This window comes from Thermus brockianus, from assembly GCF_021462505.1.
GTDB classification, from domain to species: domain Bacteria; phylum Deinococcota; class Deinococci; order Deinococcales; family Thermaceae; genus Thermus; species Thermus hydrothermalis.
Window position 1 is genome coordinate 271,196 of sequence record NZ_JAKEDV010000002.1, and the last position, 54,563, is coordinate 325,758.

Here is a 54,563-nt window from a genome sequence, read left to right on the forward strand (position 1 = left end):
GGGCCCTGCGGGCGGTCCTCAGGGAAACCCAGGAGCTTGCCCGGGTGGAAGCCCTCTTGGCCAAGCGCTTCTTTGAGGACGTGGCCAAGGCGGCCAAGGCCCTCGAGGCTCCCTTCCTGCGGGACTACCTGGCCCTGGAGGTGGACGCCGAGAACCTGCGCACCGCCTTCAAGCTCCAAGGGCAGGGGGTATCCCCCGAGGGGCTTTTCGTCCGGGGGGGGCGGTTCGTGGACCGGGTGCGCTTCGCCCGGCTCTTGGAGGGGGACTACGCCGTTTTGGACGAGCTATCCGGCACCCCCTTCGCCCCCTTGGCCGGGGTGCGGGACCTGAAGGAGCTGGAAAAGCGCCTGAGGTGCCTGCTCCTGAAGGAGGCGCGGAAGGGGGCTTCCGACCCCTTGGGGGTGGGGCTGGTCCTCGCCTACGTGAAGGAGCGGGAGTGGGAGGCCATGCGGCTTAGGCTTTTGGCCCGGCGGGCCTACTTCGGCCTGCCCCGGGCCCAGGTGGAGGAGGAGGTGGCCTGCGCATGAGGATCGCCGTGATCGCCGATCCCGAGTCCGCCCAGGGCTTTCGCTTGGCGGGCCTCGAGGCCTACGCCGCCCAAAGCCCGGAGGAGGCCAAGGCCCTTTTGGAGAGGCTGGTGGGGCAAGGGGGGTACGCCCTGGTGGCCGTGGACCAGGGCCTTCTGCCCGAGCCGGAGAAGGCGGTGGAGCGCCTCATGCGGGGGAAGGACCTTCCCGTCCTCCTGCCCATGGCGGGCCTGAAGGAGGCCTTCCAAAACCCCGATGTGGAAGGCTACATGCGCGAGCTGGTGCGGCGCACCATCGGCTTTGACATCAAGTTGTAGGATGGAGGGAAGATGATCCAAGGCGTGATTGAGAAGATCGCGGGCCCGGCGGTGATCGCCAAGGGGATGCTGGGGGCCCGCATGTACGACATCTGCAAGGTGGGTCACGAGGGGCTGGTGGGGGAGATCATCCGGCTGGACGGGGATACCGCCTTCGTCCAGGTCTACGAGGACACCTCGGGCCTCAAGGTGGGGGAGCCCGTGGTTTCCACGGGGCTTCCCTTGGCGGTGGAGCTGGGCCCCGGGATGCTGGGCGGCATCTACGACGGCATCCAGCGCCCCCTGGAGCGCATCCAGGAGAAGACGGGGATCTACATCACCCGGGGCGTGGTGGTCCACGCCCTGGACCGGGAGAAGAAGTGGGCCTGGACGCCTAGGGTCAAGCCCGGGGATGAGGTGAAGGGGGGCATGGTCCTCGGCACGGTCCCCGAGTTCAACTTCACCCACAAGATCCTGGTGCCCCCCGATGTAAGGGGCCGGGTGAAGGAGGTGAAGCCCGCCGGGGAGTACACGGTGGAGGAGCCGGTGGTGGTCCTGGAGGACGGCACCGAGCTCAAGATGTACCACACCTGGCCCGTGCGCCGGGCCCGCCCCGTGCAACGCAAGCTTGACCCCAACACCCCCTTCCTCACCGGGATGCGCATCCTGGACGTCCTCTTCCCCGTGGCCATGGGGGGCACCGCCGCCATCCCGGGGCCCTTCGGGAGCGGTAAGACCGTGACCCAGCAGTCCCTGGCCAAGTGGTCCAACGCCGACGTGGTGGTCTACGTGGGGTGCGGGGAGCGGGGGAACGAGATGACGGACGTCTTGGTGGAGTTCCCCGAGCTCACCGACCCCAAGACCGGGGGGCCCCTCATGCACCGCACCGTGCTCATCGCCAACACCTCCAACATGCCCGTGGCCGCCCGCGAGGCGAGCATTTACGTGGGCGTGACCATCGCCGAGTACTTCCGCGACCAGGGCTTCTCCGTGGCCCTCATGGCCGACTCCACCAGCCGCTGGGCCGAGGCCTTGCGGGAGATCTCCAGCCGCTTGGAGGAGATGCCCGCCGAGGAAGGCTACCCCCCCTACCTGGCCGCCCGCTTGGCCGCCTTCTACGAGCGCTCGGGCAAGGTGGTGACCTTGGGGGGTGAGGAGGGGGCGGTGACCATCGTGGGGGCGGTTTCCCCGCCGGGCGGCGACATGTCCGAGCCCGTGACCCAGTCCACCCTGCGCATCGTGGGGGCCTTCTGGCGGTTGGACGCCTCCTTGGCCTTCCGGCGCCACTTCCCGGCCATCAACTGGAACGGCTCCTACTCCCTCTTCACCGGGGCCCTGGACCCCTGGTACCGGGAGAACGTGGCCCCCGACTACCCCGAGCTCCGCGACGCCATCTCCGAGCTTCTGCAACGGGAGGCGGGGCTTCAGGAAATCGTCCAGCTGGTGGGGCCGGACGCCCTCCAGGACGCCGAGCGCCTGGTGATTGAGGTGGGGCGGATCATCCGCGAGGACTTCCTGCAGCAAAACGCCTACCACGAGGTGGACGCCTACTGCTCCCTGCGGAAGGCCTACGGCATCATGAAAATGATCCTCTCCTTCTACAAGGAGGCCGAGGCCGCCATCCGCCGGGGCGTGAGCATTGACGAGATCCTGGGGCTTCCCGTCATTGAGCGCATCGGCCGCGCCCGTTACGTGAGCGAGGAGGAGTTCCCCCGCTACTTTGAGGAAGCCATGAAGGAGATTGAAGGGGCCTTCAAAGCCCTGGCCTAGGGAGGGAAGATGGACCTCTTGAAGAAGGAGTACACCGGCGTCACCTACATCTCCGGTCCCCTGCTCTTCGTGGAGAACGCCAAGGACCTGGCCTACGGCGCCATCGTGGACATCAAGGACGGCTCGGGCCGGGTGCGCGGCGGGCAGGTGATTGAGGTTTCCGAGGAGTACGCCGTCATCCAGGTGTTTGAGGAGACCACGGGGCTGGACCTGGCCACCACCACGGTGAGCCTGGTGGAGGACGTGGCCCGGCTCGGGGTTTCCAAGGAGATGCTGGGCCGCCGCTTCAACGGTATCGGCAAGCCCATTGACGGCCTTCCCCCCATCACCCCGGAGAAGCGGCTTCCCATCGTGGGCCTTCCCCTGAACCCCGTGGCCCGGAGGAAGCCGGAGGAGTTCATCCAGACGGGCATCTCCACCATTGACGTGATGAACACCCTGGTGCGGGGGCAGAAGCTCCCCATCTTCTCCGGCTCGGGCCTCCCCGCCAACGAGATCGCTGCCCAGATCGCCCGGCAGGCCACGGTCCGTCCCGACCTCTCCGGGGAAGGGGAGAAGGAGGAGCCCTTCGCCGTGGTCTTCGCCGCCATGGGCATCACCCAGCGGGAGCTCTCCTACTTCATCCAGGAGTTTGAGCGCACCGGGGCCTTAAGCCGCTCCGTCCTCTTCCTCAACAAGGCGGACGACCCCACCATTGAGCGCCTCCTCACCCCCCGCATGGCCCTCACCGTGGCGGAGTACCTGGCCTTTGAGCACGACTACCACGTGCTGGTGATCCTCACGGACATGACCAACTACTGCGAGGCCCTGCGGGAGATTGGGGCGAGCCGCGAGGAGATCCCTGGGCGCCGCGGCTACCCCGGCTACATGTACACCGACCTGGCCACCATCTACGAGCGGGCCGGGGTGGTGGCGGGGAAGAAGGGGAGCGTGACCCAGATCCCCATCCTCTCCATGCCCGACGACGACCGCACCCACCCCATCCCCGACCTCACGGGCTACATCACCGAGGGGCAGATCCAGCTCTCCCGGGAGCTCCACCGCAAGGGCATCTACCCGCCCATTGACCCCCTGCCCTCCCTCTCCCGCCTCATGAACAACGGGGTGGGCAAGGGCAAGACCCGGGAGGACCACAAGCAGGTGTCCGACCAGCTCTACTCCGCCTACGCCAACGGCGTGGACATCCGCAAGCTGGTGGCCATCATCGGCGAGGATGCCCTCACGGAGAACGACCGCCGCTACCTGCAGTTCGCCGACGCCTTTGAGAAGCACTTCATCAACCAGGGGCAGCAGAACCGGTCCATTGAGGAGAGCCTGCAGATCGCTTGGGCCCTCCTTTCCATGCTTCCCCAGGGCGAGCTCAAGCGCATCTCCAAGGACCACATCGGCAAATACTACGGGCAGAAGCTGGAGGAGATCTGGGGCGCGCCGCAGGCCCTGGACTAAGGAGGCGGCATGAGCCAGGTCAGCCCCACCCGGATGAACCTTCTGCAAAGGCGGGGGCAGCTCCGTCTGGCGCAGAAGGGGGTGGACCTCCTCAAGAAGAAGCGGGACGCCCTGGTGGCGGAGTTCTTCGGCCTGGTGCGGGAGGCTTTGGAGGCCAGGAAGGCCCTGAACCAGGCGGCCCAGGAGGCCTACTCCGCCCTCCTCCTGGCCCAGGCCTTTGACGGGCCCGAGGGCGTGGCCGCCGCAGGCCTTGGGGTCCCGCCCCTGGAGGGGGTGGAGGCGGAGGTGGAGAACGTCTGGGGGAGCAAGGTGCCCAGGCTCAAGGTCACCTTTTCCGACAAGGTGGTGCTTTCCCCCGTGGGCACCCCCACCTATACCCTCGAGGCCGCCCGCGCCTTCCGGCGCTACGCCGAGGCCCTGATCCAGGTGGCCAACACGGAAACCCGCCTGAAGAAAATCGGCGAGGAGATCAAGAAGACCACGCGGCGGGTGAACGCCCTGGAGCAGGTGGTGATCCCCGGCATCCGCTCCCAGATCCGCTTCATCCAGCAGGTGCTAGAGCAACGGGAGCGGGAGGACACCTTCCGCCTCAAGCGCATCAAGGGCAAGATTGAGGCCAGGGAACAGGAGGCCGAGGGCACCCGGCCGAACCCACAGCTGGAGATCGGGGCGGGCCTCTAAGCCAAGGGAAAACCCCGGGGGGAAGCCCCCCGGGGTGCCCTTTTCCCTACTCCGCCTTGGCCTCTTGGAGGATGTTGAGGAGCACCGTCTGGAGGATGCCCCCGTTCTTGTAGTAGTCCACCTCCACCCACGTGTCCAGGCGGGCGATGGCCTGGAAGCGGATTTCGCTCCCGTCCTCCTTGCGGGCCACGATGTCCACAAGCTTCCTGGGCTTGAGGTCCGAAAGCCCTAGGATGTCGTAAACCTCGTACCCCGTGAGCCCAAGGCTTTCCCGGTTCTGCCCGGGGAGGAACTCCAGGGGCAGGACGCCCATGCCCACCAGGTTGGAGCGGTGGATCCGCTCAAAGCTTTCCGCCAGCACCGCCTTGACCCCCAGGAGGTAGGTGCCCTTGGCGGCCCAGTCGCGGCTGGAGCCGGTGCCGTACTCCTTGCCGGCGATGACCAAAAGGGGTGTGCCCTCCGCCTTGTAGCGCATGGCCACGTTGTAGACGAAGTCCACATCCCCCTCGGGGAGCTTCTTGGCGTACCCCCCCTCAATCCCGTCCAACATGAGGTTCTTGATGCGGATGTTGGCGAAGGTGCCCCGCATCATGACCTCGTGGTTGCCGCGGCGGGCGCCGTAGGAGTTGAAGTCCTCGGGCTTCACCCCTTTGCTCAGGAGGTACTGCCCGGCGGGGCTCTTCACGGGGATGGCCCCGGCGGGGGAGATGTGGTCCGTGGTCACGGAGTCCCCGAGGACCAGGAGCACCCGGGCCCCCCGGATATCCCCCACCTGCCCCTTGCCCAGCTCCTCAAAGAAGGGCGGGTTCTGGATGTAGGTGCTCTCGGGGTCCCATTGGTAGAGCTCCCCCGTGGGGGCGGGGAGGGCCTGCCAGCGCTCGTCCCCTTCAAAGACCTTGCTGTACTCCTTCTTGAAGAGCTCGGGGTCCAGGGTCTTCTGGATGGCCTCCCGGATCTCCTCCATGGAGGGCCAGATGTCCTTTAGGTAAATGGGCTTGCCGTTGGGGTCGTGGCCTAGGGGCTCGGTGGTGAAATCAATGTCCATGCGCCCCGCCAGGGCGTAGGCCACCACCAGCATGGGGCTCGCCAGGTAGTTGGCCTTCACGTGGGGGTTGATGCGGCCCTCAAAGTTGCGGTTGCCGGAGAGGACGGCGGCCACCACCAGGTCCCCTTCCTCCACCGCCTTGGCGATGTCCTCGGGCAGGGGGCCGGAGTTGCCGATGCAGGTGGTGCACCCGTAGCCCACCACGTGGAAGCGGAGGGCCTCGAGGAAGGGCATTAGCCCGCTATTCTCCAGGTAGTCCGTCACCACCTTGGAGCCGGGGGCCAGGGAGGTCTTGACCCAGGGCTTGGTGTCCAGCCCCGCCTCCACCGCCTTCTTGGCAAGAAGCCCCGCCCCCAGCATGACGGAGGGGTTGGAGGTGTTGGTGCAGCTCGTGATGGCGGCGATGACCACGGAGCCGTGGGTGAGCTCAAACTCCTCGTCCTGCCGCTTGACCACGACCTTCTTGCCCAGGGCCTCCGGGCTTAGGCCAAAGCCCCGCTCCTTCACCGGCTTGGTGAGGTGGGCGAGGAAGCTCTTCTTCACCTCCTTGAGGGGCACCCGGTCCTGGGGCCGCTTGGGGCCTGCCAGGGAAGGCTCCACCGTGGAGAGGTCCAGCTCCAGGTACTCGGAGTACCGGACCCTTTCCTCCGCCTCGGGGGTGCGGAAGAGGCCCACCGCCTTGGTGTAGGCCTCCACCAGCGCCACGAGCTCCTCGGGGCGGCCGGTGAGGCGGAGGTAGTTGAGGGTTTCCTCGTCCACGGGGAAGAAGCCCATGGTGGCCCCGTACTCGGGGGCCATGTTGGCGATGGTGGCCCGGTCCGCCAAGGAGAGCTTGGCCACGCCGGGGCCGTAGAACTCCACGAACTTGCCCACCACCCCGTGCTTGCGCAGGATCTCGGTGATGGTGAGGACCAGGTCCGTGGCCGTGGCCCCCTCGGGAAGCTCCCCGTAAAGCTTGAAGCCCACCACCTTGGGGGCCAGCATGTAGTAGGGCTGCCCCAGCATCACCGCCTCGGCCTCAATGCCCCCCACGCCCCAGCCCAGGACGCCCAGGCCGTTCACCATGGTGGTGTGGCTGTCCGTGCCCACCAGGCTATCGGGGAAGGCCAGGGTGAGGCCGTCCCGCTTCTCCGTCATCACCACCTTGGCCAGGTACTCCAGGTTCACCTGGTGGACGATGCCCGTGCCGGGGGGCACCACCCGGAAGTTTTCCAGGGCTTCCTGGCCCCACTTGAGGAGGAGGTAGCGCTCCCGGTTCCGCTCGTACTCCTTCTCCACGTTGTAGAAGAAGGCGTAGGCGGTGCCGAAGGCGTCCACCTGCACCGAGTGGTCAATGACCAGGTCGGCGGGCACCACGGGGTTGATGCGCTTGGGGTCCCCGCCCCGCTTGGCCACGGCGTCCCGCATGGCCGCCAGGTCCACCACCGCCGGCACCCCAGTGAAGTCCTGGAGGATCACCCGGGCGAGCTTGAGGGGCACGTTGATCTCCCCGGGTTCGGGTTGCCAGCGGGCCAAGGCCTCTATGTCCTCCCGCGTCACCTGGTAGCCGTCCTCGTTCCGCAGGAGGCTTTCCAGCATGACCCGGATGGAGAAGGGCAGGCGGCTCACCTCCGCCAGGCCTTGCTTCTCCAGCTCGGTCAGGTCGTAGTAGCCGTAGGTGCCGCTTGCGGTCTTTAGCGTCTTCAGGGTCTTGAAGCTATCCTTCATGCGGGCTCCTTTCCCTTCCCCCATGGGGCAAAGGGCTTGAGCAGTCGGTTTGTGGGGGGAAGTGTTCCCGAGGGGGGGCGCCCACCCCGGCTTTCCCCACTATAACACCTCCAAAAGGGACGTGGCGTGCCCTAGGACGGCGTTGGCCTGGGCCTGGCAGGCGATTTTTAGGGTTTCCAGGAGCTCCTCCTTGGAAATGCCGAGGCCCTTGGCCCGGTGGGCCATGGCCTTCACGCACGCAGATGAACCCGTGGCTAGGGTGGTGCCTAGTAAGGATGCGGGTGCGGGTCCTCTCGTCCAGCGCCCCCTTTTCCGGCTACGGCCGTGTACCAGAAGAAGCCCTGGGGCCTTTTCCGTTAGGAGGGGAATGGCTTCGGGGAGGCCCTCTCCCAGGTTTTCCCGCATGGCCCTTGGCGCCTTTTCGTGGGTGCGATCTATACCCTTAGCGTAGGGCCTGGGGTGGGGGAGGGGTGTCCCACCCTAGGCTTTCCAGGAAGAGAAGCACCTCCTCCTGGATCTCCCGCCAAAGCGCTTCCCGGGGCCTTTGGGCCGGGCGGTCGCCTTTCTGCGGGCCGTAGGCGCCGAAGCCCGCATGGTTGAGCCCTGGGATGAAGACGATGCGGGCGTTCTTTGGAAGTAGTTTTGCCTTCCCCCGGGCTTCTTCCGGAGGGAGGAGGCCATCCTCCGTGCCGAAAAGGGCCAGGGTGGGGAAGCTTTCCCCGGAGAGGTCGCCCTCCGGGTAGCTGGCGAAGAGGACCAGGGGGAGCTTCTCCCGGGCGGCGAGCTCCGCCGCCACCACCCCGCCCAGGCTATGCCCCCCCACCGACAGGGGAAGGCCCGGGTGGGCGGCCTTGGCCTTCAGGGCCGCCTCCTTGGCCAGGAGGGCGATGCCCGAGGGGACCTTTAGGAGGACCACCAGGTACCCCGCCTTGGCCACGGGGGCCAAAACGGGGGCGTAGGCCAAGGGCTCCACCCGGGCCCCAGGGTAGAAGGCGAGGAGGGCCTTGGGGCTTTTGGGGGAAAGCTCTAGCCCGTAGGGGGCCTCCTTCACCTCCAGGCCCGTGCCCCTAAGGGCCTCTTTCACCCAGGGCTCGGCCTTGAGGGGCCGCAAAAAGTAGAGGCTCACCCCCACGACCCCCAGGGCCAGGAGGGTGGCGGCGAGGAGGAAGAGGAGGAGGAGCTTGCGGGCGTCCACGCTTCACCTCAGGACGGGCACCTTGGCCCTTCGGCCCTCAAAGGCGTAGAAGGCGGCGGGCACCACGAAGAGGGTGAGGAGGGTGGAGGAGAGGAGCCCGCCCAGGATGATGACCCCAAGGGGCCTGCGGTATTCCGCCCCTTCCCCCGTGCCCAGGAGGAGGGGGAGGCTGATGATGAGCACGGTAAGGGTGGTCATGAGGATGGGCCTGAGCCTGAGCCTGGCCGCCTCCACCAGGGCCTCCTTCAAGGGCATCTCCCGCATCCGCTTCACGGCAAAGTCCAGGAGCAGGATGGCGTTCTTGGTCACGAGGCCGATGAGCATCACCACCCCCAGCACGCTGATCACGTCCAGGCCCGTACCCAGGAGGTAGGTGAGCCAAAAGGCCCCCACCAGGGCCAGGGGAACGGGGAGGAGGAGGTAAAGGGGGTAGCGCCAGGCGTTGAACTGGCTGGCGATGACCAGGTAGTTGAGGACCAAGGCCAGGAGGAAGGCCAGAGGGGCCAGGCGGGCGAGCTCCCCGGTGAAGCTCCCCAGGCCCGTGGCCACGAGCTCCACCCCATCGCCCAAAAGCCCCTTCTCCCGGAGCTCTTGGGTGAGTTCCTGTTGGATCTGGAAGCTTCCTGGGGCGTCGGGGCGTAGGTTGATGTTCACTCCGGCGGCGTAGGCCTGGTTGCGGCGGGAGATGAGGGTGGGGCCGGGACGCTCCTGGAAACTCCCCAGGCTGGAAAGGGGCAGGAAGGCCTGGAGGGCGGGGGCGTAGACGGGCAGGGAGAGGAGGTCGCCCTCCCTCCCCAGGCGCAAGGGGTCCATTTGGACCACGATGGGGAACTCCTCCCCGCCCCGGCGGGCCGTGGCCGCCTGGGTTCCCGAAAGGTATAGCCGCAAAACCTGGGCCACGTCCTGGGGGGTGAGGCCGGTGCCGGAAAGCCGGGCGGGATCGGGGACGAAGACCCGCTCCCGTTGGGTGGCCTCGAGGGTGCTCTTCACGTTCAGCACGTAGGGCTTTTGGGCGATGAGGTCCACGATGGCCCCCGTGCGCTCCTCCAGGAGCTTCCGGTCCGGGCTCACCAGGAAGAACTGCAGATCGGCGTCCCCCGCCTCGGGCCCCGTCTGGGCCAAGACCCTGAGGTCGGCCCCGGGAAACCCTTTTAGGAGGTCCTTGCCCTCGCGGTTAAAGGCCTCCGTGAGGGTGAAGATGTCCTCCCGCTCGTGCTTGGGCTTGAGGACGATCTGGAGTTGCACCCTTGAAGGGTCCCCCACCTGGGCGCCCCCCGTGGCGCTTGCCCCCACGGTGGTCACCACCTGGGCCACGGCGGGGTGGGCGAGGAAGTAGGCCTCCAGGGTCCTGGCCGCCCGGTCGGAGACGGAGAGGGGGGTGTCCTTGGGGAGGAGGAGGGTGGCGGTGAGGACCCCGGTGTCCGAGCGGGGGGTGAAGTTGAAGGGGATGCGGGGCAGGATGGGAAAGATGGAAAGGAAAGCCAAGGCGGCAAGCCCTAGGACGAAGCCTGGGCGGGCTAAGGTCCCTTTTAGGGCCCGGGCGTAGGCCTCCGTGAGCCGTTCTAGGCTACTTTCAGCGGCGGCGTGGAGGCCTCGGGCCACGGCCCCCGCCAGGTCCAAGAGGAAGCGGCCCAGGTAGCGCAGGAGGGCGAGGAGGGCGGGGTAGAGGGGGAGGAGAAGGAGGTAGGGAAGCCCTTGCCGGTAAAGGAGGAAGGCGGAGAGGAGGCCCAAAAGGAGCCCCGTGGGGCCTCGGTAGCCCCTTCGGTAGGCCCAGCGGAGGTCGGAAGGGAGTTTCCGCAGGGCCAAGAGGGCCTCCTTAAGGCTCGGGGGCTCGGGGTCGGGGAAGTAGGCCAGGCGGACGGTGAGGAAGAGGAGGGCTTCCAACCAGCTCACGGCGATGGCCGCCGCCATGCCCAGGCCGAACTGCTGGAAGATCTGGCCGATGATCCCCGGGAGGAAGCTGATGGGGAGGAAAACGGCGAGGAGGCTTAGGGTGGCCGCCGCCACCGCCACGCTCACCTCGCTGGCCCCCTTCAGCACCGCCTCCTTGAGGCCGTAGCCCATCCTGCGGTAGCGGTCAATGTTTTCCGCCACCACGATGGAGTCGTCCACCACGATGCCCACCGCCACGGTGAGGGCGAGGAGGCTGATGAGGTTATAGGTGAAGCCCAGGACCCCGAAGAGGAGGATGGCCCCGGAAAGGGTGATGGGGATGGCCAGGATCACGGAGAAGACGGAGTTGAGCTTTCCCAAGAAGACGAGGACCACCAGGGATACGGCCAAGGCGGCCAAGAAGGCCTCCCGCACCGTGTCCTGCACCGCCGCCCGGATGAAGCGGGTGGTGTCCAGGGCCACCTCCGCCTTGTACCCCTTGGGTAAGGGGGTTTCCTGAAGGGCCTTCCGCACCCCGTCCGCCACGGCCACGGCGTTGGCGTCTGGGGTCTTCACCACGGCCATGAGGACGGCGGGGCGGCCGTTTAGGCGGTTGAGGGTGGTGGGGCTATCGCTTTCCTCCGCCACCCGGGCCACGTCCCTCACCCGTAGGCCCCGGTTTGCGTCCAGCAGGAGGTTCGCCACCTCCTCCGCCGTGGCGGGGGTGTTCCTAAGGGTGTAGACGAGGCGCCTTTCCCCCTCCGTGAGGCTTCCCAAGGGGAGGTTCAGGGCCGACTGGGAGAGGGCTTGGACCACCTGGAGGGGGGAGACGCCCAGGGCCTGGAGGCGGTCGGGGTCCAGGTAGATGCGGATGGCCCGTTTGGGGGCCCCGGTGAGGCGGATGTCCGCCACCCCCTGGACGAGCTGGAGCTTGGGCTTCAGGGTGCGCTCGGCGTAGCGGAGGACCTGGGAGAGGTCCTCCCCGGGGGCCTCGAGGGCGATGTAAAGGATGGGGCTCGCCGAGGGGTCAAACTTCTGCACCACGGGGGCGGAGGCGTCCCGGGGGAGTTGCCCCCGGGCGGCGGCCACCTTTTGGCTCACCTCCACCGCCGCCCGGTCCACGTCCACCCCCTGCCGGAACTGGACGAAGACCAGGCTGAACCCTTCCGTGGAGCTGGAACCGATGGTGTCCACCCCGCTTAGGGTGGAAAGGGCGTCCTCTAAGGGCTTGGAAACCTGCTCCGCCACCTCCTCGGGGCCGGCCCCGGGGTAGCTGGTGGAAACCGCCACCACCGGCACGCTGAAGCGGGGAAGGAGCTCCACCCCAAGGCCCAGGCCCAAAAGGAGCCCCACCAGCACGAGCCCCACGAAGATGGCCGTGGCGAAGACGAAGCGCTCCACGAAGAAGGCCACCAGGGGGTTTTCCCTCACGGCACCACCTCCACGGGGTCCCCGTCCCTTAGCCCTTCGGGGACGGGGTAGATGACCTTAGCGCCTTCGGGAAGGCCTTCCACCACCGCCTTGTCCCCTTCTTGGGCCACCAGGCGCACGGGCTGCTTCTTCGCCCGCTCGCCCTCCAGGAGGTACACCACCCCTTGCCCTTCCTCGGCCCGCACCGCCCCTGCGGGGATGAGGATACCCTCCGCCACCCTTTCCCGGTAGCGCACCTCGGCGGGCCCGGGAAGGAGGGGGGCAAGGGGCGTGAGCACCACCTCCACGAGCCGGGTCTGGCCGGGGAGGTCGGTCTTGCGCAAGAGCCTTGCCCCCACCGCCTTGCCGTTTTGCCGGAGGGTGAAGGGGGTTTCCGGGGTGAGGGCCTGGGCCTTTTCCGGGGGCAGGTAGAGCTTGGCGAGGAGCCGGTCTGTGGTGGCCAGGCGGAAGGCGCGGCTTCCCACCCCCAGGAACTCGCCCTCCTTCACGAAGACCTCCACCACCTCCCCGCTAAAGGGAGCCCGGACCACGCTCTCTTTCAGGTTCCGCTCCGCTTGGCGCACCTGGAGCCTGGCCGCCTCCACCTGCAGTTCCAGAAGGCGGATGTCCTCGGCCCGCTCCAGGCGGGCCAGGGCCTCCTTGGCGTTCTCGTAGGCGCTTTTCGCCTGGTGGAGGTTGGCCTCCAGGGCCTTGAGGTCCAAGGGGGCGAGGGCGCCCGCCTCCAGGAGGGCTTTGCCCTCCTCGTAGCGGCGCTTTGCCGCCTGGAGCTGGGCTTCCGCCGCCTGGAGCTGGGCGGCGAGGGCCGTGCGGTTTCCCGCAAGCTGGTTCCTGGCCCTTTCCAGGTTGGCCTCGGCCTGCTTGAGGTTTAGCCGCGCCGCCTCTAGGGCTTCTTGGAAGGGGGCGGGGTCCAGATAGACCACGCCTTCCCCCGCCTGGACCCGGGTTCCCGCCGGAAGGGTGCGCACCACCCGGCCCGAGGCCCCGGCGGCCACCAGGCTATCCCGTTCCGCCTGGAGGCTGGCGGAGGCTTTGCTCTCCCGCTCCAGGACCCCGGGCGCGGCCACCACCACCCGCACCTCCACCCGCAAGGGGCCTTGGGCCTCAGGGGCGGGGGCCTCGGCCTTTTTGGGGGCGCAGGCGGCGAGGAAGAGGGGAAGGAGGAGCCAAAGGCGCTTCATGCTCACCTCGAGGCCAGAAGGCCGTAGTAGGCCTTCAGGTAGGCGTGCTTGGCCTGCTCCAGGGCGAGTTCCGCCTGGAGGAGGGCGAGCTCCTGTTGCAGGAGGCCTAGGCGGCTGGTAAGCCCGGCCTGGAAGCGTTTTTCTTCCGCCTGGTACCGCTCCTTGGCCGCCCGGTAGGCTTCTTCCGCCGTCTTTACCCCTTGGAGGAGGGGGGAGAGCTGGGCGAAGCGGGCCTCGAGGCCCACCCGGAGGGAACGCTCCAGGATCTTAAGGTTTTCCTCCAGGGTTTTCGCCTGGTCCTCCAGGGCCTCCATGTCCTTCCTCGGGGCGAAGCTTTCGTCCAGAAGGCCCCGCTGGAAGCGGAGAAGCTCTAGGGACTGCCTTAGGTTCAAGAGGTCGGCATGGGCCCCCAAAAGCGCCTCCACCAGGCCCGCCTGGGGCAGGGGGGGAAGCTCGGCCACGGCCTCGGGCTTCCAGGGGCCCACCAGGTTGGCGAGGGCGGCCAGGGCGCTTTCCTCCCCGCGCTTGGCGGCTTCCAGGTTCTTGCGGGCCTCGAGGACGCGGTTTTGCGCCTCCAGGAGGTCCAGGCTAGTGGCCCCACCGCCCTTAACCCGCACCTCCGCCGCCCTCAGCCCAAGCTCCGCCACCTCCAAGGCCTTGGCCGCCAGGGCCGCCTGGAGGCTTGCCTCCCGCGCCTGGGCGTAGGCGGAAACGATATCGCTTTCCGCTTGGGCCAGGGCCCTTTCCAGCTTGGCCTTGGCCAGGGCCTCCGCCTGGCGCGCCTGGAGCTCGGCCAGGGGGGTGCGCAAGGGGTCTTGCAGGGTGCGGGCGAGGTCCTTTTGCCGCATCTCGTATTCCCACCGGGCCGTGACCACGGCCGCCACCTCCGGGGCCTTCTTGAGGGCCTCGGGGAGGGGTTGGGCCAGGACGGGGACCAACAAGGCCAGGGTCCAAAGAAGCCTCTTCATTGCGCCACCTCCGGAAGGATTTCGCCGTAAAACTGGTAAAGCTCCATACGCCGGTTCCTCAGGTTGTTTTCCGCCTGGAGTAGGCCAAGCTCCGCTTGCAGTAGGCCTAGCTCCGCTTGCAGGACGCCCAAGGGGCTTTCTAAGCCCAGGGCGAGCCGCTTTTGCGCTTCTTCCAGGGCTTTCTGCGCCGCCTCTTGGCGGAGGCGGGCGAGGGTGAGGCTAGCCTCGGCGGTTTTCAGGGCGTTTTCCAAACGGGCTTTGTCCAGATTGGCCTGGATCTCCGCCGCCCTTAGCGCCTCCTCCGCTCCCCGCACCTGGGCCTGGGCTGCCTCGTAGGCGGAGAGGAGGCCCGGGGAGAGGGTGAGGGAGAGGGTAAGCCTAAGCTCCTCCGTGGTCCGGTACTGGCCGGCGGGGAGGGTGGTGGGGGGGCGGGCGGGGTCCTGGCGGGTGTAGGCCAGGGTGGGCCTCAGGTCCTTGCTGGAGAGGCTTAGGGAAAGGGTGTCGTTCCCCGAAGGGTAGAGGTTGAGGCTTCCCTGGAGGGTGGGGAGGAGGTTGCGCCAGGCGGCCCTTTCCCCGATTTTCGCCTCGGCTAAGGCCAGCCGGGCCTCCTCGAGGCTCAAGGGCGTGGTGCCTTGGGGCGGGGGGATTTCGGGCAGGGGGGCTTTCAGGTCCACAAGCCCCTCCGCCGCCTCCTCCGCAAGCTTTTGGCCAAGCTCCGCCTCCGCTAGCCGGTTTTGCGCCTCCCTTAGGGATAGCTCCGCCTCCCTTAGCTCCTTGGGGCTCGCTTGGCGCTTTTTGGCGGCTTCCAGGGCGAGCTGGGCAAGCTCCAGGCCCTTCTCCGCCAGCCGTACCCCCAAAAGGGCTTCCCGGTAGCGTCCATGGGCGGCCACCGCCTGGGCCTGGAGGGCGGTGAGGGTCTTGCGGTAGGCAAGTTCGGCCCGCCTGAGGCCGATGCGCGCCCGTTCTATCCCGTCGGCGGCCTCGCCAAAGGGGAAGGGGGTGAGGACCAGGGCCAGGGTGAGGGCCTTGGCGTCCTGGGGAAGGCTTGCGCAAAGGGCCTGGGGGGTGCACTCGTAGCCCAGGCGGCCGTAGTTTCCTTGGAGGCTTAGGGCCACGGGAGCGCTTTGCGCCTCCAAGGCCTTGGCCGCCGCCAGGAGGTAAGCCTCGGCCTGCCGCTTTAAGGGGTGCTCCTTGAGGGGGCTTAGGGCCCCCTGGGCCAGGGCTGGTGCGAGGAGAAGGGCAAGCGCCCATAGCCTAGCCACGTTCCACCTCCGTAAGCTTGGCAAGGAGCGTTCGGAAGGTGCCAAGCTCCTCCGGGCTTAGCCGGGCCAGAGTTTGGCCGAAGACGCGGAGCCAGGCCTCCTTGAGCCGCAGGGCCACCGCCTCCCCTTCCGGGGTGAGCTCTAGCTGGACCCGCCTCCGGTCCGAAGGGTCCGGATGCCGGCGGAGGAGGCCCGTTTCCTCCAGGGAGGCGAGGAGGTGGGAAACCTGGGAGGGAAGGATCTCCAAATGCTCCGCCAGGCGGGAGGGAAGGCGCACCCCTTCCTTCACCAGGCGGAGCACCTCCGCCTGCAGGAGGGAAAGCCCTTCCTGGGCGAAGACCTCCTTGGCCCGGGAAAAGAGGAGGCGCATCAGGGCGTAGCCCAGTTGGGAGAGTTCCTCCACCAGGGATGCCGGGGGACCATTCATACCCTTCAACTATATAAGGCCGTCAATAAAAAAGGGCAAGCGGGGCCACACGCCCCCATGGTGTACAATGGGCCCAGGTGATATGGACAGACCTCCCAGTCGGTGGCTCTTCTTTCTCCCCTTCGGTTCCCTAGCCCTGGCCCAAACCCAAGCCCCAAGCCCTGGGGACCTTTTTCTTCTGGTCCTCTTCCTGGGCCTTTCCGCCTTTTTCTCCGCCAGCGAGACCGCCTTCACCGCCCTTTACCCGTGGAAACTCAAGGAGCTGGCGGAGGCGAAGAACGGCCCCTATACCCTCCTTGCCCGGGACATCACCCGGTTTCTCACCACCATCCTGGTGGGCAACAACCTGGTGAACATCGCCGCCACCGCCTTGGTGACGGACCTGGCCACCCGGGCCTTTGGCTCTTGGGGGGTGGGGCTCGCCACCGGGGTCATGACCTTTTTGATCCTCTTCTTCGGCGAGATCACCCCCAAGTCCATCGCCGTGCACCACGCCGAGGCCCTGGCCCGGGTGGCGGCGTGGCCCATCTACTTCCTCTCCGTCCTCTTTTACCCCCTGGGGCGGTTTTTCAGCTGGGTTTCGGGAGGCATTTTGCGGCTTCTGGGCCTCGAGCCCCGGAACACCCCCTTGGTTTCGGAAGAGGAACTTCGGCTCATTCTGGCGGGCGCAGAGGAGTCGGGGACCATTGAGGCCCAGGAGGAGGAGATGATCCACTCCATCCTGGAGTTGGAGGAAACCCCGGTGCGGGAGATCATGACCCCCCGGGTGGAGATGGTGGCCATAGAGGCGGAGGCCACCTTGGAAGACCTCCTCCAGCTCTTCCGCGAGCACCGCTATAGCCGCATCCCCGTCTACCGGGAAAGCGTGGACCACATCGTGGGGGTGGCCTACGCCAAGGACCTCTTGGACTACTACTGCGAGGAGGACCTGAAGGGGAGGACCGTGGCCTCCATCGCCCACCCTCCCTACTTTGTCCCGGAGAACATGGACGCCTGGACCCTGCTTAGGGAGCTCCGCCGCCGCAAGGTGCACCTGGCCATCGTGGTGGACGAGTTCGGGGGCACGGCGGGCCTCGTCACCCTGGAGGACGTGATGGAGGAGATCGTGGGCGAGATCTACGACGAAACCGACGAGCCCGAGGACGCCCCCATCCGCCGCCTGCCCGATGGCTCCTACTCCATCCAGGCCCAGACCCCCGTGGACGAGGTTTCCGAGGCCTTGGGGGTGGAGCTTCCCGAGGGGGAGTACGATACGCTTTCCGGCTTCCTCTACGAGCGCTTTGGCCGCATTCCCGGGGTGGGGGAGAGCGTGGAGTGGCAGGGCTTCCGCTTCGTGGTGGAAAGCGCCGACCAGAGGCGGATAGAGCGGGTACGGGTGGAAAGGCTGGTGGAGCATGGAGGGGGTTAGGAAACTTTTGCAGGCCCACGTGGCCCGGGCCTACGCCCCCTACTCGGGCTTTCCCGTGGTGGCCTTGGTGGAGGCGGAAGGGGAGGCCTTCCTAGGGGTCAACGTGGAGAACGCCTCCTTCCCCCTTTCCCAGTGCGCCGAGCGGAACGCCGTGGCGGCCATGGTCCTGGCGGGGAAAAGGCGCATAGACCGGGTGCACATCTATAGCCCCAAAGGCCCCATCCCCCCTTGTGGGGGGTGCCGGCAGGTGCTCATGGAGTTCGGGGCCCCCGACACCCCGGTCCTTCTCCACGGCCCCGAGGGGTACGTGGAGAAGACCCTAGGCGAGCTCCTTCCCCTGGCCTTCCGCCTCTAGAGGGAAAGCACCAGGGTGGTCTGGAAGAAGCCCGGGACCTGGAGGGTGAGTTCCAGCCGGCCTGAGCCCCTTTCCAGGCCCGGGCGGAAGCCCACCACCTGAAGCCGCCCCTCGCCCCGGGCGGGAAGGTCCGCCTCCACCCTTAGGCTTTGCCCGAGGAGCACAAGCCGCCCCTCCACCCGCAAGGGGAGGGGGTTGGGGTTTTCCAGGNGCCGCCCCCCCCCCCGCAAGGGGAGGGGGTTGGGGTTTTCCAGGAAGAAGTTCCCCCCGGCCCGCCGCACCCGTAGGGGCTCCAAGGGGAAGGCGAGGCGGGTGCGGAAGAAGGTGAGGTCCTGGCCCAAGGTTTTCCCTTCCAGGGCCACCTCCACCCCCTCCCGGGAGAGGAGGGCCTGCCCCGTGGCCCGGGCCTGGCGGGGGGTGAGGCGCACGGTGAGGGTTTCCTCCCTCCTCCCGGGGGGCAGGTTCAGGTCCAGGGGGACCACCACCTCCCCCACCCTAAGCCGGGTGCCGAAGGCGGCAAGGGGGAGGGGGAAGGGGTTGGGGTTTTGGAAGGCCACCCTTAGGCCGAGGACCAGGGTGGGCTCGGGGGCGAGCTCCAGGCCCAGGAGTTCCGCCCCAAGCAGGGTGGCCGCGGGCGGGGTGGGCCTGGGGGCGCAGGCGGCGAGGAAAAGGATAAGGGCCAGGAGGAACCTCAAAGGAGCCATCCCTCCTCCTTCAGCGCTTCCAAAACGGGAAGGAAGCTTCCCCAAAGGGGGCTTTCCGCCGTGTAGGGGGGCCTGGGGTAGCCCGCAGGGAGACCCAGGTGCCTCAGGGCCTGTTTGAGGAGGGGCACCCCGCCTTGGGCGAGCAGGTGGCCCAAGGGGAAAAGTTTTTTCTGCAAGGCCTCCGCCTCGGCGAGCCGCCCTGCCCGGAAGTGGGCGAGGAGGGCCCGGTAGGCCCTGGGGGCCAGGTTGGCCGCCGCCAGGATGCCCCCTTCCGCCCCCAGGGCCAAGGCGCCCAGGAAGGTGGGGGCGTGCCCGGTGAAGACGCGGAAGCCGGGGAGCTTGGCCTGGTAGAAGGCGAGGCGGGAGAGGTCGCCGCTGGAGTCCTTGATGCCCTGGATGCCCGGGTGCTGGGCCAAGGCCTCCACCGCACCCAAGGGGAGGTCCACCCGGGTGTTTTGGGGCACGTGGTAGAGGAAAAGGGGCATCCGCTCCGCCAGGGCCTCGTAGTAGCGGGAAAGCCCTTCCCCAAGGCTTGTGTGGTAGTAGCGGGGCGGGGTGGCCAAAAGGGCCATGGCCCCCACCTCCTTGGCCTCCTCCAGGGCCCTTTCCGCCTGGGGCAGGGTTTCCTCCATGAGGCCCACCAGGAAGGGCTTCTTGGGGCGGAGGGCCCGGAGGCCTTGGCCCCGCTCCTCGGGGGTGAGGTGGACCCCTTCCCCGTTGGAGCCGTAGATGAGAAGCCCGTCCACCAAGGGTTCCAGGGCCTCGGCCAGGGCGCGGAAGGCCTCGAGGTCTAGCCTTCCTTTCCGGTCAAAGGGGGTGGGGATGGGGGGCAGGATCATCACGACCTCCTCAGGCCTAAGGCTAACCCCAAAAGGTGCAGGGCGTAGGCCCCAAGGAGAAGGCCGGGGCCTTCCCCTTGCCCCAGGCGCACCAAGCCCCAAGCGGCGAGGAAGAGGAGGAGGACGCCAAGCCCTGCGGCGAAGCCGAGGCTTCCCGGCACGAAGAGGCGCACGAGGAGGGCGTAGGTGGGGGGTACGGTGCCCTTGCGCCGGGGAAGGAGGAAGGCGAAGAAGTGGTAGAGGAGGAGGAGGAAGTAGCCCAGGAAGGCCCAGGGGCGGGCCCGCTCGGGTAGGGGAAGGGGCAGGGCCAGGAAGGTGCGCCAGGGGTCCTGCAGAAACCGGATCCATTCCGTCTGCAAGAGGGCGAGGTAAAGGGTACGGGCGCTGGGCCCCGCCTCCCTCGCCCCCCAGGGATCGGTGCCCAGGCCCAAAGCGGTGCGGATGGGGCCCTCTAAGGGGGCTTTCCGGTAGGCCTCCGCAAGGGCCTTCTCCTCCCCCGTGAGGGCCAGGGCGAAGGGCAGGCCGCTCCCCTCCAAGAGCCCCTTGGCTTCCTTGGGCGCCTCCGGCAGGAGGGCGTAGCCCAGAAGGGCTTGGGTTTCCGGGGTGGGGGGGAGGGAGCGGAGCCAGTCCAAAGCGGCTTGGGTGCGCAAGGAGCCCCGGTCTAGGGGGGGAGCGAAGAGGGCTTTCCGGGCTTCCTGGTCCAGGCCGTGGAGGAGGGTGGCGGCCCCTAGGGCGAGGAGGAGGAGGAGGGCAAGGAGCCTTTCCCCAAAGCTGGCGTAGGCCAGGGAAAGGTGCCTCAGGCGCAGGAGGGGGTGCCGGAAGAACCCGCCCAGGAAGCCGCCCAGGTTCCGCAGGTCCCGGAGTTGGGGGGGGAGGTAGAAGAGGACGAGGTAAAGGAGGAGGACCAGATAGGCCACGGCCAGGACGGCGAGGGCGAGGGAGAGCCCCTCTAGGCTAGGCGGCAACCAGGCCCTTAGGGTTTCCACCGCTACCCGGAGGCGCAGGGCCTGGGCGGGGAGGCCTTGGGCCTCGAGGGCCTCCGCCCGCTCCTGGAAAAAGGCCAAGGAGCCGGGGAAGAGGGGGCTTGTGCGGAGGAGGGTTTCCGTGAGGAGGCGGGCCCTTTCGGGGTCCTTCTCCTCCAGGCGCTTGGCCGCCTCCGCCAGGGCCAAGACGGGGGGGAAGGCGTAGGGGAGCTCGGGGCGGTGCCCCCGGGCGAGGAGGTCTTGGCGGTAGGCCTCGAGGTCTTCTGGGCCCAGGCTTTCGGGGTCCAGGGCCCAGTAGGCGAAGTAGGGCCAGGGCCTGGGGGGATTTAGGGCCTGGAGGAGAGGGGCGAGCGCCCGCAGGTCCTCCCCGCTCCCCTCAAAGGGAAGGGGGGGGAAGGGTACGGGCAGGACCCTCTCCCCCTGCAGAAGGGCCTCGGGGCCTGGCCTTAGGGCCACCACCTTGGCGGGGGCGAAGTGGTAGCGCACCCCGGGCTCCTTCAGGCCCGCCTCCAGGACCAGAAGCCCCTGGGCCACGTACACCCTTTCCCCCTGGACCAAGGGCCCGAGCCAAGGGCCTTGGGGCAAGGGAAGGAGCCCCCAGGGCAGGTGTAGGCCCTCTTCCGTGAGGGTGGGGGTGGGTTGGCCATGGACGGTGAAGCGCCCCTCCAAGGCCCCCGAGGGCAGGACGAGGCGCACCCGGTACTCCCCCGGGGCTTCCGGGGTGAGGCTTAGGCGGAAACTACCCCCCTGCACCTCCACCGTTTGGGTCTGGGTTCCCTTAGGGCCTTCCACCTCTAAGGGGAAGCGCCCTTCGGGAAGGTCCCGTCCTTCCAGGGTTAAGGGCTGGCCTAGGGAGGCTTCCGGGGGTACCAGGAGGCTTTGGGCCAGGGCCCAAGGCAAAAGGAGGGCCAAAGCCGCCAAGCGAAGGCGCATGGCGTTATTCTACAGGCATGGGTCTATTGGACATGATCGGGCCGGTGATGGTGGGGCCTTCCTCTAGCCACACGGCGGGGGCCTGCCGCTTGGCCCTCCTTGCCCGCCACCTCCTCGGGGAGAAGCCCAAGCGGGTGGAGTTCGGCCTCCACGGCTCCTTCGCCAAGACCGGGAAGGGGCACGGGACCCACCTCGCGCTAGTGGCCGGGGTCTTGGGCTTGCGGCCAGACGACGAGCGGCTTAAGGAGAGCCTGGCCCTGGCGGAGGCGGAAGGGGTGGAGGTGGTCTTCAAGGAGGTGGAGCTTGGGGACGTCCACCCCAACACCGTGCGCATGGTCCTGGAAGGGGAGGGAGGGCGGCTTGTGGTGACGGGAAGCTCCCTGGGCGGGGGGCTCGTGCGCATCTTTGACCTGGACGGGTTTGAGGTGCGCATCACGGGGAGCGCCCCCACCCTGGTGATCCGCAACGTGGATACCCCGGGGGTGGTGGCCCGGGTGGCCCGCATCCTGGCGGACGACGAGGTGAACATCGCCCACCTCACCGTGAGCCGCAAAAAACGGGGAGGGGAGGCCATGATGAGCCTGGAGATGGACCGGCCCCTTTCGGAAAAGCCCTTGGAGTACCTGGCCTACCTCTCCTACATCCTCTGGGTGCGGCAGATCCCCCCGGTGATGGACTAGCCCTTGGGAAGCTCCAGGCGCAAGGAGGCGCCCCCTAAGGGGCTTGGGAAAGCGCTAAGCTTCCCCCCGTGGGCCTCCGCCACCTTCTTGGCCGTGTAGAGGCCAAGGCCGGCGCTTCCCCGCCTGCCTGGGCCTTGGCGGAAGGGCTGGGCCAGGGCCTCGAGGGGAAGGGGAAGCCCGGGGCCGTCGTCCTCCACCCATAGGGCCCCATCCTCCACCCGCACCCGCACCTCCTTCTTGGCGTGGCGGAGGGCGTTTTCCAAGAGGTTGGCGAGGGCCCGCTCCACGAGAAGCCTCTCCCCCCGCCCAAGCCCCGCCCCTTCCAGAAAGAGGCGGAGGCCCCGCCCCTTGGCCTCCTCCTGGTAGCGGAAGAGGAGGTCCTCCGCCAGGGCCCTCAGGTTGAGGGTTTCCACCTGGGGCGGGCGGGCCTCGAGGCGGGAGAGGGCGAGGAGGTTTTCCACGAGGCGGTAGGCGCGGGAAAGCTCCTCCTTAAGGTTTCTTAGGAGCGCAAGCCGCCTTTCCTTGCCAAGATCGTCCGCCTTCTCCAGGTATTCCAGGGCGCGGATGGCGGAGATCAAGGGCGTCTTCAGGTCGTGGGCCAAGGCGGCGTAGAAGGCCTCCCTAGCCTCCAAAAGCTCGGCGAGGCGCTCCAGGAGTTCCGTGAAGCGGGCGCGCAAAAGGGCAATCTCCCCCGGCGGGGGCTCTTTGGGGGCGGGAAGGCGAAGCCCCTTAAGCTCCCCCTTGAGGGAGAGGTAGGCCAGGGCCCGGGTGAGCTCCTCCAGAGGCCGCAAAAGCCCTTGCGCCAAGAAGTAGCCCACCCCCGCCGAAACCAAGGCCAAAAAGGCGAGCCAAAGCAAGAGGGGAAGCCATGGACCCTCCCCCAGGAGGCCCAGGGTGAGGGCCAGGACCAGGTTGGGCAAGAAGGCCAGGAGGCCGATGACCAGGGCTAGCCTAGCCCTAAGGCTCATCCCTTCCCGCCGAAAGCACCGCCAGGAAGGCTTCCTGCGGCACCTCCACCTTGCCGATGGCCTTGAGCCGCTTCTTCCCCTCCTTTTGCTTTTCCAAGAGCTTCTTCTTCCGGGTCACGTCCCCGCCGTAGCACTTGGCCAAAACGTCCTTTCTGAGGGCCTTCACCGTGGCCCGGGCGATGATCTTGCCCCCGATGGCCGCCTGGATGGGCACCTCAAAGAGCTGCCTGGGGATCACCTCGGCCAGCTTGTCCACGATGGCCCGGGCCAGGCTGTAGGCCTTTTCCCGGTGGGCGATGAAGGTGAGGGCGTCCACCACCTCCCCGTGGACCAGCACGTTCACCTTCACCAGGTCCCCCGGCTGGTAGCCCGCCTGCTCGTAGTCCATGGAGGCGTAGCCCCGGGAGAGGCTTTTCAGGCGGTCGTGGAAATCGTAGAGGATCTCGGCGAAGGGGGCCTCGTAGACGAGCTCCACCCGCTTCTGGGCCCCGGGCAGGTAGTTCATGCTCAGGAGGCGTCCCCGCTTTTCCTGCACGAGCTGCATGATGCTCCCCACGTATTCCTCCGGGGTAAAGATGGTGAGCTTCACGTAAGGCTCGAGGATCTCCTCTATCTTGGTGGGGTCGGGAAGGTCGGCGGGGTTGTGGATCTCCACTTCCTCCCCGCTTTTGAGCCGCACCTTGTAGACCACGCTGGGGGCGGTGGCGATGAGTTCTAGGCCGAACTCCCGCTCAAGCCGCTCTTGAACGATCTCGGCGTGGAGGAGGCCCAAGAAGCCGCAGCGGAAGCCAAAGCCCAAGGCGGTGGAGGTTTCCGGCTCAAAGGAGAGGGCGGCATCGTTGAGCTTAAGCTTCTCCAGGGCGTCCCTTAGCTTGTTGTAGTCCCCGGAGTCCACCGGGTAAAGCCCGGCGAAGACCACGGGCTTGGCGGGGCGGAACCCGGGGTAGGGGGCGGGGGTGGGGTGGTGGGCCAGGGTGATGGTGTCCCCCACCTGGACGTCGTGGATGTCCCGGATGGCGGCGGTGAGCCAGCCCACCTCCCCCACGGAGAGGCTTTCCGTGGGCACGAGGCCTTGCGGGGTGAAGACCCCCACCTTGTCCACGGTGAACTCCTTCCCCGTGGAGAAGATGCGGATCCTGTCCCCGGGGCGCACCGTACCCTCAAAGATGCGCAGGTAGGGGATGACGCCCTGGTAGGCATCGTAGAGGGAGTCAAAGATGAGGGCCTTGAGGGGGGCTTCGGGGTCCCCTTGGGGCGGGGGGATGCGCTTCACGATGGCCTCGAGGATCTCCTCCACCCCTTCCCCCGTCTTGCCCGAGGCGAAGATGGCCTCGTCGGCGGGGATGCCCAGGACCTCCTCCACCTCGAGGGCCACCTCCAGGGGCCGGGCGTTGGGCAGGTCAATCTTGTTAATGACCGGGATGATCACGTGGTTGTGCTCTAGGGCCAGGTAGAAGTTGGCGATGGTCTGGGCCTCCACCCCCTGGCTTGCGTCCACCACCAAGAGCACCCCTTCCACCGCCGCCAGGGCCCGGGACACCTCGTAGGTGAAGTCCACGTGCCCCGGGGTGTCAATGAGGTGGAAGACGTAGGTCTGGCCGTCCTTGGCCTGGTAGTTGACCCGCACCGCACTGGCCTTGATGGTGATGCCCCGCTCCCTTTCTAGCTCTAGGGAGTCCAGAAACTGTTCCCGCATCTCCCGCTCGCTCACGGCGTGGGTCATCTGCAGGATGCGGTCGGCTAAGGTGGACTTCCCGTGGTCCACGTGGGCGATGATGGAGAAGTTGCGGATGCGGCTTACCATCCTTTCCATCGTCCGGGGTAGCGGGGGCGAAGTCAAGCCAGGCGTAAAACCCCAAGTCCTGGTAAGATGAAACTTGGCGTCTGCACGCCTTAGGAGCGCTATGTCCCAGGTCCTGCCTGTAGAAATCACCGAGGAGCTCAAGCAAAGCTTCATCAACTACGCCATGTCCGTGATCGTGGACCGGGCCCTGCCCGACGTGCGGGACGGGCTTAAGCCGGTCCAGCGGCGCATCCTCTTCGGCGCCTACCAGGAAGGGGTCTTGCCCACGCGCAAGCACGTGAAAAGCGCCAAAATCGTGGGCGAGGTCATGGGCAAGTACCACCCCCACGGGGACGCCGCCATCTACGAGGCCTTGGTGCGCCTGGCCCAGCCCTGGAACCTGCGCTACCCCCTCATGGACGGCCAGGGCAACTTCGGCTCCATAGACGGGGACCCTCCGGCCGCCCAGCGCTACACCGAGGCCCGACTTTCCCACCTTGGGGCGGAGATGCTCGCCGAGATTGACAAGGAAACGGTGGACTTCCGCCCCAACTACGACGGCTCCCTCAAGGAGCCCGAGGTCCTGCCCGCCGCCATCCCCAACCTCCTGGTGAACGGGGCGAGCGGCATCGCCGTGGGCATGGCCACAAGCCTCCCGCCCCACAACCTTTCCGAGGTGGTGGACGCCCTGGTGGCCATGATTGACAACCCGGGGATCACCCTCGAGGAGGTAATGCGCTATATCCCTGGCCCCGACTTCCCCACAGGGGGAAAACTTTCCAAGAAGGGGATCAAGGAGGCCTATGCCACCGGCCGGGGAAGCCTAAAAGTCCGGGCCAAGGTACGGGTGGAGGAGAAGGGGCAAAGGCCCATGCTGGTGGTCACGGAAATCCCCTACCAGGTGAACAAGGCGAGCCTCATCGCCCAGATCGCCGCCCTGGTCAAGGCCAAGAAACTGGAGGACATCGTGGCCCTCCGGGATGAGTCCGACCGCCAGGGCCTGAGGATCGCCATTGAGCTCAAGCGGGGGGCGAACCCCCAGGTGGTCCTCAACCAACTCTACAAACACACTGCCCTGCAGACCTCCTTCACGGTGAACCTCCTCGCCATCGTCCAGGGGGAGCCCAAGGTCCTCTCCCTCCTGGACCTCATGCGCCACTACCTGGACCACCGCAAGGAGGTCCTGAGGCGGAAAAGCCTCTTTGACCTGAAGAAGGCGGAGGAGCGGGCCCACGTCCTGGAGGGGCTCCTCATTGCCCTGGACCACATTGACGAGGTCATCGCCCTCATCCGGGCCTCGGAGGACGCCCAAAAGGCCCGCGCCGCCCTCATGGAGCGCTTCGGCCTCACCGAGGTCCAGGCCCAGGCCATCCTGGACATGCGCCTCCAGCGCCTGGTGGCCCTGGAAAGGGAAAAGCTCCTGGAGGAGTACCGGGGGCTCATGGAGGAGATCGCCCGGCTTAGGGCCATCCTCGAGGACGAAACCCGGCTTTGGGGCGAGGTGAAACAGGACCTCCTCCGCATCAAAGAGAAGTACGGGGACGCCCGCCGCACCCTCATCACCGAGTTTGAGGAGAGCTTCAACCCCGAGGACCTCATTGAGGACGAGCCCATGGTCATCACCCTCACCGCCCAGGGCTTCCTCAAGCGCCTCCCCTTGGAGGCCTACCGGGCCCAGGGGCGGGGCGGCAAGGGCCTTTTGGCGGGCAAGACCAAGGAGGAGGACGAGGCCACCCAGGTCTTCGTGGCCGGGGCCCACGACGACCTCCTCCTCTTCACCAACCGGGGCCGCGTCTACCGCCTCAAGGTCTACGACCTGCCCGAGCTGGGGCGCCAGGCCCGGGGGGTGCACGTGAAAACCCTCCTGCCCCTGGCGGAAGAGGAGGAGGTGGCCGCCCTCCTTTCCGTGCGGGGCCTGGACGGGGAGGGCTTCTTGGTCTTCGCCACGGAGCGGGGGCTGGTGAAGCGCACCGCCCTAAGGGAGTACCAGAACCTGGGCTCGGCGGGCCTCATCGCCCTAAGGCTCCAGGAAGGGGACCGGCTCATCGGCGTGGCCCTCTCCGACCCCGAGGACGAGGCCATCCTGGCCACGGAGGCGGGCCAGGCCATCCGCTTCCCCCTAGAGGAGGTGCGGGCCACGGGCCGGGACAGCCAAGGCGTCACGGGCATCCGCTTTAAGAAGCCCGGGGACCGGGTGGTTTCCCTGGTGACGGTGAAGCCCGGCGAGATGGTGGACCTCCTGGCGGTGAGCACCCGGGGCTATGGCAAGCGCACGCCCCTTTCCGAGTACCCGCTGCAGGGCCGGGGCGGGGTGGGGGTCATCACCTACGGGGTGAGCGTGCGCACCGGGCGGCTTGCCGCTCTCCTCAAGGTGCGGGGCACGGAGGACCTCCTGGTCCTCTCCAAGAAGGGCCTGGCCATCCGCACCCCGGTGAAGGAGATCCCCCAGTACTCCCGCCCCACCGCCGGGGTCAAGGTGATGAACCTGCCCGAGGACGACGAGGTGGCGAGCGCCTTCGCCGTGGAGGAGGAGAAGTAGATGGAAGAGGTGGTCCTCATCACCGTGCCCACGGAGGAGGTGGCGAAGATCCTGGCCCGCACCCTGGTGGAGGAGCGCTTGGCCGCCTGCGTGAACATCGTCCCCGGCCTCACCTCCGTCTACCGCTGGCAGGGGGAGGTGGTGGAGGACCGGGAGCTCCTCCTTATCGTCAAGACCACCACCTTCGCCTTCCCCAAGCTCAAGGAAAGGGTGCTCTCCCTCCACCCCTACACGGTGCCCGAGATCATCGCCCTGCCCATCGCCGAAGGGCACGGGCCCTACCTGGCGTGGCTTAGGGAGAACACGGGATGACCCCCGGCACGCTTTCCTTCCCACGAGGCCTTTGAAGGGGCGGGTGCGCTGTCCACCCTGAGGGTTGCAGGCGCCTCAAGCCTTTGGCCGCCCCGTAGACCTTGGGGATAGGGAGGGCCTTGCGCCCTGAGGCTTCCCCTAAACGCCCCTCCGGACGAGCGGCAGGGGGGCGGGGGCGCCACGGACCGCCCTTTGCCCATAACCCGCAAGCGCTCCCTGGGCCCCCGGTGGTCCAGGGGATTTTTGCAACCCTAAGGTTTACAAAATCCCTGGGGCGTGCTAGCCTGGGGCTAAGGAGGCAGCCATGACCCAGACCCGCGAAACCCTCAGCTTCAAGCCCGGGGAGGTCATCCTCTACCCCGGGGTGCCGGGACCCAGGGACCGGGTCTACCGGGTCCTCGAGGGCCTGGTGCGCCTGGAGGCGGTGGACGAGGAGGGCAACGCCCTCACCCTGCGCCTGGTGCGCCCGGGGGGATACTTCGGGGAAGAGGCCCTCTCCGGCACCGAGCGCACCTACTTCGCCGAGGCGGTCACCGAGGTGGCGGTGGAGGCCCTGTCCAAGGAACCCCGGCCCGAGGAGCTTTTGGACCTGGTGGCCCATCTCGCCCAGGCCCTTTCCGAGTCCTACCGCCGCATTGAGCGCCTGGCCACGCAAAGGCTTAAAAACCGCATGGCGGCGGCCCTTCTGGAGCTCGCCGAAACCCCCTTGGCCCGGGAAGAGGAGGAGGGATTGGTCCTACGGGCCACCCACGACGAGCTGGCCGCCGCTGTGGGAAGCGTCCGGGAGACGGTGACCAAGGTCATCGGCGAGTTGGCCCGGGAAGGGTACATCCGCTCGGGCTACGGCAAGATCATCCTGAAGGACGTGAAGGGCCTAAAGGAGCTCGCCCAAAGCCGGGGAGAGGGCCGCTAAACCCGAAGGCCCCTGGGGCCCCCAAGCCCAGGGGGCCTTTTTCGTAAACTGGTAGCCATGCGCCTCCGCCAACGTTTTCTCACGGGCCTCGTCACCCTCTTGCCCCTCCTCGTCACCCTGTACTTCCTGGGCTGGGTCTACACCTACTCGGGGGGCTACATCCAAGGGTTTCTCCGCCTCCTGGACCTGGAGGTGCCCCGGGCGTACCAGCCGGCGCTCCCCTTCGTGGGCCTCTTCCTGGCCGCCCTCCTCATCTACCTGGTGGGCACCCTGGCGGAAAACTACCTAGGCCGGCGCCTCATCGTTTCCCTGGAGCGCTCCCTCCTCCTCATCCCTCTGGTGCGGGACATCTACAAGGCGGTGCAGCAGATCGCCCACACCCTCTTCGGGCAGAAGGAGGTGAAGTTCAGCCGGGCGGCGGTCATAGAGTACCCCAGGCGGGGGCTATACACCCTATGCTTCGTGGTCCAGCCCGTGGGAAGCCGCCTGCCCCCCTTGCCCGAGGGGTACACCGCCGTCCTCGTGCCCACCAGCCCCGTGCCCGCCAGCGGCATGGTGATCCTGGTGCCCACGGAGGAGGTGATCCCCTTGGAGATCAGCGTGGAGGACGCCCTGAAGTACGTGGTTTCCGCCGGCTTCCTCCTGCCCGAGAAACCTTCAGGCCCCTTAACCTCCCTCCCACAAAGGGCGGAGCCCTCTCCCTAAAATGGAGGAAGATGCGCCTTTGGGCTTGGCTTCTCCTCCTCGGCGCGGCCCTGGCCGCTCTTCCCCCCCTTTTTGGCCCCGCCCTGCCCCCGGGGACGGAGCTTAGGCTTCTTTCCCAGGACCTGCGCACCCTCCACGGGGCCTGGCGGGTGGAGGGGAAGCGCCTCCTCCCCCTTTCTTCCCCCGTGCCCCCTAAGCCCGGGCAGGAGGTGCAGCTCCTCCTCGTCCTTCCCGGGGAAAAGCCTAGGGCCTTCCCCGGCGTGGCGGAGCGGGGGGATGTCCTCCTCGTTTGGGAAAGGGAGCGGGTGAGCCTTCTCAGGCTTCTCAAGGAGGCCTATGGCCTCACCCCCCCGGAAAGGCTTTGGCCATGAAGCGCATCCTGGTCATTGAGGACGACCCCGAGGTGGCCCGGTTGGTGGAGCTGGAGCTCAAAGAAGCGGGCTTCCAGGTGGAGTGGGCCAAAAGCGGCATGGAGGGCCTGGTGCGCCACCGGGAGAGGAAGCCTGACCTGGTGGTCTTGGACCTGGGCCTTCCCGACCTGGACGGGGCGGAGGTGGCCCGGCGCATCCGGGCCACGGACGACACCCCCATCCTGGTCCTCACCGCCCAGGACGCCGTGGAGCGCAAGGTGGGCCTCCTTTCCGAGGGAGCGGACGACTACCTGGTGAAGCCCTTCCACCCCGCCGAGCTCCTCGCCCGCATCCAGGTGCAGCTCCGCCACAAGGGGGGAAGCGAGGTCCTCGCCGTGGGCCGGCTTGAGCTTTACCCCAAGCGCCGCCAGGTCTTCTTTGGGGAGGCCGAGGTGCGGCTATCCCCCAAGGAGTTTGACCTCCTCCACCTCCTCATGAGCCGCCCCGGGAGGGTCTTTCCCCGGGAGGAGATTGAGGAGAGGATCTGGGGCCGTCCCTTGGGCCGGGAGTCCAACGTTCTGGACGTGCACGTGGCCAACCTGCGGGCCAAGCTCCGGGAGGTAGGGGCCTACGGGTACCTGCGCACGGTGCGGGGCCTCGGCTACGCCGTGCGCCCGGGCAAAGGGGACGAGGAAACCTAGACCCCCATGCCGCCCCTTTCCTTCCGCCTGCGCCTTTTCCTCTCCTTTAGCCTCCTATGGCTCCTCTTCCTGGTGGGGGCCCTCTACCTGGCGGGCCGGGGGGTGGAGCGGGCCCTGAGGGGCCACCTGGAAAGGAGCCTCCTCGAGGACGCAAGGAGGGCGGCAGAGGCCTACCAGAAGGGCCTTTCGGGAAGCTTGATCGCCACGGGGGGCGTGTACCTCCACCTCTATACGGAAGACGGGGAACCCCTCCTCCTCACCCGGCGGGAACACCGCCTGGGGCCGGAGGCGCTCCGGGGTGCGGGGGAAGCCCCCCGGGTTGCCTTCCGGGAAGGCTTCGCCGCCGCCTGGGTGCGCACCCCCTTGGGCATCCTGGCCCTCACCCAGGACACGGCCCCCATTGACCTGGCCCTGGCGGCCCTCAGGCGCTCGCTTTTGGAAGCCTTCTTCTTCCTTTTCCCCCTGGGGGTGGGGCTCGTCTACCTGACGGCCCGCTTGGCAGCCCGGCCCCTGGAGGAGGCGGCCCGGGAGATCGCCCAAAGGAACCCCGAGCGCCTGGAGCCCATCCCCCTCCACCTCCCCAAGGACGAGGTGGGCCGCATGGTGGAGGCGGTGAACGGCCTCCTGGCCGCCCTAAAGGAGGCCAAGGAGCGAGAGAGGGCCTTCCTCGCCGAGGCGAGCCACGAACTCAGAACCCCCCTCACCGTCCTCCTGGGCCACCTGGACCGCCTTTCCCGAAACCCCCAGGACGAGGAGGCCCTAAGGACGGCGAGGGCCACGGCGGAAAGGATGCGCCGCCTGGTGGAGGACCTCCTGGCCTTGGCGAGGGGGGAGGCGGGGTGGAATCTCAACCTCCACATCGTGGACCTAAAAGCCCTGGCCAAGGAGGCGGCGGAGGAGCACGGGGTGGCCTTCCAGGGCGAGGCGGCCGAGGTCCTCGGGGACCCCGACCGCCTCCTGCAGATGCTCAGGAACCTCCTCGCCAACGGGGTGCGGGCCGCCGGGAAGGAGGGGGTGAGGGTGCGCCTGCGGCGGGACGGGGGCCTGGCCCTTTTGGAGGTGGAGGACTCCGGGCCCGGCATCCCCGAAGACCTCCTTCCTAGGCTCTTCCAGCGTTTCGCCCGGGGGCCTGGGGGAGGGGTGGGGTTGGGCCTCGCCATTGCCCAGGCCATCGCCAGGGCCCACGGGGGGGAGATCGCCGTGGAAAGCCGGCCTGGACGCACGGTCTTCCGGGTGCGCCTCCCCCTTTTGGAGGAGGGAGGGGCGGAGTAAAGTAGGGTCAATGAGCGTTCTTGACGAGCTCTACCGGGAGACCATCCTGAAGCACTACCAGAACCCCAAGAACTTCGGGGTCCTGCCCCAGGCCAGCAAGCGGGCAGGGGGGATGAACCCCTCCTGCGGGGACCAGGTGGAGGTGATGGTCCTCCTGGAAGGGGACACCATCGCCGACATTCGCTTCCAGGGCCAGGGGTGCGCCATCAGCACCGCCAGCGCCTCCATGATGACGGAGGCGGTAAAGGGGAAAAGGGTGGCGGAGGCCTTGGAGCTTTCCCGGAAGTTCCAGGCCATGGTGGTGGAGGGGGCGCCCCCCGACCCCGCCCTGGGGGATCTTTTGGCCCTCCAGGGGGTGGCCAAGCTCCCCGCCCGGGTAAAGTGCGCCACCCTGGCCTGGCACGCCCTCGAGGAGGCCTTGCGGTGAGGCGCTACCCCGCCCACAAGGTGACGCCCCTTCTCCTCCAGCACCCCGACCTCATGGAGGCCTGGAAGGAGGCCGCCCGGGAAGGGAGGCTTCGGGCGGAAACCCGGGGCAAGGAGAACCTCGTGGTGGTGGAGGACCCCGCCCTGGTGGCCCGGCTCAAGGCCTTGGGGCTAGAGGGGGAGCCCGTGGAGGCTTCGGGATAAGCTAAGGGCCATGAGGGGCTTGGTTTTCCTCCATGCCTTCCCCTACAACCCCCAGATGTGGGAAGGGGAGGTGGCCCACTTCCGGGGACGGCTTCCCGTCCTCGCCCCCCATTACCTGGGCCTAAGCCTCCCCCAGGCAGCGGAGAAGGTCCTTAAGGAGATGGACGAGGCGGGGCTAGAGGAGGCGGTCTTCGTGGGGCTTTCCATGGGGGGCTACCTCATCTTTGAGCTTTGGCGGAAGGCCCCCGAGCGCTTTCTAGGCTTGGTCCTGGCGGACACCCGCTCCGGGCCCGACACCGAGGAGGCCAAAAAGAACCGCTACGCCTTGAGGGAAAGGGTCCTCAAAGAGGGGGTGGGCTTTTTGCCCGAGGCCCTCCTCCCAAGCCACCTGGGCCGCACCACCCAGGCGGAGCGGCCCGAGGTGGTGGCCAAGGCCAGGGAGCTCATCCTCCAGGCCGCCCCTGAGGCGGTGGCGGAAAGCCTAAGGGCCTTGGCCGAGCGCCCCGACGCCACGCCCCTCCTCCCCGGGATGCGCCGCCCCGCCTTGGTCCTGGTGGGGGAGGAGGATACGCTCACCCCCCCGGAGGAGGCCAAGCGCCTGGCCAAGGCCCTCCCCGATGCCCGGGCCCTCATCCTGCCCGAGGCGGGGCATCTGGCCAACCTGGAAAACCCCAAGGCCTTCCGCACCGCCCTCTTGGGCTTCTTGGCGGAAATCTTCTAGCCTTCCGCCTTGGGCTCCCGGGACATGAGCTCGGAAAGGGCCTTCAGGGGGTCTAGCCCCTCGTAGGCCACCCGGTAGACCGCCTCGGCGATGGGGAGCTCCACCCCCGCCTCCCGGCGCCAGGCCATGAGGGCCTGCACCGCATAGAGCCCCTCCACCACCCCCCGGTCCTCGAGGCGCTCCAGGGCCTCCCCCCGCACCAGCCTCTCCCCTGCCCCCCGGTTGCGGGAGTGGAGGCTATAGGCGGTGGCGAGGAGGTCCCCCAGGCCCGCAAGCCCGTAAAAGGTGGCCTCCTCCCCCCCCTGGGCGGTGCCGAAGCGCACCATCTCCCTGAGGCCCCGGGTGAGGAGGGCCGCCTTGGCGTTGTCCCCAAGCCTTAACCCGTCCACCATCCCCGCCGCCAGGGCGAGCACGTTCTTGAGCCCGCCGCCAAGCTCCACCCCCCGGAGGTCGGAGCTCGTGTAGATGCGGAAGGTGGGGCTATGGAAGACCTCCTGCGCCCGCCGGGCCAGGGCCTCGGGCCCCGCCACCACGCTGGCCGTGGGCAGGAAGCGGGCCACCTCCTCCGCGTGGTTGGGCCCGGAGAGGGCGGCCACGGGCCGGCCCGTGAGGGCGGCCACCACCTGGCTTGGGGTGAGGAGCGCCCCTTCCCGGAAGAAAAGCCCCTTGGTGGCGGAGAGGTACCAGGGGGCCCGGGGCAGGTCCTTTAGGGTGTCCAGGGCCTTGGAGGGAAGGGCCACCACGGCGAACTCCGCCCCCGAGAGGGCCTCCTCCGGGTCGTGGGTGGGGTGGAGGTAGGCGGGAAGGGCCACCCCGGGGAGGTGGTCCTTGTTCTCCCTCCCTGCCCGAAGGGCCTCGGCATGCTCCTTTCTGCGGGCGAGGAGGGCCGTGGGGATGCCCTTGCTGGCCAGGAGAACCCCCAAAGCCGTGCCCCAGGCCCCAGCGCCCAGGATGGCCACCTTCATAGGAGAACGCTCACCTCCCAGGCCTCGTACCAGGCGGCGAGGAGGAGGAACCAGGCCCCCAAGTAGAGGCTCAAGAAAAGCCCCCTAAGCCCCCGCCGGTACCCCTCCCCCCGGGCGGTCTTGGCGAGGAGGTAGAGGCCGCCGAAGGTCACCAGGATGTAGGCCTGGAGCTCCAGCAGGAGGGTGAGCAGGTGGGGGAGGAAGGCAGGGCCAAGCACGGCGGGGGAGAGGGCGAAGCCGAAGGCGAAGTAGCGGAGGACGTTGAGGAGCAACACGGGCAGGCCCAGGAAGAGGGCGGGGAGGAGCCCCGTGAGGAGGAGGCCCTGGGTGAAGTTCCAGTGGAAGATGACCCCGGCAAGGACCAGAACCCCCTTCCCCAGGGCCTCCTCTAGCCCGATGGTCTCGAGGGCCCCCCCGAAGAGCACCTGCACCGCCCGGGCGAGCTCGGGCATCCCGTAGGCGAGGAGGCTTCCCAGGGCGAAAAGCCCGTAGAGGAGGAGGTTGGTGAAGAGGTAAAGCCCCTTCTGCGCCCGGAGGAGGGCCAAGGCCTCCAAGAACCAGGCGCGGAAGGGGGAGGGTTGCAGGAGGAGGAAGCCCCAGAAGAGGCTCAGGAGCAAAAACCCCCACCCCGCCACGGGGGTGAGGAGGTAGGCGGGAAGGGCAAGCCCTTCCGGGCGGAAGTAGATCCGCCGCACCTCATCCCCCTCCAAGACCACCACCACCTCCCCCACCTCCTCCCCCAAGGCGGCGGGGAAGAGGACCCGGTTGCCCTCCACCTTCGGGCTTTCCCGGTTCACGGAAAGCCCTTTGGGGGGCGGGGGGAAGAGGGCGTAGCGCTCCAAAAGCCTCGGCGCCTCTTCGGGAGGGGCGCGGAGGACCTCTTCTAGCCTCGGGGAAAGCTTCCCCTCAAGCCAGTCGGCCAACGCTTTTTGGGCCACCTCCGTCTTGGCCCAGGCCAGGGAAAGGAGGAGTCCAAGAGCCAAAAGGCGGACCAACCTAGACCTCCTCTAGGGGAACGCCCTCCCGGCACAGGGGGCAGGCCTCGGGGGGGTACTGGGGCACCTCGAGGCGGACCAGGGCGCGGAAGGGGACGCCAAAGGCCGCCTGGCCGCCGCTTCGGTCCACGATGGCTCCCACCCCCACGCACACCGCCCCCCGGGCCTCCGCCGCCCGGATGGCCTTCCGCACGCTCTCCCCCGTGGTCACCACGTCCTCCACCGCCAGGAAGCGCTCCCCAGGGTTCAGGGTAAGCCCCTTGCGGATGGTCATACCCCCTTGGCCGTCCTTCTCGGCGAAAAGGGCCCGGGCCCCCAAGGCCCGCGCCACCACGAAGGAGAGGATCACCCCACCGATGGCCGGGCCGATGACGAAGTCCACCTTCTCGTCCTCAAAGAGCCGGCCCAAGGCCTCCCCCACCGCTTCGGCGTAGAGGGGGTGCTGGAGGAGGGCCGCCGACTGCAGGAACCGAGGGGAGTGTACCCCTGAGCGCAGGAGGAAGTGCCCTTCCAGAAGGGCCCCTGTCCTCCGGTAAAGGTCCAGGACGTCCATCCCCCCTACTCTACCAAAGCGGAAAGGAGCTCCTTGGCCGCCTCCTTGGCTCCTTCCAGGTCTGGCCTCCCCCCGGGATAAAAGAGGGCCCGGCTTGCGGCGAGGAGGAGGCCCTTCCCCTTTAGGGGCCTTCCCCCTTGGACCCCCACCCCGGGGAGGAGCAAGGGGGCGGAAGGGGCCACTTCCCGCACCGCCCGCACGGCCTCGGGATAGGTGGCCCCCACCACCATCCCCACGCGGCTCCAAGGGCCTTCCCGCAGGGCCTCCCCTTCCCGGGCCAAAGCCTCCGCCAGGTGGAGGTAAAGGGGCTTTCCCTCCACGGGAAGGTCCTGGAGGAAGCCCGAGCCTGGGTTGGAGGTCTTCACCAGGACGAACACCGCACCGCCGCTTTGTTTAGCTTCCCGGAAAAAGGGGGTGAGGGCGTCCAGGCCCAGGTAGGGGTTTACGGTGAGGGCGCTACCGGGAAAGCGGCCCAGGTACGCCTCCGCATAGGCCTCCGCCGTGGAGCCGATATCCCCCCGCTTCCCGTCAAAGAGGACGGGCAGGCCCATGACCCGGGCGGCGCTGGCCAGCTCAAAGAGGAGCGCCATCCCCTCAGGGCCCAAGGCCTCAAAGAAGGCCAGCTGGAACTTCACCGCGGCAAGGCTTTCCGCCAGGGCCTCAAAGAGCTCCAGGGCGTAGCGCCGCAGGTGGACAAGGGGCTTGGGCCCGTGAAGGTTTGGCCTGGGGTCCACGCCCAGGACCAAGGGAGGGCGCTCTAAGGCCGAGAGGAAGTCCACGCCCCTCAATATACAGGCCTTAGTTTGCCCGCACCTTTTTGTTCAGGAAGTCCAGGAGCAGGTATTTGCCGATGTTTCTGGGGCTTGTGAGGTAGGCCTTGCCCCGGGTGATCTGGGAAAGCTTTTTCACGAAGGCGAGAAGCTCGGGCTCCCGGGCCAGCATGAAGGTGTGGATGGGGATGCCTTCCCGCCGGGCCAGGGTGGCCTCCTTGAGGGTTTCCGCCAGGATCAGGGGGTCCAGGCCCCAGGCGTTTTTGTAGATCTCCCCGCTGGGGAGGGTGAGGGCTGAGGGCTTGCCGTCGGTGATGAGGATGATTTGCTTCATCTCCCCGCCCATCTTCCGGAGGAGGGTGCGGGCGAGCTCTAGCCCCGCCTTGGTGTTGGTGTGGTAGGGGCCCACCTGGGCCAGGGGGAGCTTGGCCAGGGGGATTTCTTCGGCGGTGTCGTGGAAGAGGACGAAGCGCACCCGGTCCCCGGGGTACTGGGTGCGGATGAGGTGGGCCAGGGCCAGGGCCACCTTCTTGGCGGGGGTGAAGCGGTCCTCGCCGTAGAGGATCATGGAGTGGGAGCAGTCCAGGAGGACCACGGTGCTCATGCTGGCGGTGTACTCTGCCAGGTCTATCACCAGGTCCTCGTGGCTCAGGGCTTCTAGTCCCTTAGCGGCCACTTTCTTCAGGGTTTCCGGGACGTTGAGCTCCAGGGGGTCGCCCCAGGCCCAGGGCTTGGTTTCCCCGGTCTTTTCCACCCCGGGGGCGTGGTGGGGGGTGGGGTGGAGGCCTGGGGGGTTGCGGCCCAGGGCCCCGAGGAGTTCCCGGAGGCTTTTGAGCCCCAGGAAGTCCGAGGCCTTTTCCGTGAGCTCCAGGCGGGTTTCCCCTGCTTCCCCCAAATGGCCTCCCTGGGCGGGGTTGGTGGGGTCCTGGCTGGGTAGGCGGAGGTAGCCCGCTTCCTGGAGGCGCTGGATCATCCTTTGGATGGCCTGGTAAAGCCGGGTTTCCTCCTTGCGGTTTGCGAAGCGGGCCTCCCTTAGCCAGTCCTCGGGGACGAGCTCGTTTTTGAGGAGGGCCTCGAGGAGGGCATCGTAAAGGTCCTCCAGGGTGGGCTTCCGGTTCGGGTCGGGGTCGTAGCGCTGGAAGGGGTCGGAGAAGCCCGAGTCCAGGAGGAAGTCTTCCAGGAGGCCCAGGATCTCCTCGGGGGAGAGCTCGTCCAGGCTCCCCTCGTAGCGGCTATACCGGATGGCCTTCATCTAGCCTCCTCCCCGTGGGCTGGTGGGGTTTCGGCTCCTCCCTTCCGGGTACGCTCCCTTCTCCCGGGCGGGCTCAGTTGCCATAGCTTCGCGCCCTTTCCGCCGCTTGGTAGCTCGCCTCTCCCCGGGCGAGCTTCCTGCGGCCCACAAGGCCCTCCAGGATGAACTCCCCGGCGGAAAGGAGGAGCTCGGGGGTGTCCCCTCCCGCCAGGGTCCGGGCCGCCTCCCATAGCCCCGGCACCCCGGCTAAGGCGGCCAAGGCCCCTTCCAGGTCCCCTTCGGGCAGGGTGAGGAGGTTGCCCTCTTCAAAATAGGCCACGATGGCATCGGTCTTCAGGCGGTAGCGGGGGAGCACAAGGCCGAAGGCCCTTTGGACGATCTCCTTGGCCACCCGTTCCGCCCCCTGGAGCTCCCCCTCGTACTCCAACTCCAGCTTCCCCGTGATGGCGGGAAGCCCCTGGTAGAGGTCTAAAGGCCGGGCCACGGGCCGGATGCCCTGGAGGAGGGCCCGCCTTTCGGCGCTGGCCGCCACCACCTCCAGGAGGCTGATGGAAAGGCGCTGGGAAACCCCCGCCGTCTGGTCCACCCGGCGGTCCTCCCGGGCGGCGAAGGCCACCGCCTCCACGGAAAGCCGCACCCACTCGGGCACCTCCACCTCCTCGGGGACGTAGGCCTCCTGGGCGCTGATCCTCGCCCCTTCCTCCAGGCTCTTGGGGTAGTGGGTGCGGATCTCGCTCCCAATGCGGTCTTTAAGGGGCGTGACGATGCGGCCCCGGGCGGTGTAGTCCTGGGGGTTGGCGGTGAAGACGAGCCAGACGTCCAGGGGGAGGCGGATGGGGTAGCCCCGGATCTGGATGTCGCCCTCCTCGAGGATGTTAAAAAGGGCCACCTGCACCTTGGGCGCCAGGTCGGCCAGCTCGTTCACGGCGAAGATACCCCGGTTGGCCCGGGGAAGGAGGCCATAGTGGATGCTCTCCAGGTCCGCCATCCCCGTGCCCCGCCTCGCCGCCTTGATGGGGTCCATGTCCCCCAGGAGGTCGGCCACGGTGGTGTCGGGGGTGGCGAGCTTTTCCACGTACCTTTCCTCCCGAGTGACCCAGACGATGGGGGCCTCGTCCCCCGCCTCCTCCAAAAGCCTCTTCCCCTCGGGGGAGATGGGGGAAAGGGGGTTATCCCTTAGCTCGGTGGGCAGGGCGGGGATCTCCTCGTCTAGGAGGGAAATCAGGCTTCGCAGGATGCGGCTTTTCGCCTGGCCCCGGGTGCCCAGGAGGATGAAGTTCTGCTTGGCCAGGATGGCCTGGACCAGGGCGGGGATCACCGTGTCCTCGTAGCCGTGGATGCCGGGGAAGAGCCTCTCCCCACGCCTAAGCTTTTCCCGGAGGTTTTCCCGGGCCTCCTCCTTCACCGTGCGCCTGAGCTTTTCCAGGGGGTAGGTGCGCTTCAGCTCGCCTAGGGTCTTGGCCTTCACCCTTCCCAGTTTAGGGGGAAAGGGGGGCGGGATATGTGCCCTTCCTTGCCATGCCATAATGGAGGGGTGAACCGGGCCAGGGAAGGGCTGGAGCAGGCCCGCTACAACCTGCGCCACGCCCGGGGGAGCCTGGACCTAGGGGATTATGCCTGGGCTTGCTTCGCTGCGCAACAGGCAGCGGAGGCGGCCCTCAAAGGGCTCCATCTCTCCCGGGGCCAGGTGGCCTGGGGGCACGCTATCCTAGACCTCTTGGCGGACCTCCCCTCCGGCATCCGTGTGCCCGAGGGCTTGTGGGAGGCCGCCAAGATTCTGGACAAGTACTACATTCCCACGCGCTATCCCGACGCCCACCCGGCCGGGCCTGCGGCCAGGCACTACACCCTTTCGGAAGCGGTGGAAGCGGTTCGGCTTGCGGAGGATTTTTTGGCGTTTGTGGAGGCGCACCTGTGACGCGGATCTTTCCCTTTGACCGAGAGGCCCGCATGGAAGCCTTGAAAAGGGCCGCCCAAGCCTTGGGGGAGCGGCCCGAGGTTCTGGCGGTGGTCCTTTTCGGTTCCCTGGCCCGGGGCGAGGCCACCGCCATGAGCGATGCCGACCTTTTCCTCCTCCTGTCCCAAAGTCCCCTCCCTTTCCCGGAGCGCCTGGTGCGCTACCGCCCAGAAGGGCTTAGGGGCGTGGAGGTCTTCCCCTACACCTGGGAGGAGGCCCTGCGGGGCGCCCGGGAAGGGTACGGGCCGGTGTTGGCTGCGCTTAGGGAGGGAAAGCCCCTTTGGGAGCGGGAGGGGGCTTGGAGGCGATTTGGGGAGGCGGCCAAGGCCCTTTCCCCCTTTGCCTAACGCCCTTCTCATGGCCGAGGGGTATCTTGGCGGCGTGGAGATCCACGGCACCACCATCCTAGCTGTCCGGAAGGACGGGATCACCGCCTTGGCCGGGGACGGCCAGGTGACCTTCGGCCAGACCGTGCTCAAGCGCGCTGCGGTGAAGGTGCGGCGGCTCGAGGTGGGGGAAGGCGTCCTGGTGGGCTTCGCTGGCGGGGTGGCGGACGCCTTGGCCCTCTTGGAGCGCTTTGAGGAGAAGCTCAGGGAGGCCAAGGGGTCCCTCCTGAAGGGGGCGGTGGAAACCGCCAAGCTTTGGCGCACGGACCGGGTCCTCCGTCACCTCCAGGCCATGATCGTGGCCGCCGACCGGGAGACCATGGTCCTCCTTTCGGGAAGCGGCGAGGTCATCACCCCAGAGGAGCCCCTTTTGGCGGTGGGCTCAGGGGGGCCCTACGCCCTGGCCGCCGCCAAGGCCCTTTACCGCCACTCGGGCCTTTCCGCTAGGGAGATCGCTGAGGAGGCGCTCAAAATCGCCGCCGAGGTGGACCTCTACACCTCGGGCCAGGTGACGGTGCTTACGTTGGGGGAAGCATGAACCTCACGCCGGCGGAAATCGTCAGGGAGCTTTCCAAGCACATCGTGGGCCAGGAAGCGGCCAAGCGGGCGGTGGCCGTGGCCCTGAGGAACCGGTACCGCAGGAAAAAGCTCCCCCCGGAGATCGCCCGGGAGGTGACGCCCAAAAACATCCTCATGATCGGGCCCACCGGGGTGGGGAAGACGGAGATCGCCCGCCGCCTCGCCCGCCTGGCGGGGGCTCCCTTCGTCAAGGTGGAGGCCACCAAGTTCACCGAGGTGGGCTACGTGGGCCGGGACGTGGACTCCATCGTGCGGGACCTGGCGGAGGCCAGCTACCAGCTCGTGCTGGAGGAGATGAAGAAGAAGGTGGAGGAAAGGGCCTTGGCCTTCGCCGAGGAAGAGCTCGCCACCCTCCTTAGGGTTTCCCTCGCCGAGGTCCGCTCGGGGCGCTGGGATTCCCACGTGGTGGAGGTACAGGTGGAGGAGGAGGCTACCCTGCCCTTCATGGGGGTCCTGGGGGGCGAGGGGTTTGGGGGCATGGGGGAGATGCTTAAAGGGCTTCTCCCCAAGCGGCCCGTGCGCAAGCGCATGACGGTGCGGGAGGCCCGGGAGGTGCTTAAGAACCAGCACGCCGAGCGCCTCATTGACAAGGAAGAGCTCAAGGAGGAGGCCAGGCGCCGGGCCCAGGAGGACGGCATCGTCTTCATTGACGAGATAGACAAGGTGGCGCGGCGGGAAGGCGCTGTGGGCCCGGACATTTCGGGGGAGGGGGTACAGCGGGACCTTCTGCCCATCGTGGAGGGTACGGTGGTTTCCACCCGCATCGGCCCCATTTCAACAGAGCACGTGCTCTTCATTGCCGCCGGGGCCTTCCACGTGGCCAAGCCCTCGGACCTAATCCCCGAGCTCCAGGGGCGGTTTCCCATCCGGGTGGAGCTTTCCCCCTTGGGGCCGGAGGAATTTTTCCGCATCCTGAAGGAACCGGAAAACTCCCTTATCCGCCAGTACACCGAGCTCCTCAAGGCAGACGGCACCGAGCTCGTCTTCCACGAGGACGCCCTTTGGGCCATCGCGGAGGCAGCCCACCGGGCCAACCAGGAGCTCGAGGACATCGGGGCCCGGAGGCTCGCCACAGTTTTGGAAAGGGTACTGGATGAGGTAAGCTTTCAAACGGATCTCGGTCGGGTGGAGATCACCCGGGCCTACGTGGAAAAGCGGCTAGAGGAGGTCTTCGCCTCGCCCGATCTGACGCGGTTCGTGCTCTAGGAGGATGGTATGCGCTGGTTTCTTTTGACCTTAGGCTTGCTGGCGGTTCCGGCCTTGGCCCAGACCCCTCCGCCCCCAGCGGCGCAGACGGCCACCCAGGATGCCCTTAGGCTAGGGGTGCAGCTCTACGCCCTGGGCCGGTACGAGGCGGCCCTCGAGGCCTTTGAACGGGCGGCCAAGGAGAAGCCCCAGGACCCCGATGTCCTTTACTGGCTGGCCCGGGCCCAGCTTAAGGTGGGCCTCCTGAACCCCGCCCTGGAGAACGCCAAGGGCTTGGTAGCGAAAAACCCCCGGTACATCGGGGGGTACATGGTCCTCTCCGAAGCTTACGTTGCCCTCTACCGGGCGAGCGAAGACCGGGAGAAGGCCAAGGCCTACCTGGACCAGGCCTTAAGCGTCCTGCGGGACGGGGAGCGGGTGAACCCCCGCTACGCCCCCCTCTTTGCCCAGCGGGGCCTCGTCTATGCTTTTTTGGGCCAGGTGGACAAGGCTGAAGAGGCTTTTAAGAAGGCCCTTGCCTTGCAAGATACCCCCGAGGTGCGGGTGGCTCTGGCGGAGCTTTACCTGGCGGCGGGGCGGCTGGACGAGGCCCTTGCGGAGTACGCCCGCGCCCTGCAGCTTGCGCCCAAGGACGGCAACGTGCGCCTCCACTACGCCTCGGCCCTCCTCCTCAAGGGCCGGGCGGAGGAGGCGGCGAGGGTCCTGGAGGAGGGGCACAGGCTCAAGCCCCTGGACGCCGAGGGGTGGTACACCCTGGGCCAGGCCTACGTGGCTTTGGGCCGCTGGAAGGAGGCGGGGGTGGCCTTGGAAAACGCCATTGCTCTGGCCCCCTTGCGCTTCCCCGCCGCCTATTACTACCTGGGGCAGGTCTACTTGGTCCTGGGGGATGCGGCAAAAGCCAAGAGCCGCCTCACGGTGGCGGTGCGCCTCGAGCCCAAGCGGCCCGAGTACCGCTACCAGCTCTGCCTGGCCAACGAGAAGCTCGGGGACAAGGAAGGGGCCCGCTACCAGTGCCAGGAAGCCCTCAAGCTGAAGCCGGGCTACAAGGAAGCGGAGGAGGTCCTGCGCCGGCTCTAGCCAGGCCTTGCGCCCTAGGGGGTTTGTGCCCCTAGGGCTTTTTTATTCGCCGAGGGAGGGCTATGGTGAGGAGGTCTATGTGGCGGTACGAAAGGGGGCGCTTCACCGAGGAAGCCTTCCCCCTGCCCGAGGAGGCCCGCCTCCTCCTGGTGGTGAACGGCGAGCCCTGGACCTCTTTGAGCTACACCCCAGGGGACGAGGCCTACTTGGCCCTGGGCCACCTCTACCTGAGCGGGGTTCTCCAGGACCTGGAAGGGGTTAAGGTCCGTGTGGCCGAGGGGATGGTCTTGGTGGACCTGCCCCGTGCGCCCGAGCGGGGCCTGGGGGTGCGGGATAGCGGGTGCGCCGCCGGGCTTCGCTACGGGGAGCCCAGGCTAGCCCCCTTGCCCCGGGTCCCTTTGGACCCCAAGCTCCCCTTGGCCCTCCTCTCTGAGCTCCGGGCCCGCACTCAGGCGTACGCCCGCACCCGGGGCATCCACGGGGCGGCCCTCTTTGACCGGGAAGGGCGCCTCCTCTACCTGAACGAGGACATCGGCCGCCACAACGCCGTGGACCGCCTGGCGGGGTTCATGCTAAGGGAGGGCATCCCCCCGCCCGTGCTCGTGGCCTCCACGGGGCGGGTGAGTCTGGAGATGGCGGCCAAGGCGGTGGGCATGGGGGCGGTGCTCCTGGCAAGCCGCACCGGGGCCACGGCCCCTGCCGTGGCCTTGGCGAAGCAGTATGGTCTAGCCTTAGCGGCCTACGTGCGCCCCACGGGCTACCGGCTCTACGCCCCGGGGGGGATGCCCGTGGAGGAGAAGGCCCTTTAGGCCTTGGGCTCTTCCTTCTTTTCCTCGCCCTCCTGTAGGCCCTTCTTGAACTCCCGGGCCGACTGGCCGATGCCCCGAGCGAGCTCGGGAAGCTTCTTGGCGCCGAAGAGGAGGAGGATGACCAGGAGGATGAGGAGGATTTCCACCGGACCTAAGCGCATGGGCCCATCTTAGCACGCCTTGACCCTCTGGGGAGCAGGTGTTATCGTGGCCTGTGGGGTGGCGCGCCCCGGGGCGTAGCGCAGGCCGGTAGCGCACCTGCTTTGGGAGCAGGGGGTCGCCCGTTCAAATCGGGCCGCCCCGACCATGCGGGAGTAGCTCAGTTGGTAGAGCATCGGCCTTCCAAGCCGAGGGTCGCGGGTTCGAGTCCCGTCTCCCGCTCCAAGCGGCCGGGGTGAAGGCCACCCCGGCTTTCTCCTATGGGCCCGTAGCTCAGGGGACAGAGCAGCCGCCTTCTAAGCGGTAGGTCGGGGGTTCAAATCCCTCCGGGCCCGCCAAGGCCATCTGGGCCCCGCATCCTTGCGGGGCCTTTTCCTCAAGAACGCTAGCCCACCCGCACCTCGGGCTCGTTGCCCGGCTTCCACTTGATGGTGCAGCCGATGGCGGGGGCCTCGGCGAGGGGGGGGTCTTGGCCTTGGAGGAGGGCTTCTATGGCCGCCTCGAGGTTGCGGCTTTTCACCTGGGTGGGGTCCTTGGGGCTATCGTTCACCCGGCCGTGGTAGCGGAGAAGCCTCCTTTCGTCAAAGAGGAAGACCTCGGGGGTCCTTAGGGCCTTGTAGGCCTTGGCCACCTCCTGGCTTTCGTCCAGAAGGTAGGGGAAGAAGATGCCGTGCTCCTTGGCGAAGGCCACCATGCCCTCGGGGCTATCCTCGGGGTACTTTTCGTAATCGTTGGCGTTGATGCCCACAAAGGCCACCTTCCCTCGGTACTTTTCCGCCAGGGCCACGAGCTCGCCGATGGACCCCTTCACATAAGGGCAGTGGTTGCACATGAAGACCACGGCCAGAAGGGGCTCTTGGAACTGGGAAAGCCGGTAGCGCCCTCCCCGGGGGTCGGGAAGCTCGGCATCAATAAGGGGGCTTCCTAGGGGTAGCTCGGGATACTGGAGCATGCTTTCATGCTAATCCGCGGCCGCTAGGGACAACAAGTCCCCGGCTTCTTATGTATCCTGAAGCCCATGCGAGGGCTTTCCGCGGAGGAAGCGAGGAAACGATTAGAGGAATTCGGCCCCAACGCCCTTCCGGAGAAGCCGGAGGAGCCCCTTTGGCGGAAGTTCTTGCGCCAGTTCCAAAGCCCTCTCATCTACATCCTCCTTTTTGCCCTCCTGATTGACCTCTTCTTTTGGCTTTCCGAGGGGGCGCGAGGGGTTCCTCTAGAGTCTTTGAGCATCTTGGCCATCCTCCTCCTGAACGCTGGGCTTGGTACCTTTCAGGAAAAGCGTTCGGAGGAGGCCCTAAAGCGGCTTAAGGCCCTGGCGGAGCCCATGGTCTATGTCCTCCGCGACGGCCGCTTTGTGCGCCTGCCGAGCCGGGAGCTGGTCCCCGGGGACGTGGTGCGCCTCGAGGCCGGGGACCGCATCCCCGCCGATGGGCGCTTGCTGGAGGCGAGCGGGGTCTTGGTGGACGAAAGCGTCCTCACGGGGGAAAGCGTGCCCGTGGAGAGGGGGGAAGGGGAGGAGGTCTACGCCGGGACCCTCCTCGTGCGGGGACGGGCCCTTATGGAGGTGACCCGCACCGGGCTCAAGAGCGCCATGGGGCGCATCGCCGCCCTTCTTGCCGGGATGGAGGAGGAGAAGACCCCCTTGGAGCGCCGCCTCCACGCCTTCGGCAACCGGGTGGCGCGCTGGGTGCTTCTCCTGGCCCTGGCCCTGGTCCTCCTGGGCTTTTGGGTGGAGGGGTTTTCCGCCAAGGTGGTCCTCTTCGCCGTGGCCTTGGCGGTGGCCGCCGTGCCCGAGGGGCTTCCCGCCATCCTCACCCTGGCCTTGAGCCTGGGGGTGGAGCGGATGGCGCGCCGCAAGGCGGTGGTGCGGCGGCTCGCGGCGGTGGAGGCCCTGGGAAGCGTGACCGTGATCGCCACGGACAAAACCGGCACCCTCACGGAAAACCGCATGGAGGTGGAGGGCGTGGTGGGGCCCGACCCGGAAGGGGCGCTTCTCGCCATGGTCCTCTGCAACGACGCCGACCTGGCCACGGGGGCGGGGGACCCCTTGGAGCTTGGCCTCCTCCGTTACGCCCAGAAGGCGGGCTTGGACGTGGAGCGGCTTAGGAAGGAATACCCCCGCCTTTCCGAGCGCCCCTTTGACAGCGCCTGGAAGTACATGCGGGTGACCACCCCCAAAGGGAGCTACCTCAAAGGGGCCCCCGAGGCCCTCATCCCTAGGCTTGGGCTTACCGAGGAGGAAAAGGAGCGCCTTTTGCAGGAGGCGGAGGCCCACGCCGCCCAAGGGTACAGGGTGCTGGCCCTGGCCTTTGGGGAAGGGGAGCGGGAGGAAGGCCTCCTTTTCCTCGGGTTCGTCCTGCTCCTGGACCCGCCCCGGCCCGAGGTGCCGGAGGCCGTGCGGCGCATCCTGGGGGCGGGGGTGCGGGTGGTGATGGTCACGGGGGACCACCCCGCCACCGCCCTGGCCATCGCCCGGCGCATCGGCCTTCCGGTGGAAACGGTGGCCACGGGGGAGGACCTCGAGGCCCTGACCGATGAGGAGCTTCTGGAGGTGGACGTCTTCGCCCGGGTGAAGCCGGAGCAGAAGCTCCGGATTGTGGAGGCCCTGCAAAAAGCGGGGGAGGTGGTGGCCATGACCGGGGACGGGGTGAACGATGCCCCGGCCCTAAAGCGGGCGGACGTGGGGGTGGCCATGGGCCAGCGGGGTTCGGACGTCTCCCGGGAGGTGGCGGACCTGGTGCTTTTGGACGACAACTTCGCCACCTTGGTGGCGGCCATTGAGGAGGGGCGGAGCATTTACGAGAACATCCAGAAGTTTCTCCGCTTCCTCTTTTCCACCAACCTGTCGGAGATCCTGGTGGTGGCGGTGGGCATGGTCCTCGCCGCCTCCCTGGACCTGAGGGACGCCGCCGGGCACCTCCTTTTGCCCCTCACCGCGGTGCAGATCCTCTGGATCAACCTGGTAACGGACGGCCTCCCCGCCTTGGCCTTGGCCTTGGACCAGAACCCCGGGGTGCTCAGGCGTCCCCCCAGGCCCAAGGATAGCCCTCTTCTGGATGGGCCTTCCCTGCGCTTCGTCCTCCTCACGGGGGGGATCAAGGCGGGGCTTGCCCTTCTCCTGCTGGCCTTCCTTCCCCTGGGGGTGGGGGTGGAGGCGGCGCGGAGCGCCACCTTTCACTTCATGGCCGTGGGGCAACTCTTCTTCGCCTACGCTGCCCGGCACACCCAACTCCACCCCCTGCCCAACCCCTACCTGCACGGGGCCGTGGGCTTGGGGATTGCCCTCCAGGTGGCCTTGGGCAGCCTGGCCCCAGGGCTTGTGGAGGCGGCGCCCCTCGTCCCGTGGCTTTGGGCTTTGGTGCTCGCCCTGGCCCTTTTGGCCTGGGGCCTGGCGGAGGCGGTGGACCGGCTAGTATGGCGAAAGGAGGTGCGGCGGTGAAGGCGAAAGAGGTGATGGTGAGCCCCGTGGTGAGCGTGCCCTTGGGCGCTACCTTGGACGAGGTGGCGCGGCTTATGGTGGAGCGGCGCATCGGGAGCGTGCTGGTGGTGGATGGGGAGGGGAGGCTTCGGGGCATCGTCACGGAGACGGACTTCCTCAAGGAGCGGGGGATTCCCTTCTCCACCTACCGGGCCCCCATGCTTCTTGGGCGTTACCTGGACGGGGCCGGGCTTGAGCGGATCCTCGAGGAGGCCCGCACGACCCGGGTGGAGGAGATCATGACCGCCCCGGTGCACGCCGTGGGCCTCGAGGAGCCCCTGGCCCGGGTTTTGGAACTCATGCTCACCTACGACATCAACCACGTGCCCGTGGTGGATGGGGAGGGGAGGCCTGTGGGCATCATCTCCCGCTTTGACCTCCTGCGGCTCCTTCGGGACCGCCTATGACCTGGTTCGCCTTCCTTGGCGTGGCCATGGTGGTGGTCTTCGCCGGGGCCCGGGTGGCCTACTACGGGGACGCCCTGGCGGAGAAGCGGGGCTGGGGCCGGGCCTGGGTGGGGCTCATCCTGGTGGCGGCCACCACCTCCTTGCCCGAGCTCTTCACGGGTACCAGCGCTGCCCTCCAGGGGCTTGTGGACATCGCCGTGGGGGACGTGTTGGGCAGTACGCTTTTCAACCTGGTGATCCTTTCCCTGCTGGACGCTGTGGGGGGACGGGTCCCTCTTCTTGGGCGCCTCCATGCGGGGCACGCCCTGGCCGTGGGGTTTGCCCTTCTCCTTTTGGCCTTCCAAGGCGCTGCCCTTTTCGGGGGAGGACCGACCCTCGGCCCCGTTTCCTGGTACGCCCCCGCCGTTCTGGCGCTTTACCTCCTGGCCACCCGCCTCACCTTCCTCTACGAAAGGAGGCGGCCCCAGGCGGAGCTGGAGCGCCTGGAGCTCTATTACGAGCACCTTTCCCTGGTCCAAGTGGTGCGGGGGTACGTGGGCTTCGGCGCTTTGGTGGTGGGGGCGGCCATCCTCCTGCCCCCCTTGGCGGAACGGCTTGCGGAGGAAACGGGTCTTGGGGCGAGCTTCGTGGGCACGGCCTTGGTGGGGGCCACCACCTCCCTCCCTGAGGTGGTGGTGACGCTAAGCGCCGCCCGGTTAGGGGCCTTTGACCTGGCGGTGGGGAACGTCCTGGGGTCCAACCTCTTCAACGCCCTCATCCTGGCCTGGGATGACCTCCTCTACCCCGGGGACTTCTTCCAGGAGGCCCACGGGAGCCACCTGGCGGCGGTTTTGGTGGCCTTCGCCATGTACGGCGTGGTCCTGGTGGGGATGAGCTACCAGGCCCTTCGGAAGCTGGCCGTCCTGTCCTGGGACACCCTGGCCCTTCTTGGCCTTTACCTCCTCGGGCTTTCTTGGCTTTACGCCCTGCGGTAGGGCACCACCAGGACGGGCTTGGGGCTTTTGCGCACCACTTCCAGGGTCACGCTTCCGAGGAGGGCCCGGTCAAGCCCGGTGCGCCCGTGGCTTCCCATGACGATGAGGTCGTGGTGGGCCGCCTCCTTGAGGATCACCTCCGCCGCCCGGCCCTCGAGGAGATGGGCCGCAAAGGGTACGCCCATCTCCTCGGCTAGACGGGTGGCCTGGTCCAGGGCCTTAAGCCCTGCCCGGCGCAGGTCCTCCAAGAGGGCCTGGTAGTAGGGGAGGTTCTCCGGGCCCAAAAGGAGCCTGGGCCCTAAGGGCTCCAGGGCGTGGAGAAAGCTCACCCGCGCCCCCAAGGCCTTGGCTAGGCGGAGCCCCTCCTTTAGGCCCACCTCCGCCGCTTCGCTTCCGTCCGTGGGCAAAAGCAGGCTTTTGTACACGGCCTACCCCTCAATGACCACGGGCAGGATCACGGGGTCGCGGCCCGTGGCCTTCTTGAGGAACTTCTTCACCGGGTAGTAGATGTCGTCCCGGATGCGCTCCAGGGGCTTCTTCTCGCGAAGGCCGTTTTGCAGGGCCTCGAGGGCCATGCGCTTCACCTCCCCAAGAAGCCTTTCCCCCGCCTTCACGAAGCCCCGGGACACCACCTCCACCACCGGGTCCTGGGCGGCCAGGGCGGTGATGACCACGATGCCCTCCTCGGCCATGTGGCGGCGGTCGGCCAGGATCTCCTCGGTGATGTCCCCCACCCCTAGCCCGTCCACGTAGAGGGCGCCCGCGGGAACCTGGCCCACCTTCTCAAAGGTGTCTCGGGTGAGGCGGTACACCGCCCCGTTTTCCCCGATGAGGGTCTTCTCCGGGGGGCGGCTCATGGCCTCGGCCAGCCACTTGAAGTTGGTCTGGTGGCGCACCTCCCCGTGCCAAGGCAGGAAGAACTTGGGCGTGGTCAGGTTCAGGATGAGCTTCAGCTCCTCCTGGGAGGCGTGGCCGGAGGCGTGCACTTTGTAGGTGGGGGGGTAGAGGACGTAGGCCCCCAGGGCGTAGAGGCGGTTGATCACCCGGTTCACCGCCTCCTCGTTGCCGGGGATGGGGCTAGAGGAGAGGATCACCGTATCCCCGGGCTTGATGGCCATCTTGGCGTGCCCCTCAAAGGCCAGGCGGGAGAGGACGGACATGGGTTGGCCCTGGCTTCCCGTGGCCAGGATGAGCACCTGGTGGTCGGGAAGGTCCTTCACCTCCTCCAGGGTGTAGAGGCGGTCCTTCACCTTGAGGTAGCCCAGCTCCAGGGCGATGCGGCTGAACTTCAGCATGCTCCGCCCCTCCATGGCCACCTTGCGCCCATACTTCTCCGCCGCCCAGATCACCGCCTGGATGCGGTGGATGTGGCTGGCAAAGGTGGTGACGAAGACCCTTCCCGGGGCCCGGCCAATGGCCCGGTCCAGCTCCTTGGCGATTTCCATCTCGCTCGGGGTGTAGCCGGGGCGCTCGGCGTTGGTGGCGTCGGCGATGAGGAGCAAAACCCCTTCCGCCCCCGCCTGGGCCACCTTGGCCAGGTGGGAAACCTGCCCGTCGATGGGGGTGGGGTCCAGCTTGAAGTCCCCGGTGTGCACGATGGTGCCGATGGGGGTGCGGATGACCACCCCGGAGTTGTCGGGGATGGAGTGGGTCATGCGGAAAAGGTCCAGGGTGAAGTACCGCCCCACCTGGATGCGGTCGTCGGGGGAAACCTCTTTGAGGTTGAAGCTTCCCGGCCTCAGGCCGAACTCCTCCAGCTTCCCCTTGAGAAGACCCAGGGTGAGCTTGGCCCCGTAGATGGGCACCTGGGAGTCCTTGCCGAAGACCATGGGCAGGAGGAAGGGAAGCCCCCCGATGTGGTCCTCGTGGCCGTGGGTCAGGACCCAGGCCCGGATGAGGTGGCGGTTTTCCACCAGGTAGTCCACCCGGGGGATGAGGAGGTCCACCCCGGGCATCCCCTCCTCGGGGAAGGCCAGTCCTCCGTCCAGCACAAAGATCTCGTCCCGGAAGCGGAAGGCGGTGATGTTCTTGCCGATCTCCCCCATCCCCCCTAGGGGGATGATCTCCACGGCGTCCTGGGCGCCCCCCGTTAGGGCCACCGGGGCCTCTTGCGGGCGTTTCTTGCGCCTTCTCCTGGGCTTGCGCTCTTGTGTTTCCATAAACCTCCTATTTTCCCGGCTAGGCCGGGATTACGGCTTGGGGAAACCCCCAGGGGCTAGCCCCGCCGCCTGGGGGGGATTTTGCCTTCCAGCTCGGGCCGGATCAGGTCTATCTTGCCCCGCTCGTCAATGCGGTGGACCTTGACCTTGATCACGTCCCCCACCTTGAGGTGGTCCTCCACCCGCTCCACCCGGCCCGGGGCGATCTGGCTGATGTGCAGGAGGCCTTCCGTGCCAGGGAAGAGGCTGATGAAGGCCCCGAAGGGAGTGATTTTGGTGACGGTGCCCTCGTACACCTCGCCCACCTTGGCCTCGCGGGTGAGGTCTTCTATGCGCTTCTTGGCCTTTTCGGCCGCCTCGAGGTCGGCGGAGTAGATGCGCACCGTCCCGTCCTCCTCGATGTCCACCTCCACCCCGAGTTCCTCTAGGGCGCGCACGTTCTTGCCCCCTGGGCCGATGACGAGGCCGATCTTCTCCACCGGCACCTTGAGGCTCAGGATACGCGGCGCAAAGGGCTTGAGCTCGGGGCGTGGGGCGGGGAGGACGCTCTCCATGAGGTCCAGGATCTTCAGGCGGGCCTCCCGGGCCTGCATGAGGGCCTCTTTGAGCACCTCCCGGGGAAGCCCGCCCACCTTGTTGTCCATCTGCAAGGCCGTGACCCCCCGGCGGGTACCGGCCACCTTGAAGTCCATGTCCCCCAGGGCGTCCTCCAGGCCCAGGATGTCGGTGAGGATCACCGCCCGGTCCCCCTCCCACACCAGGCCCATGGCCACCCCGGCCACGGGGGCCCGGATGGGCACGCCCGCGTCCATGAGGGCCAGGCAGCCGGCGCAGACCGTGGCCATGGAGCTACTGCCGTTGGATTCCAGCACGTCCCCCACCACCCGGATGGTGTAGGGGAAGCTCTCCTGGGGCGGGAGCACCGCCTTAAGGGCCCTTTTGGCCAGGTTGCCGTGGCCCACCTCCCGCCGGGAAACCCCCCTGAGCCGCTTGACCTCCCCCGTGGAATAGGGGGGGAAGTTGTAGTGGACCAGGAAGGGGTCGGTCTCGTCAATGCCCAGGTCGTCAATGATCTGCTCGTCCCGGCCCGTGCCCAGGGTCACGGTGCCCAGCACCTGGGTCTCCCCCCGGGTGAAGACGGCGGAGCCGTGGGTGCGGGGCAGGACGTCCACCTCGATCCAGATGGGGCGGAGGTCCTTAGGGGTGCGGCCGTCCGCCCGCTTGCCCTCCTCCAGCACCAGCCGCCTGAGCTCCCTGCGCACCACCTCGTCAAAGGCGCTTTCGTAAAGCGGCTTCCGGCTCTCGTCCGGGGTGCCGTCCTCCCCTTTGGGCAGGGCCTCGGCGATCAAGGCCTCGGCGAAGGCCTCGAGGGCCCGGCTCCTTTCCCCCTTGCTGGCGGTCTGGAGCACTCCGGAAAGCCCCCGCTCCAGGGCCAGGCGGTAGAGGGCCTCCTTCTCCTCCTCGGAGAGGGTTTCGGGAGGCGTCCAGGCCATCTTGGGCTTGCCCAAGGCGCGGGCCATGGCCTCCTGCAGGTCCAGGATGGGCTGCATCTCCCGGTGGGCGAACTCCAAGGCCTGGACGAGGGTCTCCTCGTCCACCTCCTGGGCTCCCGCCTCCACCATGAGGATGGCGTTGCGGCTTCCCGCCACCACCAGGTCCAAGGCGCTTTCCTCCAGCTCCTGCAGGGTGGGGTTGAGGACGAACTGCCCCCCGAGGAGGCCCACCCTAACCGCGGCCACCGGGCCCTCCCAGGGGATGTCGGAAAGCATCAGGGCGGCGCTGGCCGCCGTGGGCCCCAGGATGTCCGGGGGGTTCTTCTGGTCGGCGGAGAGCACGGTGACGATCACCTGCACCTCGTGGCGGAACCCCTTGGGGAAAAGGGGGCGGATGGGCCGATCCGTCATGCGGGCCGAGAGGATGGCCTTTTCCCCAGGGCGCCCTTCCCGGCGCATGAAGCTCCCCGGGATCTTGCCCACCGCGTAGTGCCGCTCCTCAAACTCCACGGTGAGGGGGAGGAAATCCGCCTCAATGGGTTCCTCGGAGGCCTGGGCCGTGGCCAGGACCACGGTGTCGCCGTAGCGCACCAGGACCGATCCGGAGGCCTGCTTGGCGTACTTTCCGGTTTCCAGAACCAGGAGGCGGCCAGCCACCTGGGTTTCGTACCGTTCGGCCCTTGGGGTGTTGGGTGTGCCTTCTGCCATGGTTGTCCTCAAGCGAAAGGCGGAGCCCAAAGGCCCCGCCCCCGACCTGGATACCAGTTTACTTCCTAAGGCCCAGTTTCTCAACCAGGGCCCGGTAGCGCTCCGGATCTTCCCGCTCCAGGTAGCGAAGAAGCCGGCGCCTTTGCCCCACCAGCATCAAGAGACCCCGGTGGGAGTGGTGGTCGTGCTTGTGCACCTTGAGGTGCTCGGAAAGCCGGTTGATGCGCAGGGTGAGCAGGGCCACCTGCACCTCGGTGCTCCCCGTGTCCCCGGGGAAGCGGGCGAACTCCTGTATGACCTTTTGCTTTTCCTCTTTGCTGATGGGCATCCTCACCTCCGTCAGGGGGGAAGGCGCTCTTGGCCCCTTCCTCCTCGAGGCCCCAAAGGGCCTCCTCCAGGTTAGGACCTGCCCTTTCTTCCGTCAAGCAGGAAGAGGAGAAGGGCCCCAAGGGCCAGACCCGCCCCCACGGCGAAGGCCAGCGTAGGGCCATAGCCTTGCCATAGCCAACCGAAGATCAGGCTTGCGGGGAAGAGCAAAACCCCCACCACCGTGTGGTACAGGCCGATGGCGGTGGCCTTGGCCTCCTGGGGTACCAGGGTGGCCAGGTAGGCCCGGCTTGACCCCTCAAAAGCGGCGGAGTACAGGGCGTAAAGGAGAAGCAGGGCCACGCCCCCCAGGGCGGTCTGGGCCCAGGCGAAGCCCAGGTAGACCAGGGCGTAAAGGGCAAACCCCAGGGCCACCACCCGCCTCAACCCCACCCGGTCGGCAAGCCCCCCCAAGGGGTAGGAGAGAAGGGCGTAAAGGAGGTTGTAGCCCGTGTAGGCCAGGGTGACCTCCTCCTGCGAGAGGCCTAGGTCCTTAAGGCGCAGGAGCAGGAAGGCGTTAGAGGAGAGGGCCAGGGCAAAGATGCCGGAAACCAGAAGGAAGCGCCGGTAAGCGGCCGGGAGGGTCTTCAGGTAGTCCAGGCGAAGGGGGGGAGGGGGGGTGTGGGCGGCCCTGGCCGGGCCAGGCTCCGTGACCCTAAGAAGCGTGAGCCAGGCCAAGAAGGCGGGGATGGCGGAAAGCCAGAAGACGCCCCGCACCCCCAGATGGGGCAGGAGAAGGAAGGCCAAGAAGGGGCCCACGGTGGCCCCCAAGGTGTCCAGGCCCCGGTGAAGGCCATAGGCCCGTCCCAGGGCGCCCTTATCCACGGTTTCCGCAAGGAGAGCATCCCGGGGGGCGGTGCGCAGGCCCTTCCCGAGACGGTCCAGAAAACGGTACAGAAGGACGTGCCCTGGGCTTTGCGCCAGGGCCAGGATGGGCCTTAAGAAGGCGGGTAAGCCATAGCCCAGGAGGAGCAGGGGCTTTCTCCGGCCCACCCGGTCCGAAACCCGTCCCCCCACCACCTTGAAGAGGCTGGCGGTGGCCTCGGCTATCCCCTCCACCAGGCCGAGGGTTCCAGCCCCTGCGCCCAGGCTGGTGAGGAAGAGGGGCAAAAGGGGATAGACCATCTCGCTGGCCACGTCCATGAGGAAGCTGACCAGGCCCAGGAGGTAGACTTGCGCGGGAAGCTTCATGGCCGGTACCTCACGTAAAGGAAAAGCAAGGGAGGTTCTGGAAGGACCATCAACAGGGAAAGGGGGTCCAAGGGGGCCGGGGAAAGCAGGGCTGGTCCCAGGGGGGTGGCGAAGGGCAGGGGCAGGGTGCGGGTGAGGAGGAAGAGCAGGAGGAAAACGGTGGAAAGCCCCACCCCAACGCGCCACACCAAGGGGGCGAAGGGGGGTTCCCCCTTGGGGTACATGAAGCGCAGGGTGATCAGGACAAGGGCGTAGGTGACCTTTAGGGCCAGCAAAACAAGGAAGAGCTGGCCGTAAAGGTAATACTCGCTCACCAGACCGTAGCGGACAGCCTCCGCCTCGGAAACCCCCAGGGCGCTTCCGCAAAGCCCTTGCCCCAGCACCTGACCCAGGCCCAACCCCAGGAACTGGAGAAAAAAGGGGAGAAGGGTGAGGCCCACTATCCAGCTCAAGGCGGGGGAGGTTACAAAGCCCACGG

54 protein-coding genes and 3 tRNA genes (2 of these 57 running past the window's edge) are annotated in these 54,563 nt (G+C 67.5%); 30 read left to right on the forward strand and 27 right to left on the reverse strand.

Annotated elements, in window-relative coordinates; translation table 11 throughout:
• The 5 genes in view from LXN00_RS03570 to atpD are tightly spaced (at most 12 nt apart) and all read left to right on the forward strand, a layout consistent with a single transcriptional unit that may run on beyond the window.
• Positions 1-527 carry the 3' portion of a V-type ATPase subunit gene (locus tag LXN00_RS03570; RefSeq protein ID WP_234504866.1) on the forward strand. The gene continues 445 nt to the left of window position 1, outside the view, so the window shows 527 of its 972 coding nt (coding positions 446-972); the start codon falls outside the window, past its left edge; it ends in the stop codon at positions 525-527.
• 2 nt (positions 528-529) lie between these two features.
• Positions 530-844 (forward strand): V-type ATP synthase subunit F, encoded by a 315-nt coding sequence (gene atpF, locus LXN00_RS03575; RefSeq protein WP_234505167.1) that lies wholly within the window; start codon positions 530-532, stop codon positions 842-844.
• A gap of 12 nt (positions 845-856) precedes the next feature.
• The gene (locus tag LXN00_RS03580) at positions 857-2,593 is read left to right on the forward strand and encodes a V-type ATP synthase subunit A (RefSeq protein WP_234504877.1); all 1,737 of its coding nucleotides are present in this window, start codon (positions 857-859) and stop codon (positions 2,591-2,593) included.
• 9 nt (positions 2,594-2,602) lie between these two features.
• On the forward strand, positions 2,603-4,039 hold the full coding sequence (locus LXN00_RS03585) for a V-type ATP synthase subunit B (RefSeq protein ID WP_234504880.1): 1,437 nt from the start codon (positions 2,603-2,605) through the stop codon (positions 4,037-4,039).
• A gap of 9 nt (positions 4,040-4,048) precedes the next feature.
• Positions 4,049-4,720 (forward strand): V-type ATP synthase subunit D, encoded by a 672-nt coding sequence (atpD, locus tag LXN00_RS03590; protein ID WP_234504882.1) that lies wholly within the window; start codon positions 4,049-4,051, stop codon positions 4,718-4,720.
• Between the two features lie 46 nt (positions 4,721-4,766).
• Here the strand turns inward: atpD and acnA are convergent, their stop codons facing one another.
• The 8 genes from acnA to LXN00_RS03625 all read right to left on the reverse strand — a co-directional run bounded on the left by acnA (position 4,767) and on the right by LXN00_RS03625 (position 15,805).
• Positions 4,767-7,472: an aconitate hydratase AcnA gene (gene acnA, locus LXN00_RS03595; RefSeq protein WP_234504885.1), complete on the reverse strand. Its 2,706-nt coding sequence runs from the start codon at positions 7,470-7,472 to the stop codon at positions 4,767-4,769.
• 99 nt (positions 7,473-7,571) lie between these two features.
• A complete protein-coding gene (locus tag LXN00_RS12625; protein WP_267962564.1) occupies positions 7,572-7,697 on the reverse strand; it encodes a hypothetical protein in 126 nt (41 codons plus the stop codon).
• Positions 7,698-7,914: 217 nt separating this feature from the next.
• Positions 7,915-8,667, reverse strand: a complete 753-nt coding sequence (locus tag LXN00_RS03600) for an alpha/beta hydrolase (RefSeq protein ID WP_234504888.1) — start codon at positions 8,665-8,667, stop codon at positions 7,915-7,917.
• Positions 8,668-8,670: 3 nt separating this feature from the next.
• Positions 8,671-11,970: an efflux RND transporter permease subunit gene (locus LXN00_RS03605; protein WP_234504891.1), complete on the reverse strand. Its 3,300-nt coding sequence runs from the start codon at positions 11,968-11,970 to the stop codon at positions 8,671-8,673.
• A complete protein-coding gene (locus LXN00_RS03610; RefSeq protein WP_234504894.1) occupies positions 11,967-13,148 on the reverse strand; it encodes an efflux RND transporter periplasmic adaptor subunit in 1,182 nt (393 codons plus the stop codon). Before LXN00_RS03610 ends, LXN00_RS03605 begins: the two co-directional genes overlap by 4 nt.
• Before the next feature lie 2 nt (positions 13,149-13,150).
• Positions 13,151-14,116 carry a TolC family protein gene (locus LXN00_RS03615; protein ID WP_234504897.1) on the reverse strand — a complete coding sequence of 322 codons (966 nt, stop codon included), beginning with the start codon at positions 14,114-14,116 and terminating at the stop codon, positions 13,151-13,153.
• Positions 14,113-15,378, reverse strand: a complete 1,266-nt coding sequence (locus tag LXN00_RS03620) for a TolC family protein (RefSeq protein ID WP_234504899.1) — start codon at positions 15,376-15,378, stop codon at positions 14,113-14,115. Before LXN00_RS03620 ends, LXN00_RS03615 begins: the two co-directional genes overlap by 4 nt.
• Positions 15,371-15,805: a MarR family winged helix-turn-helix transcriptional regulator gene (locus LXN00_RS03625; protein WP_234504901.1), complete on the reverse strand. Its 435-nt coding sequence runs from the start codon at positions 15,803-15,805 to the stop codon at positions 15,371-15,373. The genes LXN00_RS03620 and LXN00_RS03625 overlap by 8 nt, the downstream gene beginning before the upstream one ends.
• 82 nt (positions 15,806-15,887) lie before the next feature.
• Between LXN00_RS03625 and LXN00_RS03630 the strand changes: the two genes are divergently transcribed.
• Both LXN00_RS03630 and cdd read left to right on the forward strand, forming a co-directional pair.
• Positions 15,888-17,213, forward strand: coding sequence for a hemolysin family protein (locus LXN00_RS03630; RefSeq protein ID WP_234504903.1), 1,326 nt, complete (start codon positions 15,888-15,890; stop codon positions 17,211-17,213).
• Positions 17,200-17,568, forward strand: a complete 369-nt coding sequence (gene cdd, locus LXN00_RS03635; protein ID WP_234504905.1) for a cytidine deaminase — start codon at positions 17,200-17,202, stop codon at positions 17,566-17,568. Before LXN00_RS03630 ends, cdd begins: the two co-directional genes overlap by 14 nt.
• Here cdd and LXN00_RS03640 read toward each other — a convergent pair.
• Genes LXN00_RS03640 through LXN00_RS03650 form a run of 3 tightly spaced genes read right to left on the reverse strand, consistent with a single transcriptional unit; the run spans position 17,565 to position 21,027 of the window.
• The gene (locus LXN00_RS03640) at positions 17,565-18,272 is read right to left on the reverse strand and encodes a hypothetical protein (RefSeq protein ID WP_234504907.1); all 708 of its coding nucleotides are present in this window, start codon (positions 18,270-18,272) and stop codon (positions 17,565-17,567) included. The genes cdd and LXN00_RS03640 overlap by 4 nt on opposite strands.
• Positions 18,260-19,111 (reverse strand): dihydrodipicolinate synthase family protein, encoded by an 852-nt coding sequence (locus tag LXN00_RS03645; protein ID WP_234504909.1) that lies wholly within the window; start codon positions 19,109-19,111, stop codon positions 18,260-18,262. The genes LXN00_RS03640 and LXN00_RS03645 overlap by 13 nt, the downstream gene beginning before the upstream one ends.
• Complete coding sequence (locus LXN00_RS03650) at positions 19,111-21,027, reverse strand: hypothetical protein (protein ID WP_234504912.1); 1,917 nt, start codon at positions 21,025-21,027, stop codon at positions 19,111-19,113. The genes LXN00_RS03645 and LXN00_RS03650 overlap by 1 nt, the downstream gene beginning before the upstream one ends.
• Before the next feature lie 17 nt (positions 21,028-21,044).
• On the opposite strand from LXN00_RS03650, the gene sdaAB reads away from it, so the two are divergent.
• Positions 21,045-21,707, forward strand: coding sequence for an L-serine ammonia-lyase, iron-sulfur-dependent subunit beta (gene sdaAB, locus LXN00_RS03655; protein ID WP_234504914.1), 663 nt, complete (start codon positions 21,045-21,047; stop codon positions 21,705-21,707).
• Here the strand turns inward: sdaAB and LXN00_RS03660 are convergent.
• Together LXN00_RS03660 and lepA are read right to left on the reverse strand one after the other, a co-directional pair.
• A complete protein-coding gene (locus LXN00_RS03660) occupies positions 21,704-22,675 on the reverse strand; it encodes a sensor histidine kinase (protein ID WP_234504916.1) in 972 nt (323 codons plus the stop codon). The two genes, sdaAB and LXN00_RS03660, sit on opposite strands and share 4 nt — an antisense overlap.
• A complete protein-coding gene (gene lepA, locus LXN00_RS03665) occupies positions 22,665-24,488 on the reverse strand; it encodes a translation elongation factor 4 (protein ID WP_234504920.1) in 1,824 nt (607 codons plus the stop codon). Before lepA ends, LXN00_RS03660 begins: the two co-directional genes overlap by 11 nt.
• Positions 24,489-24,579: 91 nt before the next feature.
• Here lepA and gyrA point away from each other — a divergent pair, with 91 nt between their 5' ends.
• The 10 genes from gyrA to LXN00_RS03715 all read left to right on the forward strand — a co-directional run bounded on the left by gyrA (position 24,580) and on the right by LXN00_RS03715 (position 32,601).
• Complete coding sequence (gene gyrA / locus LXN00_RS03670; protein WP_234504923.1) at positions 24,580-26,997, forward strand: DNA gyrase subunit A; 2,418 nt, start codon at positions 24,580-24,582, stop codon at positions 26,995-26,997.
• The gene (cutA, locus tag LXN00_RS03675) at positions 26,998-27,309 is read left to right on the forward strand and encodes a divalent-cation tolerance protein CutA (RefSeq protein WP_234504925.1); all 312 of its coding nucleotides are present in this window, start codon (positions 26,998-27,000) and stop codon (positions 27,307-27,309) included.
• A gap of 304 nt (positions 27,310-27,613) precedes the next feature.
• Positions 27,614-28,222, forward strand: coding sequence for a helix-turn-helix domain-containing protein (locus tag LXN00_RS03680; protein WP_234504927.1), 609 nt, complete (start codon positions 27,614-27,616; stop codon positions 28,220-28,222).
• A 57-nt stretch (positions 28,223-28,279) separates the two neighbouring features.
• A complete protein-coding gene (locus LXN00_RS03685; protein ID WP_234504929.1) occupies positions 28,280-28,927 on the forward strand; it encodes a DUF502 domain-containing protein in 648 nt (215 codons plus the stop codon).
• Positions 28,928-28,938: 11 nt separating this feature from the next.
• On the forward strand, positions 28,939-29,298 hold the full coding sequence (locus LXN00_RS03690; protein ID WP_234504932.1) for a hypothetical protein: 360 nt from the start codon (positions 28,939-28,941) through the stop codon (positions 29,296-29,298).
• Complete coding sequence (locus tag LXN00_RS03695; protein WP_234504935.1) at positions 29,295-29,978, forward strand: response regulator transcription factor; 684 nt, start codon at positions 29,295-29,297, stop codon at positions 29,976-29,978. Before LXN00_RS03690 ends, LXN00_RS03695 begins: the two co-directional genes overlap by 4 nt.
• A 6-nt stretch (positions 29,979-29,984) precedes the next feature.
• Positions 29,985-31,250, forward strand: coding sequence for a sensor histidine kinase (locus LXN00_RS03700; protein WP_234504947.1), 1,266 nt, complete (start codon positions 29,985-29,987; stop codon positions 31,248-31,250).
• Positions 31,251-31,260: 10 nt separating this feature from the next.
• A complete protein-coding gene (gene sufU, locus LXN00_RS03705; protein WP_234504950.1) occupies positions 31,261-31,677 on the forward strand; it encodes a Fe-S cluster assembly sulfur transfer protein SufU in 417 nt (138 codons plus the stop codon).
• On the forward strand, positions 31,674-31,880 hold the full coding sequence (locus LXN00_RS03710) for a hypothetical protein (RefSeq protein ID WP_234504952.1): 207 nt from the start codon (positions 31,674-31,676) through the stop codon (positions 31,878-31,880). Before sufU ends, LXN00_RS03710 begins: the two co-directional genes overlap by 4 nt.
• A gap of 10 nt (positions 31,881-31,890) precedes the next feature.
• On the forward strand, positions 31,891-32,601 hold the full coding sequence (locus LXN00_RS03715) for an alpha/beta fold hydrolase (protein WP_234504969.1): 711 nt from the start codon (positions 31,891-31,893) through the stop codon (positions 32,599-32,601).
• On the opposite strand, the gene LXN00_RS03720 is transcribed toward LXN00_RS03715, so the two are convergent.
• From LXN00_RS03720 to LXN00_RS03745, 6 genes are all read right to left on the reverse strand, one after another.
• Positions 32,598-33,566 carry an NAD(P)H-dependent glycerol-3-phosphate dehydrogenase gene (locus LXN00_RS03720; protein ID WP_234504973.1) on the reverse strand — a complete coding sequence of 323 codons (969 nt, stop codon included), beginning with the start codon at positions 33,564-33,566 and terminating at the stop codon, positions 32,598-32,600. The genes LXN00_RS03715 and LXN00_RS03720 overlap by 4 nt on opposite strands.
• Entirely contained in the window at positions 33,563-34,561 is a 999-nt protein-coding gene (locus LXN00_RS03725) for a hypothetical protein (RefSeq protein ID WP_234504976.1), read from the reverse strand. The genes LXN00_RS03720 and LXN00_RS03725 overlap by 4 nt, the downstream gene beginning before the upstream one ends.
• A gap of 1 nt (position 34,562) precedes the next feature.
• The gene (pyrE, locus tag LXN00_RS03730) at positions 34,563-35,114 is read right to left on the reverse strand and encodes an orotate phosphoribosyltransferase (RefSeq protein ID WP_234504978.1); all 552 of its coding nucleotides are present in this window, start codon (positions 35,112-35,114) and stop codon (positions 34,563-34,565) included.
• Positions 35,115-35,119: 5 nt separating this feature from the next.
• On the reverse strand, positions 35,120-35,893 hold the full coding sequence (gene pyrF, locus LXN00_RS03735) for an orotidine-5'-phosphate decarboxylase (RefSeq protein ID WP_234504981.1): 774 nt from the start codon (positions 35,891-35,893) through the stop codon (positions 35,120-35,122).
• A 19-nt stretch (positions 35,894-35,912) separates the two neighbouring features.
• Positions 35,913-37,136 carry a vWA domain-containing protein gene (locus tag LXN00_RS03740; RefSeq protein ID WP_234504985.1) on the reverse strand — a complete coding sequence of 408 codons (1,224 nt, stop codon included), beginning with the start codon at positions 37,134-37,136 and terminating at the stop codon, positions 35,913-35,915.
• A gap of 73 nt (positions 37,137-37,209) precedes the next feature.
• Positions 37,210-38,604 carry a sigma 54-interacting transcriptional regulator gene (locus tag LXN00_RS03745; RefSeq protein WP_234504995.1) on the reverse strand — a complete coding sequence of 465 codons (1,395 nt, stop codon included), beginning with the start codon at positions 38,602-38,604 and terminating at the stop codon, positions 37,210-37,212.
• Positions 38,605-38,670: 66 nt separating this feature from the next.
• Between LXN00_RS03745 and LXN00_RS03750 the strand changes: the two genes are divergently transcribed.
• The 6 genes from LXN00_RS03750 to LXN00_RS03775 all read left to right on the forward strand — a co-directional run bounded on the left by LXN00_RS03750 (position 38,671) and on the right by LXN00_RS03775 (position 43,150).
• Positions 38,671-39,054: a HEPN domain-containing protein gene (locus LXN00_RS03750; RefSeq protein ID WP_234504997.1), complete on the forward strand. Its 384-nt coding sequence runs from the start codon at positions 38,671-38,673 to the stop codon at positions 39,052-39,054.
• On the forward strand, positions 39,051-39,440 hold the full coding sequence (locus LXN00_RS03755) for a nucleotidyltransferase domain-containing protein (RefSeq protein ID WP_234505000.1): 390 nt from the start codon (positions 39,051-39,053) through the stop codon (positions 39,438-39,440). The genes LXN00_RS03750 and LXN00_RS03755 overlap by 4 nt, the downstream gene beginning before the upstream one ends.
• A gap of 10 nt (positions 39,441-39,450) precedes the next feature.
• The gene (hslV, locus tag LXN00_RS03760) at positions 39,451-40,017 is read left to right on the forward strand and encodes an ATP-dependent protease subunit HslV (RefSeq protein WP_234505003.1); all 567 of its coding nucleotides are present in this window, start codon (positions 39,451-39,453) and stop codon (positions 40,015-40,017) included.
• Complete coding sequence (locus LXN00_RS03765) at positions 40,014-41,264, forward strand: ATP-dependent protease ATPase subunit HslU (protein ID WP_234505006.1); 1,251 nt, start codon at positions 40,014-40,016, stop codon at positions 41,262-41,264. The genes hslV and LXN00_RS03765 overlap by 4 nt, the downstream gene beginning before the upstream one ends.
• A gap of 9 nt (positions 41,265-41,273) precedes the next feature.
• Positions 41,274-42,341 (forward strand): tetratricopeptide repeat protein, encoded by a 1,068-nt coding sequence (locus tag LXN00_RS03770; RefSeq protein WP_234505009.1) that lies wholly within the window; start codon positions 41,274-41,276, stop codon positions 42,339-42,341.
• Positions 42,342-42,418: 77 nt separating this feature from the next.
• Positions 42,419-43,150, forward strand: coding sequence for a formate dehydrogenase accessory sulfurtransferase FdhD (locus LXN00_RS03775; RefSeq protein WP_234505011.1), 732 nt, complete (start codon positions 42,419-42,421; stop codon positions 43,148-43,150).
• Here the strand turns inward: LXN00_RS03775 and tatA are convergent.
• Entirely contained in the window at positions 43,147-43,311 is a 165-nt protein-coding gene (gene tatA / locus LXN00_RS03780; RefSeq protein ID WP_018112255.1) for a twin-arginine translocase TatA/TatE family subunit, read from the reverse strand. The genes LXN00_RS03775 and tatA overlap by 4 nt on opposite strands.
• Before the next feature lie 69 nt (positions 43,312-43,380).
• Here tatA and LXN00_RS03785 point away from each other — a divergent pair.
• The 3 genes from LXN00_RS03785 to LXN00_RS03795 all read left to right on the forward strand — a co-directional run bounded on the left by LXN00_RS03785 (position 43,381) and on the right by LXN00_RS03795 (position 43,647).
• Positions 43,381-43,457: transfer RNA gene (locus LXN00_RS03785), tRNA-Pro, on the forward strand.
• 1 nt (position 43,458) lies between these two features.
• Positions 43,459-43,534, forward strand: a tRNA-Gly gene (locus tag LXN00_RS03790).
• A gap of 37 nt (positions 43,535-43,571) precedes the next feature.
• A tRNA-Arg gene (locus LXN00_RS03795) sits at positions 43,572-43,647 on the forward strand.
• 47 nt (positions 43,648-43,694) lie between these two features.
• Here LXN00_RS03795 and LXN00_RS03800 read toward each other — a convergent pair.
• Positions 43,695-44,261 (reverse strand): thioredoxin family protein, encoded by a 567-nt coding sequence (locus LXN00_RS03800; protein ID WP_234505014.1) that lies wholly within the window; start codon positions 44,259-44,261, stop codon positions 43,695-43,697.
• Positions 44,262-44,327: 66 nt separating this feature from the next.
• On the opposite strand from LXN00_RS03800, the gene LXN00_RS03805 reads away from it, so the two are divergent.
• From LXN00_RS03805 to LXN00_RS03815, 3 genes are read left to right on the forward strand one after another with little or no spacing between them, the layout of a single operon-like run.
• Positions 44,328-46,748, forward strand: a complete 2,421-nt coding sequence (locus LXN00_RS03805) for a cation-translocating P-type ATPase (RefSeq protein WP_234505047.1) — start codon at positions 44,328-44,330, stop codon at positions 46,746-46,748.
• On the forward strand, positions 46,745-47,194 hold the full coding sequence (locus tag LXN00_RS03810; protein ID WP_234505049.1) for a CBS domain-containing protein: 450 nt from the start codon (positions 46,745-46,747) through the stop codon (positions 47,192-47,194). The genes LXN00_RS03805 and LXN00_RS03810 overlap by 4 nt, the downstream gene beginning before the upstream one ends.
• A complete protein-coding gene (locus LXN00_RS03815; protein WP_234505051.1) occupies positions 47,191-48,168 on the forward strand; it encodes a sodium:calcium antiporter in 978 nt (325 codons plus the stop codon). The genes LXN00_RS03810 and LXN00_RS03815 overlap by 4 nt, the downstream gene beginning before the upstream one ends.
• Here LXN00_RS03815 and LXN00_RS03820 read toward each other — a convergent pair.
• The 6 genes from LXN00_RS03820 to LXN00_RS03845 all read right to left on the reverse strand — a co-directional run.
• On the reverse strand, positions 48,153-48,593 hold the full coding sequence (locus tag LXN00_RS03820) for a universal stress protein (RefSeq protein WP_234505053.1): 441 nt from the start codon (positions 48,591-48,593) through the stop codon (positions 48,153-48,155). The genes LXN00_RS03815 and LXN00_RS03820 overlap by 16 nt on opposite strands.
• Positions 48,594-48,596: 3 nt before the next feature.
• Positions 48,597-50,327 carry a ribonuclease J gene (locus LXN00_RS03825; RefSeq protein WP_234505055.1) on the reverse strand — a complete coding sequence of 577 codons (1,731 nt, stop codon included), beginning with the start codon at positions 50,325-50,327 and terminating at the stop codon, positions 48,597-48,599.
• Positions 50,328-50,383: 56 nt separating this feature from the next.
• Entirely contained in the window at positions 50,384-52,528 is a 2,145-nt protein-coding gene (gene pnp, locus LXN00_RS03830) for a polyribonucleotide nucleotidyltransferase (protein WP_234505057.1), read from the reverse strand.
• Between the two features lie 58 nt (positions 52,529-52,586).
• A complete protein-coding gene (gene rpsO / locus LXN00_RS03835; protein WP_234505059.1) occupies positions 52,587-52,856 on the reverse strand; it encodes a 30S ribosomal protein S15 in 270 nt (89 codons plus the stop codon).
• A gap of 71 nt (positions 52,857-52,927) precedes the next feature.
• Positions 52,928-54,085 (reverse strand): MFS transporter, encoded by a 1,158-nt coding sequence (locus LXN00_RS03840; protein WP_234505061.1) that lies wholly within the window; start codon positions 54,083-54,085, stop codon positions 52,928-52,930.
• A protein-coding gene (locus LXN00_RS03845) for a hypothetical protein (RefSeq protein ID WP_234505064.1) crosses the window boundary here: on the reverse strand, positions 54,082-54,563 show its 3' portion. It continues 4 nt past the right edge of the window; the window shows 482 of its 486 coding nt (coding positions 5-486); the start codon falls outside the window, past its right edge; the stop codon is at positions 54,082-54,084. The genes LXN00_RS03840 and LXN00_RS03845 overlap by 4 nt, the downstream gene beginning before the upstream one ends.

Bases quoted from the DNA above. Each gene is read 5' to 3' on its own strand.
- LXN00_RS03580 (WP_234504877.1), top strand. From the start codon at position 857: ATGATCCAAGGCGTGATTGAGAAGATCGCGGGCCCGGCGGTGATCGCC.
- LXN00_RS03585 (WP_234504880.1), top strand. From the start codon at position 2,603: ATGGACCTCTTGAAGAAGGAGTACACCGGCGTCACCTACATCTCCGGT.
- atpD (WP_234504882.1), top strand. From the start codon at position 4,049: ATGAGCCAGGTCAGCCCCACCCGGATGAACCTTCTGCAAAGGCGGGGG.
- acnA (WP_234504885.1), bottom strand. From the start codon at position 7,472: ATGAAGGATAGCTTCAAGACCCTGAAGACGCTAAAGACCGCAAGCGGC.
- LXN00_RS12625 (WP_267962564.1), bottom strand. From the start codon at position 7,697: ATGGCCCACCGGGCCAAGGGCCTCGGCATTTCCAAGGAGGAGCTCCTG.
- LXN00_RS03610 (WP_234504894.1), bottom strand. From the start codon at position 13,148: ATGAAGCGCCTTTGGCTCCTCCTTCCCCTCTTCCTCGCCGCCTGCGCC.
- LXN00_RS03615 (WP_234504897.1), bottom strand. From the start codon at position 14,116: ATGAAGAGGCTTCTTTGGACCCTGGCCTTGTTGGTCCCCGTCCTGGCC.
- LXN00_RS03625 (WP_234504901.1), bottom strand. From the start codon at position 15,805: ATGAATGGTCCCCCGGCATCCCTGGTGGAGGAACTCTCCCAACTGGGC.
- LXN00_RS03630 (WP_234504903.1), top strand. From the start codon at position 15,888: ATGGACAGACCTCCCAGTCGGTGGCTCTTCTTTCTCCCCTTCGGTTCC.
- cdd (WP_234504905.1), top strand. From the start codon at position 17,200: ATGGAGGGGGTTAGGAAACTTTTGCAGGCCCACGTGGCCCGGGCCTAC.
- LXN00_RS03645 (WP_234504909.1), bottom strand. From the start codon at position 19,111: ATGATCCTGCCCCCCATCCCCACCCCCTTTGACCGGAAAGGAAGGCTA.
- LXN00_RS03650 (WP_234504912.1), bottom strand. From the start codon at position 21,027: ATGCGCCTTCGCTTGGCGGCTTTGGCCCTCCTTTTGCCTTGGGCCCTG.
- sdaAB (WP_234504914.1), top strand. From the start codon at position 21,045: ATGGGTCTATTGGACATGATCGGGCCGGTGATGGTGGGGCCTTCCTCT.
- LXN00_RS03660 (WP_234504916.1), bottom strand. From the start codon at position 22,675: ATGAGCCTTAGGGCTAGGCTAGCCCTGGTCATCGGCCTCCTGGCCTTC.
- lepA (WP_234504920.1), bottom strand. From the start codon at position 24,488: ATGGAAAGGATGGTAAGCCGCATCCGCAACTTCTCCATCATCGCCCAC.
- gyrA (WP_234504923.1), top strand. From the start codon at position 24,580: ATGTCCCAGGTCCTGCCTGTAGAAATCACCGAGGAGCTCAAGCAAAGC.
- cutA (WP_234504925.1), top strand. From the start codon at position 26,998: ATGGAAGAGGTGGTCCTCATCACCGTGCCCACGGAGGAGGTGGCGAAG.
- LXN00_RS03680 (WP_234504927.1), top strand. From the start codon at position 27,614: ATGACCCAGACCCGCGAAACCCTCAGCTTCAAGCCCGGGGAGGTCATC.
- LXN00_RS03685 (WP_234504929.1), top strand. From the start codon at position 28,280: ATGCGCCTCCGCCAACGTTTTCTCACGGGCCTCGTCACCCTCTTGCCC.
- LXN00_RS03690 (WP_234504932.1), top strand. From the start codon at position 28,939: ATGCGCCTTTGGGCTTGGCTTCTCCTCCTCGGCGCGGCCCTGGCCGCT.
- LXN00_RS03695 (WP_234504935.1), top strand. From the start codon at position 29,295: ATGAAGCGCATCCTGGTCATTGAGGACGACCCCGAGGTGGCCCGGTTG.
- LXN00_RS03700 (WP_234504947.1), top strand. From the start codon at position 29,985: ATGCCGCCCCTTTCCTTCCGCCTGCGCCTTTTCCTCTCCTTTAGCCTC.
- sufU (WP_234504950.1), top strand. From the start codon at position 31,261: ATGAGCGTTCTTGACGAGCTCTACCGGGAGACCATCCTGAAGCACTAC.
- LXN00_RS03715 (WP_234504969.1), top strand. From the start codon at position 31,891: ATGAGGGGCTTGGTTTTCCTCCATGCCTTCCCCTACAACCCCCAGATG.
- LXN00_RS03720 (WP_234504973.1), bottom strand. From the start codon at position 33,566: ATGAAGGTGGCCATCCTGGGCGCTGGGGCCTGGGGCACGGCTTTGGGG.
- pyrE (WP_234504978.1), bottom strand. From the start codon at position 35,114: ATGGACGTCCTGGACCTTTACCGGAGGACAGGGGCCCTTCTGGAAGGG.
- LXN00_RS03740 (WP_234504985.1), bottom strand. From the start codon at position 37,136: ATGAAGGCCATCCGGTATAGCCGCTACGAGGGGAGCCTGGACGAGCTC.
- hslV (WP_234505003.1), top strand. From the start codon at position 39,451: ATGGCCGAGGGGTATCTTGGCGGCGTGGAGATCCACGGCACCACCATC.
- LXN00_RS03765 (WP_234505006.1), top strand. From the start codon at position 40,014: ATGAACCTCACGCCGGCGGAAATCGTCAGGGAGCTTTCCAAGCACATC.
- LXN00_RS03770 (WP_234505009.1), top strand. From the start codon at position 41,274: ATGCGCTGGTTTCTTTTGACCTTAGGCTTGCTGGCGGTTCCGGCCTTG.
- LXN00_RS03775 (WP_234505011.1), top strand. From the start codon at position 42,419: ATGTGGCGGTACGAAAGGGGGCGCTTCACCGAGGAAGCCTTCCCCCTG.
- tatA (WP_018112255.1), bottom strand. From the start codon at position 43,311: ATGCGCTTAGGTCCGGTGGAAATCCTCCTCATCCTCCTGGTCATCCTC.
- LXN00_RS03800 (WP_234505014.1), bottom strand. From the start codon at position 44,261: ATGCTCCAGTATCCCGAGCTACCCCTAGGAAGCCCCCTTATTGATGCC.
- LXN00_RS03805 (WP_234505047.1), top strand. From the start codon at position 44,328: ATGCGAGGGCTTTCCGCGGAGGAAGCGAGGAAACGATTAGAGGAATTC.
- LXN00_RS03815 (WP_234505051.1), top strand. From the start codon at position 47,191: ATGACCTGGTTCGCCTTCCTTGGCGTGGCCATGGTGGTGGTCTTCGCC.
- LXN00_RS03825 (WP_234505055.1), bottom strand. From the start codon at position 50,327: ATGGAAACACAAGAGCGCAAGCCCAGGAGAAGGCGCAAGAAACGCCCG.
- pnp (WP_234505057.1), bottom strand. From the start codon at position 52,528: ATGGCAGAAGGCACACCCAACACCCCAAGGGCCGAACGGTACGAAACC.
- rpsO (WP_234505059.1), bottom strand. From the start codon at position 52,856: ATGCCCATCAGCAAAGAGGAAAAGCAAAAGGTCATACAGGAGTTCGCC.
- LXN00_RS03840 (WP_234505061.1), bottom strand. From the start codon at position 54,085: ATGAAGCTTCCCGCGCAAGTCTACCTCCTGGGCCTGGTCAGCTTCCTC.